A 55,942-nucleotide genomic window follows, 5' to 3' on the forward strand; every position below is an offset into this window, starting at 1 on the left:
CGCTCGCTAGTTTGACGAACCTGAAGCGACTCTATCTAGCGAACAACGCTATCGAAGAATTGGATACGCTTGCTTCTCTGGTAGAGCTAGAGGAAGTCGATCTTAGCCAAAATCAGATCGAGGATCTTTCTGTGCTGGTTGGGCTGACCGAACTGAAAGCGGTGACGCTCTACGATAATCCTGTCGATCTTACTGAAGGTGGTGAGCAGGCGACGATCCTGAACTCCGTTGTTGCCAATACCGGAGCGGACGTAGTTTTGGTGAATGATGCGGAGGGTACGCTTCTGCTGACGATACGCCACGTTGACGAAAGCGACTCCTACGAACTCTTGTGGGAAGACGAGGGTGTGTTGCAGAAGTCAGATTCTGTAGATGGACCTTGGCTCAGCTTCCCGAACGCGACCTCGCCGTATCCGATCGATACCAGTAACGACACGGCACGCTTCTGGCGTTTGATTCAGCCGTAGTTGGAGGGCGGTTACGTGGGGTTTCTGCTCGTTTTATTCGCAAGAATGTTTGAGTAATCAGGGTAGAGCTCGTTGTCCCCAACGGGCGCCGCTAGACATATGGCCGTTGGGACAACGGCCGCTACCTTTTAGATTCTAAAAATGGTCCATCGCTTCTAGCGGTGGACCTTTTTTTGGTTCATCAGCAAATGCAGTGGAAGAGAATTCAAGCGTTGGAGTGCCGTCTTTAGGCGGCAGCCCCAAGCAGCGGCAAACCGATAAGCCCGCTGAAGCGGGTACTCCAACAGTTTCGCCTAAAGCAGCAATCCACTGCTTTTGACTATGACTTTTTTGTATTCGGTTTTAAATCACTGATGGCGCTGGTTGTATGCTTTTTTTGCGGCTCGTCGCGAGCGACGGCCCTACGTTCTACTCTTTAGTACGCGCCTTGCGAGTAGGTGAGCTCGTAGCTGTGAGTGTAGATCTCGAAGACGACACCGAAGGGGTCTTCGACGTAGACCATCTTGAATGGTTTCTCGCCGGGGTAGTACTCGCGGATGGGCATGCGTTGCTTTCCTCCATGGGCGACGATCTTTTCGACGAGCGCTTCGATTTCGGGGTCTTGGATGCAGAAGTGGAAGGTGCCGGTTTTCCAGTAGGCAAAGGTTTCGGGCTTCTCGTTGTTGCGGAATTCGAAGAGTTCGATGCCGATTTTATCACCGGTCGACATGTGGGCGATACGGAAGTCTTTCCAGCCCGTGCCGAATACGTCGATGCACATTTTGCCGATAGCGGTTTCGGCTTCTTCGACCACGAGCGTCGGCTTCATGATCGTGTACCATCCCATCACGTTTTCGTAGAAGTTTACGGCGGCGTCTAGATCGGGAACGGATAGCCCGATGTGAGAAAAGGTTTTTGGATAGGTTTTCATAGTGATATCCCTTGTTTCGTTCCGATTGCTTACTTGTGAGCGATTGCGTATCCGGAATTTGATAACGCATCGCTGTCGGTTTAGCTGAAGACTAGCGCGAAAGCGGGGCTTTTCAACTGGGGTGGGTCAAGTGTTTCTCGTCTTCGGTTCTTTTGCGAGATCGACGCTTGAGCACGGTTGTCTTGAAACGATCCAGCTCTTGTTCACACGGTGAAATGAAGGGCTTTTCATCTTACTCTTCGGCACTTCGGTTGATGTCTACTGGATGCAGAATCTGTGGCGCGGGGTGTTTCCTCGCGAGGTTCAGCATGGCCTTGCCCATCTGGTGCGTGGAAGTGATTGAGTTTGGGAAGAGCTTTTTGAGGATAGGGTAGGTGAAGCCAACGATGTTGTAGATGATGCGGTAGAGGGGTGTCCGTGACTTGATGCCGTCCATGGGCTGGATATAGCCAGGCCGTAGAGCGTGGACGGAGCGAAAGCTCATTCCGAACAATTGGTTCTCGAGCTTGCCACGTACCCGTGCCCACATGACTCGGCCTTGTTCGGAAGAGTCGGCTCCTTGGGCGCTCACGTAGATGAAGCTCAGATTTGGGTTCTGGGACTGTAAGAGCTCAGCTACCTTCATAGTGAGCTCGTAAGTGATGCGATGGTATCGTTCTTCGCTTTTGCCGGCTGCGGTTGTCCCTAAGCAAAAGAAGCAGGCGTCTAGGTCTTTGAGTTGGCCAGTGATCGAGCTGTGATCGAAAAGGTCGGGCAAAACGAGGGACCTCACTTTAGGACTGTCGCTTTCGGTTGGTCGTCTGCCTACGCATAAGATTTCACCGACATCCGAAGCGTGAACCGCCTCCCTCAGCGCTGCTTGCCCAAGCATGCCTGTGGCTCCGTAAATTGCAATTCTTAGCATCGCCGTTGCATTCGCTTTATTGAATTGGAACGTAGTTGTATCGATATTTAAAGTACGGCGGATTTATTCGATTGTGTCTAGCATAGCGACTATGCCCAACCGAGTTGCTGCAGACTGATGGTGTCGTTCCAGATCTTTGTCATGTGCTTAATCTGTGTCCCGTCGAACTGCATATTGTAGACGTAGTCGGCTTCGACTGTTTTGCCTGTAGGCGCTATGGGGCCTCCTTCTCCTGTGTGAGTCCCGTAGAAAACCGCGTAGGCGGCGACGCAACTTCTCGCCTGATCTTCGGCGAAAAAGCGTAGTTCGTAGCGACCATCGGGGACAGGACCCAGTAGGCCTTTCATCCATTCCGTATACGCCTCGAGTGTTTTAACTTCTGCGAGAGCTCCGGCTTGGGCGGAGAACGAGGCGTCGGGGTGGCAGTACGTGCTGCAGCCCTCCCAGCCTTTTCCGGTTTCGCAGGCTTCGAAGAATTTTTTGGCTGTTTCAAAGTTCTCACTCATGTGTTTCTTGGTCGGAGGTTGCTGTGTTGAGTACGAGGTTTTGCCAGTTTCGGCCGACGCGAACTGTACGCTCAAATTGCCAAATCGTCGAGTCTGCTCGACGATCTTTACTAGGCACGGGAAATCGTTGCCGCTGACTACGGTACTCAACCCTGACTTGGTACTGGTTTGGCCTAGTGCTTCGCTAGTTCTTTGACGATTTCCCCAGTTGGTTGCACGGTGAGGTAGTCAATCATTGATAGCCGTCGGAGAAGCGTATCCAAATAAATTGTACTGACTGGGCCCCATCCTTCCTCGTCTAGACCATGTAGATTCAAAATGAGCCAACCGCCCTTGCTTGCTAGGAATTTGTTTATCTCCTGCTCAATATAGTCGTCGCAAAAGCCGGGACCATGTCCCCAACAGCCTAGGCGAAAGGGGAGCTCTTTGACGGGAAAACCGTTTACCATGGTATTGTTTAGCACGAGCCATCCTCCTGTGCGAACCGCGGAAACCTTTGAGAGGGCAAAGTCTTCCAGCTCTGTGATGGAGGCGTTGTAGGCAAAGTTGTAGACGGCGCCTTGCGAGTTGTATCCAGAGAGATTTTCTTCGAAGTAGCTTAAGCACTTCTCGATATTCTCTTTCGCTTTCTCGACTGGGATCTCCGTTAAATTGAGATGTTCCCAGGTGTGAGGCATGATTTCGTGTCCGCGCTCATTGAGTTTGTTCCAGTCATCGAAGTCGCCCAACAGCTCCTGCGGTATCCACTTGGGTTCTGCGTTAAAGCTCTTCAGGTGTCCGGTGGCGATAACGTTGAGGCATGCCTTTAGGCCATAGTTCTCGTGGATTTCTGCGATTCGATAGAAGGACTTCTTGAAGCCGTCGTCAAAACTCAGCGATAGAGCATGTGTTTTATGAGGCGCTGCGTTTAGACCTATGGAACCGAGGCTGAATGTTCCGGCTGCGGCGAAAGACGTTTTGATGAAGTTTCTACGATCCATTTTTCAATTACTCGAATTTCTGGTTGAGCCAACGGACCAGCTCTTCGTCGAAGCGTTGAGGTTCTTCCAGCTGCGGTGTGTGTCCGCTCTTCTCGAAGAGCACTAGCTTGAAGTCGGGAACGCTCTCATAGGATGACTCCCAAAGCGTGTAGGGAACCACATAGTCATACTTTCCTAACACGACGATCGTAGGAACTTCGATCCGTGTTGGAGTGGCGAACATGTTGTATTCAGAAAAAACTTTCGTGAATAGGTGCTGTGTCACCTCCGAGTGTACTGTCATGTCATCCCAAAGCCATCCTGCGTCATACTCAGGATTGAACCAGTACTGGGGAGACATGTTGTTGTATCGGGCGGAGGCTTCTTCTTTTCCGGTTAGGCGATCGATCTCTTTTAGTTTACCCCAATTCTCTTCTTGGAGCTTTTTTCGCTGGGGCGAGGCGGTGGCCCAAAGCTCGGCGGCCTTTTCCGTGTAGCTTGCGCTACCCCAGGCGGCGGGGGAACCGACCACTATGAGACCGGAAACTTGATCGCCGTATTTTTTGACATATTCGGTGGCGATCGTGCCGTGAATGCTATGGCCCATGATCAAGGGCTTTTCCAGGTCGAGGGCTTCCCGAATTTGTTCTACGTCATGAACGATGGACTCGATGTTTACCTGCTCTAGGTTTTCCGCTGCGTAGTCTTTCGCGAACCATTTCATATCTACGAAGTACATCTTCATGTGTTGTCGCAGGTTTTTGGAAAAGGTCCTAGGGTAATAGATGGACGAGCCAATGACCAAGCAGGCTGGCCCTTGGCCCTCAACCGTGTATCTGAGAACGCTACCGTCCACATCGATTGATCCTGAGCTCTGGGCTTTCGGATGTGCTAACACGCAAGCGCTTAGGAAAAGCGAAAGAATGAAAAGTGACTTACACTGAATTGTTCGCATGTGGCTGATTTGTTGCGGCAGGGCGGTATGGACCCGTTTCTCTGCTCTCGGTGCCATCATTTTGCGTGTGGTTTAAAAAGCAACAGATGAGCTTATGCGTTTTGGTCAAACGCTGTCAGCTTCTGCATTTGCTTTTTTGAAAGTCGATAGCTCAAGCGGTCCGCTACTCGCTCTGCTCCGAGTCTTTCGTAGAAAGCGATGCCTTTTGCGTTCGATTCTTTAACCGGCCAATCGATACGGCAGCACTTGTTGGCGAGGGCGAACTGGGCGATCCAGCTCATCAAAGCCTCGCCGATCCCTTGGTTCCGATTTGCTGTTCGGACGTAGAGTTCCTTCAAGGCGCATTGCCGGTTCTTGCTCTCCTCTGGCTCGACAAGGGAATAGACTAAGGAGACCGCGGCGAAGCCCAATACTCGATTGTCGGCGTCGCACGCGACGACGAGTTGAATCCCCGAGTTGGCTGCCAGCAAGTTGTTTGTTAGGTGGTCGAGCGTGTTCTCTCGAGTGACGGTAGACCCTTCGTTGTAGTACCGGTGCAACTCATAGAGTAGGCCCGCAAGTGAGTTGTATTGAGATTCTCTTACAAAATCGATCTGCATGGGTCGTTATTCGAGCTCGTGGGAAATAAAAAACCGGTATGCACCTGTGATGCAATACCGGTTCGTAGGTAAATTTATGCGACGAACGGTTCTGTAGAGGCGCTAGCCTTGCAAGCTAGCGATTGATGACTCCGTTCTTGGAGAGCTCTTCAAGGATCTCCATCGCTTTGAGCGAGCGATAGTTGATGCCGTCGGCGCTTAAGCTGGACCCGGGCTGGAACGGGTAGTCTGGTATCGTGGCAAGGAACTCTTGGACTTTCGCTTGGATCGGAACGAATAGCCACATCTGGTCAGCGTACCAACGAGTTGAAAACAAAGACTCTCGGAAGGTCATCTCTTCGTACGGATCTGCCTTGAGGTTAAAAATGACGGGCCAGCCGGGGGTTGTTCGAATGCCGGTAGCGATGTTTCCCTCTACTACCGCGAAGTGCACTTTCCAGTCGTTCCAGCGAACCGCGTTGAGTTCACCTCCTTGACTGAAGTAGAAGATTTGCTCACGCGGTCCCTTGTCTGTCTCGCCTTTGAGGTAAGACGTGAAGTCGTATCCATCCAAGTGAACCCTCCAATTCTTGCTATTTGCGGTGTATCCACTTTTTAGTTTTTCACCAATGTCTGGTACGCCTGCGGCGTTCATGAGGGTTGGGATCCAGTCTTCGTGAGACATGATTTCGGAGCTTCTGGACCCCGGTTCAACCGTGCCCGGCCAACGAACGAGGCAAGGAACGCGGAACCCGCCCTCCCAAGTGGTGCCTTTTTCGCCATGGAAGGGAGTTATGCCACCGTCAGGCCAGGTTACTTTCTCGGCGCCATTGTCCGTGCTGTAAATGACGATCGTATTTTTGTCTACGCCTAGTTCTTCGAGCTTGTTCAAGAGGAGCCCCACATGTCCGTCGTGCTCGACCATACCGTCGGGGTATATGCCGATACCTGTGGTGCCGAAAGATTCTTCCTTCAAGCGAGTGTGGACGTGCATGCGGGTTCCAGTGACCCAAGTGAAGAACGGCTTGTCGTTCTTTACGGCTCGTTCGATAAAATCTAGGGCTGAGTCGGTGAACTGGTCATCGGCGGTTTCCATGCGCTTACGCGTCAATGGTCCGGTGTCCTCTATCTTGCCGTCTGCTGTACTGCGAATGACGCCGCGCGGGCCGTATTTTTTGCGAAACTCTGGATCCTTTGGGTAGTAGTAGGTCTCGGGCTCTTCCTCCGCGTTCAGGTGGTAGAGGTTTCCGAAGAACTCATCAAATCCGTGGGCGGTTGGAAGGTGCTTGTCCTGGTCGCCCAGGTGGTTTTTCCCGAACTGGCCGCATGTGTAGCCTTCTTCCTTGAGAAGATCAGCCAGAGTGGGAGCCCAATCAGGGATCCCGTGATCGGAGCCCGGCATTCCGATTGTGAGCAGGCCTGTACGGAACGGGTGCTGTCCCAGGATAAAGGATGCCCGTCCGGCAGTGCAGCTCTGTTGGGCGTAGTAGTGAGTGAAGATTATGCCTTCATCTGCTAGTCGGTCGATATTGGGGGTCTCATACCCCATGATTCCATTGTTGTAGGCGCTGATGTTGTGAACGCCAATGTCGTCTCCCCAGATCACGAGGATGTTCGGTTTTTTCGCCGCGTAACTGCTGAAGCAGAATGCGACGGATAGAGCGAGGCTTAGGATTATTCGATTCATGGTTTTTCTGTCTAGGTCGCGTCAGGTTGGTTTTGTGGTTTTTTATCGAGCTAGCGGAAGAATCTGGGCAGATCCGTCGAACCTAGCAGGAATAGTTCAGTTGATGGTAAATTCGTATGGATGGGGTAATTACATCCGGTTGGGATTGAGTTGGGACAAGTCGTTCGAATGCGGAAGGCGTGAGGACGAACTCCGGTGGATAGCTTTAATGCTGTGTCGCGCTTTTTTCAATTCCTGGTGGAGCTTTTTAGAGGCGAGAAAGTGTGGCTGCTCCTTGCTGTAGGAAGCCCTTAGGAGATCGGTAGTGAGTGAATTCAGATGACTATTGCCGTGCGTATACGAGATGTCCCGTATTGTTCGCGTGCTTCGACTGGGCTGGATTGAAGTAGTCCAATCGTAAAGCGCGGGAACAATTTGGGCGGGGTCCTGCTTTTTCAGAGCGATGGTCAATTGCTTCCAGTAGTGCTTTTCGCTGTTGATCGGAACGCTCCTTGTAAGCGAATTTATGATACGGGTCGGTTTTTTTAGGAAACGCAGAAGGAGCAGAAGGATTCCCGTCGACAGTCCGATCGCTAGAGTGGTGAGCAAGAGTCGCTTGAGCGGTAGAGTCTTCGTTTCTGTTTCTGAAGGGAGTTGCTGAGGAAGGTCTGGATTTGGGCTTACTTCAAATGTGAGCTCGGGAAGCGAGGCTACTTCCCAAGTCTCTTTCTCTAGGTTCCACCAGTGTATTTGAATTTTGGGTAAGGTGTAGATGTTGGGGGTTTCAAAAAAATAGGAGGCGTTTTCAATGCGCGTGGCTCTTGCGGCTCCTCGGGATGTTTCGTCGTGGATTTTTCCTGGTTTTGGGTAGATGGAAAGACCGGCCGTTTGAGGGTGGGAAAGGCGAGGGAGCATCATGGCTGGTAGGCCATCTGCTTCGATCGTGATGGTGCGTTCGCGGGCTTCGCCGACCTTGAGTTCTTCCATTGAATCGCTCCACGTCTCTCTGAGTGTGAGTTCTTTTGAAGCAATCCAGGTAGAGTCTTCAGGGGCGCCTGGTGGGGAGGTTGCTACGAATGAAGCGGTATTGGTGATGAGACTACCGCGAATCGGTTTTCCATCGTCTCCACTTACGGTAAGGCCTACCTCTATTGATGGGATTTGGTAGAGTTCCTCTCTTTGAGGATATATTTCGATTTCCCACTGTTGTATGGCCCAGGTCTTGCCACCGGACCTGCGTGTAGAGTTTATGGCAAAGGTTTGTCGCTGCAAGACGACTGCATTTGGAACTTCCAAAGAGCCCACTTCTGTACCTCCTGCGAACCATTGGTCGGTCGCGATCTCAATGGTGAGAACGACTTTTTGCGTGGCGTAGATTTCATCGGAAGGAGTGAGGGAAGTCGTTAGCCGTAAGCGATCCGCTGCAACCAAGTCTTCCAAGGTCTGTTGGGCGCGTAGTATGACCGGAAAACAGAGTAAAAAGACGATGAGAGCGCGGAGGCAGTCAGTCGAACGCAGAGGAGTAGGGACACCGAATGGTACGGACTTTCTAGGCGTTTGATGTCTGCGGGTATTCATCCGTGTCTATTGATTGGTATTTTCCTTCGCTTGCATCTGGAACTTAGCGCTCAGGAATTCAGCTGGATCGCTTTGCACCTGTTTCATCCAGAGGTTCGCCATCTCTGGATCGCTTAGGAGCTGGTCGGCGGTCAGTTGCTCTGGTGGTTTGCGGGTGCCGAATTCTTGTTGCTCGGTGTTGAACTCCATATTCGGCGGCGCTTCCATTTTCTCTTCGCTCGTGCCAGATTCCTGTTGTTGGCTTTCTCCCATCGCCAGCATCTCGTCGACGATTCGTTTGACGAAGCGGTGGTTTTTGATGGCGGCTGCGTGGTTGGGATCCCGCTCAAGCAGCTTCTCGTAGGTGGCTTGCGAAAGTAGGTAGTTGGAGTCGTGGGCTAGGCTATTGGCTAGAGCGAACAGGGCTTCGTTGTCGTTGATCTCACGGAATCTATCGGCGGCGGACTTAAAGTCTTCGTTGTAGTAGTGAGCGAGACCTACTTGTTGGGGATCGGTGAAGAGTTCGGCTGCGAGGGCGTAGTCTTGCTTGTTTAGAGCAAGCTGTCCGCGTTGATCCTGTGTCAGGAAAAGCGATGGGATCGTTTCGCCTTTGGTATATTTCAGGCCGAGCCATGCGACAAACGCGATGAAGTAGATCCCGAGCAGCTGCCTGAATCGGGACTGCAGGAATTGGATCGGATGCTGTATTTTCGATATTCTCATTCCCAAGATAGCGTCCATCCTTTGCGGAACCAAACGGTGATGAGGAAGGCCATGGGGATGGCAAAGTAGTAGCCTTCGTCCACCCATGGGCTGAACTCGTCTTCAGCGGTGACGAGATAGCTTTTCGTTTTTCGCTGAACGTTGCGTGCGTCAGACGCATCGATGCTGAGTTGCTGGTAGTGTCCGCCGCATCTGTTAGCCAAGTCTTTCAGTTCTTCTTCCTGAAGTGGAAATTTGGGTACGGACTTTTCGTTTGGCCTCGTCGAGGTTCCGATTCCCCATACGATCAGCTGATGCTCTTGGCTGGAGAAATAGCTCGCGTACGACTGGATGCCGCTAGATTCGACTCCGTCTGTTATTAGCAAGAGTGTTCCGGGGGCGCTGGATCCGTTAAGGATGCGGTTGGCTAGAGGCAATACGTTCTTCGGTTCCTTGCCTCGTATGGGCATGATTTTAGGGGTGATCGCTGAAAGGAGGTTCACGACGATTTCTGGGTCGTCAGTAAGCGGAATGACGATGTGTGCGGAACCTGAATACGCGATTAGGCCTGTCGGGGCAGCTCCCCGCGACTTGAGTAGGTCCTGGATCTTTTGTTTTGCCCGTTCTAGCCGGGTGGGCTGTATGTCGTTTTGCTCCATGGAGAAGGAAACGTCGACGGCGATGACAAGCGGCGCTTCGTCTTGATAGAATGGGGATGGCGACCGTTTCCAGCTGGGGCCTGCGAGAGCGAGGATTGCGAGGATGCAGGCTATGAATGTTAGCCCGAGGGGGGTGAGCGACTTTTTCTGGCGACCTTTGACGATCAGGTGTTCGAGCAAATGAGGGGCGACGATGTTTTGCCATTGGGCACGAGCGTCTTGTTGTCGGCGTAGGGTGGCGAGGGCGATCAGCATCGGCAAGAAGGCTAGTAGCCACCAAGGTCGCAGGAAATGGAAGTTATCGATCACGCTCCAGTCAGGCATGGTCGTCCTTTCTGTCTTTGGTCCATGCACGAATCGTCATGGTCGAGAACAGGCCGAGATACAGAAATGCGAATACGCTGAGCGGATAGTGGTGAAGGCTGTGACGCGGCCTGTGGCTCAAGGTTTCGAACGCTTCTGGCTCCAAAGTGTCGATACGGGAATAGGCTGCTTCTAGCGTGGTTCGATCTTGGACATTGAAAGCGAGTCCTCTAGTGGTTTCGGCGACTCGCTCCAAGGTCTCCATGTCTAGGACGTCATCGCCCTCCGTTTCGGGATCCCCAATTGCGATGCCGTAGATTGTGATACCTTTTTGTCGGGCGACTTTGGCTGCTTCGATTGGAGGAACCCGGCTGCCGTTGTCGTTGCCGTCTGTTAGTACTATGAGCACTCGGCGTTCGACTGTACTGTTCTCAAAGAGCTTGATGGCCAATCCGATGGCATCGCCAAACATTGTGTTTTGCCCAGCCATTGCGACATCGGTTTCGTCGAGTAGTTGGAGCCATGTTTCGTGGTCTTCCGTAAACGGAACTTGCAAGTAGGGGGAGGCCCCGAAGACAACGAGCCCGAGCCGATCGTTCGCGCGTTGGGCGGCGAATACGGCGAGCACTTGCTTGACGGCATCGAGTCGCGAGATTTTGTCGCCCGACTTCGTTTCGAAGTCCTCTGTGCCCATCGAGCCGGATAGGTCGACGGCGATCATCAGATCTCGGGCCGACTTTGTTTGTTCGACGGGTTCTCCCACCCAGTTCGGTTTGGCAATCGTTGCTAGAATTAAGACCCATGCCAAGATCAGCCAGATCTTTTGGGAAAGCATCCGCTGAAGGATGACTGATCCGCTGCCGGCTTCTTGTTTTGTCAGGGAGGTGAGGCGCTTAAAAAAGGGAGCCCGAACGGCGTCCCGAGTGGTGCGATAGGGCGGAAGGAATCGGTGCGCTAAATAGGGCGCCGGCAAAAGCAGGAAAACCCAGAAGTGTGTCCATTCAATCATGGTGGCGTATCCAAATTTCTACTTTCTCCGTGAGATCACTCGAACCTGCGATGCTTGGCGAAGGACTGTAGGCCAGCGCTAGGAGCTCCTCTCCGGAGTGGGTATCGAATGGTTGTCTCGAGTGGGTTCTGTTGAGGAAGTCGATCCAGCTCGTCCCGCTGAGCGATGCGACTGATTCTCGCCCGTAGGCGCAGATCGCTGTTCGTTTCAATAAGGAGGGTAGCTGGTCCAGCGTTTTACTTCCCTTGATGTTTTCTAGCTCCTTAAGCGCGTCGCGGCGATACTTGTTTCGTTTCCAGTTCAAGTAGCTTCGAACCGCCAGATGTACGGCGACGATCGCGATGAAACCCAAGACCCAGTACCAAGCAGGCGTAGAGGGGAAGAGGGATATGGGCTCAGCCATCAGCACTTCGTCTAACTCTTTGAGGCTGTAGTTGCCCCAGGTGTCTGGAGGAGACCAGCGAGGCATTATCGAAAACTCTCCAATTTTCCAATCGCTTGACGGACTTGTGCTGCAGCGGATGTGACTGTATGTATCGGAATCACGGGTACGCCGTATCTGTTGAGTTTCGATTCGATCGCTTCGCTTCTTGTGCTGAAGGATTTTGAGAATCGGGCCGCTAGGTGTTCGAGGTTTGGAGCGACTTCAATTTGTTTGGAGCCGTCGCTTGCTACGAACTTTCGATTTGAGGGGAGGTCTTTTTCTAGCGGGTCGAAGACGAGTGATGCGATGACGTCGTTGTGACGGGCTAGTCGTCGTATCCGCTTAACGGATTCGCTGTTCCATCCAGAGAAATCGCTGAGTAGAATGATGAGGAAATCGTGAGAGCAGAGTCGTTCGGCTCTGGTAAGGGCAGCATTCAGTTGATTGTTTTCGGGGGAGTTGCTGCCTTGCCGTCCCAAGGCTTGATTCAAGCGAACGATCTCGCCAAAGAGGCGCATGAGGTTGCGTTGGCTGCGCTCCGGGCGGATGGTTTGTATTTCGTTGTCGTTAAAGATGATTCCTCCCACGCGGTCTGGCGCGTCTAGGACTCGCCAGGCAACGAGGGCCGCGAGCTCGGCGGCGACGACTGATTTCATCTTCACCTTGCTGCCGAAGAACATGGATATTCGTTGGTCTACTATCAATAGGACGGGCCGCTCCCGCTCTTCTGTGTAGACGCGAACCTGCGGCTTGCCGGTGCGGTTGGTCGCCTTCCAGTCGATGGTGCGAATGTCGTCGCCGATTCGATAGTGTCTGAGTTCCTCGAAATCGAGGCCTCGTCCTCGGATTTTGGATGCATGCTTTCCGGACAGGAGGCTGCGAACCGGTTGCTTGGGGAGAAAGGAAAATCCGCGTGCCTGGGCACGGAGGCGAACCAGGCTTTTCAAATCGGTGTAGACTGTATCTTGATTGGTAATGGCCTTGCTTCCTATGCTACGGCGACTTGTTTGAGGATCTCGTCTATGACCGACGTTGAGCTTACCCCATCGGCGGCTGCCTCGTAGCTTAGTACCAGACGATGGCTTAGGACGGAGTGGACGACGGAGCGTACGTCATCGGGCGTAGCGTAGTCGCGGTTCTCCAACCACGCTTGAGCTCGAGCGGCTTTATCTAAGGCGATGGTTGCTCTGGGGCTGGATCCGACTTCTATCCAGTTTTTGAGCGGACTATCGTAGGCATCCGGTTGGCGAGTCGCCATGATGATGTCGACGAGGTATTTCTTGAGATTGTCTGAAACGTGAACGGTATGAATTTCGTCGCGGGCCTTGAAGATCGCGTCTTGATCGATGGGAGCGGCTGGAGGCGGCTGAGATTGATTTTCTTCCCCTCGCACCAGATCGATGATTTTCGTTTCGGCTTCCGCATCTGGATACCCGACATCGATCTTCAAGAGAAACCGATCCATTTGCGCTTCAGGGAGTGGGTAGGTGCCCTCTTGCTCGATTGGGTTTTGGGTTGCGAGAACCATGAATAGACGAGGAAGGGGCCTTGTTTTTCCGGCTACTGTTACTTGGCGTTCTTCCATCGCCTCAAGGAGGGCGGACTGGACTTTCGCTGGAGCTCGATTGATTTCGTCAGCGAGTATCAGGTTATTGAATATCGGGCCCTCTTGGAAATCGAGCTGTTGCTTGCCGTTGACCTCTTGGTAGATCTCTGTGCCGGTAACGTCTGCGGGAAGCAGGTCGGGAGTGAACTGAATACGTCCCAGATCGGCGGCCAAGGATTTGGCCAGCGATCGGATGGAGCGCGTTTTAGCTGTACCGGGGAGTCCCTCCAAAAGAAGGTTTCCATTGCAGAGCAGACCGAGAAGCAGGCTGTCGACGACGTGCTGTTGACCGATGATCGATTGCGATACGCGGCTCTTGAGTTCCAGGATTGATTCGAGTGGTGTCATTGGCAGGATTAGGTGCGCGTGCTTAGAATTTTCGGATGATCCCTAGAAGTGGGCCGTGGCTAACTGTGTCGTACTCGTAGTAGCCGGGGCGTCCGATCTCGCCGGTTTCGTAGTCGACCCAAATGGCTATGTATTGAAAATCTAATGACCAGTGTTCCGAGAGTTTGTATTGGAATCCGGCCATTCCTTGGAAGGTGAAGTCTGATTCCAACCCCATCCCTCCGATGTCTCCGCGTAGTGCGAGGGTCCACTTGTCGTCTAGGTCGATGAAGGTGCGAACTCCGACTACGAGATCGATCCAATCTTCGTTCACTTTGGTAGTGAAATCGCTGTCTAGTAGGTTTGGGTCGATAGTAAGCTCGAGGTCGTTGTCCCACCACCGTAGTCCGAGAAGCAGGTCGGTTCGCGACTTCTTGCCATTTATGCGTTTGGTGAAGAAGCCCTCCAGGACGGCCTGGTCCACATCGATTTCTGTTACGCCGATAGCGCCGGGTCTGCCTTTGCCGAGATTCATGAAGGAGTAGTCGAAAAACACTCCCCAGTTTTCTTGGGTATTGAAGGATTCGAAGTGAATCATTCCGCCGAACTCGAGGTTGTCTCGAATCTTCTCGAAATCTACATCTAGATCATTGCCAACGGCACGCCCTACGGAAGTTGAACCGTCGATGTTTATGCCAAGCCCATACAGCTCTAGGGAGTGTTCCCAGACTTTGGATGCGATGGCTGTCGCAGATGTTGAGAGGGCTAAGAATACGACGGCAAGCGTACCAGCGGTTTGTTTCATAAGGGCTTTGCGGGTTGTTCTTGGATTGATTCAAGATACCCAATTGCATGGGCTGGGACCGGGCTCACAGGGACCGTCCACTATATGCAGGGGGGGCTTCTTTCGCAATAGGACTTTAGTCTTATTGACGAACTTTCTTAGCCCGTTCTCTCATCTACATCGTTCAGGCCTTGGCGGGCACTCTCTTTGTTATGAGGTGCTGCAGTGTTGGGATATTAACCCTGTCTCGCTGGGCTCTTCAATTGAGCTGGTGGTGCGATGGATTACTGAGAGTCTAAAACCACGGAGGACACAGAGTGCACTGAGACTTCATGATTCTGTATTTTCTTTTCCTCTCCATCTCTTGGAGTTCCCCCTTGTCAGGGAGTGGCGAAGTGGAGCGGTTGGTGAAATTCTGTTTTTAAGTTCTCAATCGAACTCGTAGGTGTAGGCGATGCCAATTTTTTCTTCGGTTCCAAAGTCGTCGTCGGCGTAGATGGCGAAGGCTTTGAAGGAATGTTGGTCGTTTACTTTGTATCCTGCACCCACTCCGACCCAGTAGCCGCTGTAGTCGTCGGAGCCAAGCGAACCGCCTCCGAATGCTGTGACGGAATAATTGTCTCCGAGGGGCTTCAATGCGGCTGCGCCGAGGTATCCGCCATGGGAGTCAGCGTTCATGAGGACAAATTCGTTTGGGTTGCCGACGGGGTCGCCGTAGTGGGGGAACTCTCCTTCGTTGTAGCTGTAGCCGAGCATGGGGAAGATTTGGACGCCGCCCGGTTCGTATCCAAAAACACTGAGAGGTACGAAGGTTCCGAGACTGTAGTTGTTTTTTGTGGCGCCTTCTTCTTCTAAGTCGGTTTGACTGAAGTTGAAGTTCACGATTCCGAAATCGAAGAGCCAGGATCCGCCGATTCTCCATTCGTCGAGGTCTTCTGAGACTCGGGCGTTGAGCATTTTCGTTTCGTCGAGTCCTAGCGATCCGTTGACCTGAAACCGGTCGGTGTAGCCGACACCGATCCGGGTGATGATTTTCGTTGGATCGTCGGGGTGCTTTTCGGCCTCCTCGTCAGAGGCGTGGATGCTTGTGAGGCCGAGTGTGAATACAGCTGCCATTGCGACTATGATTGGCGTTTTGGGTGCACGTGCAGATGTGTTTTTCATGTGGGGTGTGTGAAGCGAGGATTAGGTTCGAAAGTGCGATGCTTGCCAGTATACGCGTGAAAGTACACTCCTGCAATTATGGGGCAGTTTCTCTGTTTTCTCTCAATGATGTTTCGAGGTTTTCAACCAGCTGTTGAAAGCGTGAGAGGTCATCCAGGATGCCCTCAGCATCGAATAGGGTTGCATGAGTCGCTAGCGACTCGCCCCATTTGTTGAGAGGGGGGTAATTGAAGCTGTGCGCTTCTTCCTGCATGCGACTGGCGAAAAGCTCAGCGTCGTCGATTAAGAGGGTTTTGCTGATCTTCTCCGCTGTGGTTTGTTCAGACTTTAGCGTCTCGAGCAGGGGCGTGAGATTTTGTCTTTCTTGTTCGGAAAGTGTATCCTCAGAACGACTACTTTGTTGGGTTGCGTTGCTGGAACCGTCTGTTGTCTCTTGCTCTTCAAATGGCAGAATCTCCATGAGACTGCGGATGAGCTCTGTTTGGTTGAACGGCTTTTGAATGTATCCACCGAACTCCTTTCTCAACGCCTCTTGATCCTCCTTCATGGCGGAGGCGGTGAATACGATGATTGGAATCTGACTTAGGCGGGAGTCGTTTTTGAGCAGCTTGTTCAGTTGCTTGCCGTCCATCTCCGGCATCCGTAAGTCAGTGATGATGAGAGTGGGCGGATCGTGAAGGATAGCGTCGAAGGCATCTTTGCCATTTGCTGCCTCTGTGAAATCGATGGTTTGACCTTCGAGGTATGACTTTACGAGAAGCCTGTTTTGCTCGACGTCGTCTACCACGAGGATTTTGCAGGGTTTGAACTGCACATTGGGTACGTCCTCGGAGTGTTCGTCTGGAAGCAGCACTGTTTCGGGGGCGAGGGCGATTCCTTTTAGGATGATGGAGAAGGTACTGCCTTTATCGACTTCGCTTGCTACTTGGATGTCTCCCCCCATCATTTGGCAAAGCCGCTTGCTTATAGCGAGGCCGAGACCCGTTCCGCCAAATTTGGTAGCGCTTTGCCCGGAGACTTGCTCGAAGACTCCGAATATCTTGCTGATTTGATCCTTTGGTATGCCGATTCCTGTGTCGATGACTTCGAAGCGGAGCGTTGCGGCATCGTCACCCAGCTCCTCGGACTTCGCTACCAGCTTTACCGAGCCGCTTTCAGTGAACTTGATGGCGTTTCCGATCAGGTTCATGAGCGTTTGTCGTAAGCGTAGTTCATCGATCACTACTGCGGATGGGAATCCGTCGCTAAAGTCTACGGAAAGCTGGATACGCTTGCGCTCCGCCTTTTGGGAGAAGATCTGAACCATCTCTTTGCAGACGCCCGCGACATCGCAGGGGGCCCATTCCAGTTTCATCTTTCCTGCTTCGACCTTGGAGAGGTCGAGGATGTCGTTGATCAGGCTGAGCAGGGACTTGCCGCTGATGCGTATGACGTTGAGGTATTCTTTTTGCGGGTTGTCGGTGATGGTTTTGGAAAGCAGTTCGGAGAAGCCGAGTATGGCGTTCATCGGAGTACGTATCTCGTGGGACATGCTGGCGAGAAAGGCGCTCTTCGCTTTGTTTGCCGTTTCCGCTGCGTCTTTGGCTTCTTCTAGCTCGTCGAGTGCTGCCGATAGCTCTACGTTTTTCAGGCGATTGATTTCGGCTTCGCGGCGTTGGGTCTCCACGTCGAACTTCGCTTGCATGGTGGCGAACTGTTTCGCCAGTCCCTCGTTGTGAAGGCGTTCGTTTAGCTCGGAGTATTTTTTCAGGCTATCGAATGCTGCTTGGTAGTTGCCGACGCTCGCGTACGAGTCGGACATCAGTTGGTAGCAGGAAAGAACTGTAGGAGAGAAGTCTCCTTTGTTGGCGAGCTCGATTGAGTCGTTGAACAGCTTGGTGGCTTGGGCATTGTCTCCCATGGCGTTGTAGGTGATCCCGGCGTTCACGCTGGCGAGAGCCATGCCTTTGAAGTCTTTTAGTTCTTCTTCGAGGGTGATGCTGCGGAGCTGGTAATCGAGCGCGGTCTCGTAGTCTTGCCGTTCGAAGGCGCAGCGCCCGAGGCCCATGTAGTAGTTGGGAATATTGAGGTTGGAGCTGTTCTGCTCCTCGATTTCTAGGGCTTTGCTGTAGTACTTTTCGGCTTCGTCGAAACGGCTCAGTTCGATGAGCGTTTCGCCAATTAAGCCGTTGGCGTACCCGGCGCTGATGGTGAAGTCGTGCTCTTCGGCTAGCTTGAGGGACTGGTGGGCGTTTTCTAGGGCTTCGTCCAGTTGCTTCATGTCGATTTGGAGCAAGGCCAAGTTGTAGTAGGAGATGGTTACCGCCTGCTTGTCGTCTAGCTCTAGGCAGATCTTATGGTCTCGGAGGCGCAGCTCGTAGGCTTGTTCCAACTGGCCGGTGAGGGCGTAGACGTTGGCGTTTGCTCGTATGATGAGGGCTAAGGGTTCCGGGTCGCCAAGCTCTTCAGCTAGGGGGAGGGCCTTTTGTGCCTCTGCGAGCGCATCGTCAGGCTTGCCGAGCCCCAGCAGGGCGTAGGAGATCCAAGCTGTCGCGAAGATGATGCCTTTGTCGTAGTGAAGCGTAGTCGCCTTCTCGAGCGCGTCTTGGGCCAAGGACAGCGAGTCGGGCAACTTGCCTGCGTAATAGTTGAAGCGCGACTGCTCGACGAGCGTGTCAATTTCTTGATGAGTCGGATACTTGCTCTGTGCTTGTTCCATTACTTGCTAAGCTAGATGTAGTAGAGAAAAGCTGGGCATCTCGCAAGAGCGATGATCGCTGGTCGTGCGGTGTGAGACCAATTAGTCGGAGGCGTGATGCTGCGTGGGACCTTTTTTACCAACCGCTGGAGTCTAGCTTTTAGGCGGTAACCCTAGGCAACGAAAACCGATAAGCCCGCTGAAGCGGGAACTCCAACTGTTTCGCCTCGAACAGCAATCAAATCTCTTTGCGTTTGATATTGGTCAGGCTGTGATTGTAGAGATGGGTGGGAGGTGTCTGTAGTGATATTTCAGATACAGAATGTGATGGATTTTTTCTCTATCCACTCTCGCCCGGTTCTATGGGCTTCCATGAATGTAGCGTTTGCTTGTTCGTTGCGGAAAAGCAGAAGTAGTTGCCACCGCCGCCTCCTGGTTGGTCGTGCTTCCTGTCTATGGGGTAGCCCTTTATTTGGCATAGTAGCAGCGAGCCGACGCCTCCATGCGAGATGATCGCTATGTCTCCATCGCCGCTGTCTTGGCTGAGCACTCCATCTATGGCTTTTGATATTCTTTGTTGAGCGGCGTTTGCGGTTTCCCAACCTCTAACCGATTGATCTGGGTGGGCGAAGAACTGATCCGCTACAGTTTCGAACTCATCGGAGGGCAGGTATCCAGTCGATGATCTGTCGTTTTCTCCTAGCTCTTCTATCGTTTGGATTTCGAGGGAGAGGTGGTTGGCGATGACTTCAGCTCCGTCGATCGCCTTTTGCTCATTGCTGCAGTAGACTGAGGTGATGCCTTGGACGAAGGGCTGCTGCAGGAAGGCTCTCATTCGTTCGAATCCTCGCTCGGAAAGCGGCCACCTCGGAACTGGCACTTCCGGATCGATCGCCACGTTTGGATGGGTGATGAAGTAGACTTTTTTCACTTGGAGTTGGCCGAGGCGGAGACTCTGGATCGGTGCTTGAGCAGGAGTTGGTTTTAACATCGCTTCGCTAGATCCGAACTGCGTTCGGCGATGATCACGCTTCGCGTGGAAGGACTCGAGGCTTTGCTATTGGTGACTGTGGTTAAAGTTCAATTACGAGGTGAAAATGTCTTTCACGTGAAGGTCGTGTTTTGAGTTTAGTGCGGAGTATTGATCAGAGTAATTGGGATCGATAGACTCTGTATATCTTTCAGATTCCTAATGTGATGTGGATGGCCTGGTCACGTACTTCAAAATCCTTCAGAAGGAGTCTGGCTAGAGTCGTTTTCGCGTCTATTGCTTTGAGCTTATAAACTGGTTGCTTCTCGACTATTTCGATTGCTGTTTCATTGGCAAACGTAGTAACGCGTTCGCTCCATTCATCTGGTACTCCTTGAATGTCCAATCTCTCGATTGTTGCGTTATCCAAAAAGAACTCCTGCTTCTCAGGATGGTATCTTATTACTGAAGTGATAGTGACACCTCCTCCAAATTCGCGCTCTTGCTTTGGTAGCTTCAAGTCGAGTTTCGCATTCATGCCTATTCTCACTCGATTCTCGTTTTCCAGCAGCGAAACCTGTGGATCTGAGTAGTTGACACGAAGGATTACAAGATGGGTCTTGGTCGTTGGAAATCGTTGAGCGAGAGAAGAGTCAATCTGCTCCTGGGTGATCACTACCTCGTACCTTTTTCCTTTGAAATAGAAATATGCACTCGTTCCAGCAATTGAGATCAAGAGAGCTATTGTTATTAGGAGTTTCTTCACTTTATCAAACTTCTGGGACTATTTGTTCGTCACGGTTTCATTGGTTGAAGAATTGGGACACGGGTGAGAAGAAAACCAATACAACGAGTGCTCCATCGAGAAACAGTTCTATTTCATTTCTGATCACTTCAGTATGAGTTTTCATCGGTTGAATAGGCCACCTGACTTGACCGAAAACTGTCAGTATGACGGCGGAAAGAAAAAGCCATCTGGCAGGAGGCCAGAAGAAAAACATCCCAGCGATGCCAGTCGCGGCGAGGGCGTAGATCGTTAGGCTTAGGCTGATGCCGATGGTTCGTCGTGCAACCGATAATGAGCGGAACATACGGACAGCTTTTTCACTATGTTCCTTTCTGCTAAGCGACGGATCCTTAGACGGTAGGACCACTTGATAGATCACGTAAATTGTGTAGATCGACAAGAGTACTTTGAAGGTGGCTTGATCCATCTATTCTCTTGATTGTGAGTATTGGTTCCTAACTACGTTTAGGGCGAACAAGGTTGGTGGCTTTGGGGAGGGACGGTTCGGGTGCTTGAGAAGGATGCTCGAAGGCGTGTTTCGCACAAGGTTAATCTAGGTGTATGAACGCTGTGCTTATTCGCGTTGAGCGCTGGGCTTGAATCCTAGTGGAGCTGAGGGTCGGCTCAGCTGCAGTTAGGTTGGTTTAAGGTGTGGCTTGCAGAGCGCTGTTTTTAGGGGTAAAAGCGACTCGTATGAACTGAGATTCTGTTTCGGGACTGAGGAGCTCTAGGCTGATTGTTTGGGTGTCGTTGTTGTGGTTGGTGGTGGAGAGGGTATGGTAGTCTGTTTCTGGATTGAGCTGTATCCAGTTTTTGAGGTCGGTGGAGCTTTCGTAATGAAAGCTTTCCCCTTGCTGGGGCTTGTAGCGGGTGTAGCTGAAGATTAGTTTTTCGGAGTCGAGTTTGACTAGGGGAGGCGGGGCGGCGAAGGGGTTGTTCTGATTGCTGACGTTTATGGTGATGACGTTTGAGGATATACGTTCTCCGTAGATGTTGTTTCCTGAGGCGAGGGCGTGGGCGACTCCGTCAGCGAGAGCGGTGACGAGGCCGTCGCTGGAGATGCTGACGAGTTCGGGTTTGTCGATGAGCCAATCTAGAGTGGGGATGGGGGCGTCGCTGGGGATGGGGTTCGGGGTGAGGTTGATGGTGCCATCTCGGGTGCTGATGGAGTAGGTACTGGGTTCGAAGCTGAGGCCTGTGAGGGTGAGCGGTCCGTTTGCTTGGTTGGTGACAGTAAGTGGGAAGAATCTGGATACGCTGTCTGCGGATCGGGCGATGATGAAGGTTTTGCCGTTGCCGGTGGCGGTGATGAGTCCGTTTTGATCGATGGTGGCTACGGCCGTGTTTGCGCTTTCCCAAGTTAGCGTTTTGTTGGTGGCGTCTTCTGGGGCGATAGTAGGGGTGAGTTGGAGCGTACCGAGATCGGTGTTGATGGAACCGCTGGCGGGGGAGAGCGTAACGCTGGTGACGTCGGTGTATTGGTCTTGCTTGCTTAGGACAACCATATGGGTGTCGGTGATGCTGGAGCCGTCGGTTGATTTTGCGGTGATGGTGACGAGTCCGTTTTGCTTGGCTTTGAAGACTCCGTCGGAATCGATGGTGGCGCCGTTGTAGGTATTGACTGACCACTCTACGGTTTTGTTGGTGGCGTTTTCGGGTTGGACGACGACATCGAAATCGATGGTGCCTCTCGGCGTATCGATGACGGCGGTATCGGGTGTTATGGTGATGGAGGTGACGTAGTTGGATACGGCGATGGTCTTGCTGGCGATGGCTTCTGATCCGTCGGTTGCGGTGGCGGCGATTGTGACGGTGCCGTTGCTGATGGGAGTGAGTAGTCCGTCTGTGGATACGGTGGCGATAGATTCGTCTGAGCTTGTCCAGCTTAGGTTTGGGTTGGTCGCGTTTGATGGCGTGACTTCCGCTGCGAGTTGGAGTGTTTGTTCGAAGGATGTGATTGCGTTGGCGGGAGAGGATAGCGTGATGGCCGCGACTGGGATGTTGGGGGGTGTGTCGTCTTGGTTGCTGATGGAGATGGCGGTAGATTGGGAGACGCCCAGCCCGAAGTTTGCGGTGGCAGTGACGGTGACGTTTCCGTTGGCGAGGGCGGTGATGAGTCCGTTTTGGGAGATGCTGGCGATTTGGGGATTGTCCACGGTCCAAACGACGGGCTGGTGGTTGGCTTCGACGGGGAGGAGGCTGGCGGTGAGTTGCAGATTGCCGTTGTCGGTCGCTATGACTTGGGAGGGCGCGTCTAGGCTGAGGGAGGTGACGGCGCGTTCTCCGACTTCGAGGAGGACGGTGTCGGTTGGGAATCCGTCGTCCATATTTTGGCGGATGGTGGAGGTTTCGCTTTCGAGGTCGTATTCGTAGACGGTTCCGAGGCCTTCGCCGGTGCCGCCGTAGCGGGTGATGCCGAGGAGCTTGCCTGAGTAGGCGGGGTGGAGAGCTCCGGTGGGTAGGTGGGGATTTCCCATGTCGACGAACTCGTGCGTGAAGCTGAGGGTCTTGGTCGAGAGGTCGAAGCGGTAGATGGCTCCGCCGCCTTCGGAACCGCCGATGGAGACGTTTCCGTAGAGGTTTCCGTCTTGTCCTAGGCGAAGGCTTTCGGGGTGGGTGTGGAGTGAGGAGAGGGATTCGTGCGGGGTGTAGGTGTCGGTGCCCAGATCGTACTCGTAGATGAGGCCGCGGCCGTGGTTTCCTCCGGAGGTGGCGACGCCGTAGAGTTTGTTTTGGTGTAGAACGGTGTAGGGATCGGGCTTTGCTCCGGTGGAGAGGCTGAAGTAGTGTTTTACGGTGAAGGTGTTGGTGGAGAGGTTGTACTCCCAGAGGGTGCCTTGGTTGTTGTTGCCGCCGACGGGGGAAGTGCCGTAGAGCAGGTGTTCGTCGACGAGGGTGAGTTGGCCGTCGGCCAGGCCGTGCTTTCCTTGGGAAAGGGGGAAGTCGTGCAGGAGGCTGAGGGTGCGGGAGCGGGGCTCGTATTCGTAGAGGGAACCGAGGTAGGCGTTGGAGGTGGTGTAGAATTTTCCGTTGGGGGCGAGGACGAGGGTGTGCCCGATTCGCTCGGTCAGGTGGTATTCGACGTTGAAGGTTTCATAGGCGCGATCGTAGGAGAAGATGATGCCTTTTTGGTGAAGCCCTCCTTGTACGGTGACGCCGTAAATACGGCCGTCGGGGCCTTCGGAGAGCGTTCCAATGGGGTGCTTGCCGCCGTCGAGGCCGTCGAAGTGGTGCTTGATCTCAAGCGTGCTGGCGGCGGCGTCCATCTTGAAGAGGTAGCCTGCGTCCTGCTCTCCGCCGGTGAAGGTGACGCCCCAGATCTCGGAGTACTGGGCGCGGGTAAGCTGGCCAGCGAGAGACAGGAAAACAGTCAGGAGAGGAATCAGAAACCTGGTGGATGGAGAGAGCATACGTATGCGCGTATGGCTCCAATCGGCAGATGGGTGTGTCGGCTAAGCGAATGAAGGTAGATTAATGATCTGTTAAGGTGGGGGGATGGTGGAGGGGGGGCATTTTGTCGCCTCGGCGCGGTGACCTACAGTAATGGGGCTGTTGGGGAGGTCCTTTGCGTGACGCTTCTGCGGGGTATAGTAACGGCGGCTACCGTTTAGGGGATTGGGGGTTGGTGTGGATGCCTAGGATGAGACCGGTGGCGAAGATGAATTTGGGGAGGATGCCTTCGGTGATGGGGGAAGCTCCGGTGGCGGCGCTGACGAGGTAGAGGGCGAGGAGGAAGATCAGGCCGCCTCGGAAGGCGGCACGTGGCTTCTCGAAGGAGAGGGCGGTGAAGGCGAGAAATCCGAAGCCGAAGAGAATGCTGGCGATCTTGATGTGCAGCTCGGGGTGATGGTTGGCCGGGGTGAAGGGCAGTATCAGGTGGATGAACACGAGCACGACAAGGACGCCTCGCGCGATATGGGTCGCGGAATCTCTCTGTATCACAGCAACGGCTACACGAGGGAGGGGGAGCGGTTGCGTGTTATTTGGATGTTGGGAAGCGGGGGCTGGGCTAGGCTTGCGAGAGGAGTGGGGTCAGTGCTTCGGGGGAGAGTTTGCTGGCGATGGTCATGAGCATGTCGCCTTCGGACCAGGCGAAGAGGTTCCAGTCGCCTTGGCGTTCCCAGCTTTGCTCTTGGATGGGCATGCCTTGCAGGTCGGATTTGCGGACGGTGAAGACGTGCACGAAATCGCTGCCTTCGGCGAAGCAGACGAGGGAGGCTTTTTTGCCGTTGGGCAGGTCGAAAATGCGGCAGCCGGCGAGCTGGGTCTCGTGAGTGAGGGAGCCGGGCAGGCTGGTGGCGTGTGGGGCGCCTCGTTGGTCGAGCCATTGGTGGATGGCGGGAATCTGGTTGCCACGTTTGTCGAGCGGCAGGGCGGAGTCGGCGAGAATGCTGACGGAGTGGAGCCAGGAGGCGTGGGAGAGTTCTCCGAGTTCGGGGTCGGGTCTGTCGTATAGGAAAACGGAATACAGGGCCGCGAATGCGACCACGGCTGCGGCTGCCGCTTGGCGCCACCAGTTTACGAATACGATTTTCTTTTTGGCCGGTTGCTCGATTGGCTCGGCTTCGTCCTGGAAAAGGGCGGTGGCGAGGATGGCTTTTTTGCCGGCTTCGGGGCCCTTGATGGAGGCGAGGGCGCCGGCCTGTCGTTTGTCGAAGTCGATCTGGGACTCGAACCATTTGTTTAGTTCGGGATCGCGGCGAGCTTGCTCGAGAGCGGCTTGGAGATTGTCGTCCAGGGCGTCGGTGCCGTTGGGCCGGTAGGCGCTGAGGATTTCTTTGGCGGTTTCTCTATCCATTTTCTTGGGCCTTTCTGGGGAATGGGACGGGGGCGGAGGAGGTGTTTTTCTTAGGAGACTCGAGGATTTGGCGGAGTTGGTCTTTGGCGCGTCTGAGGCGCGACATCACGGTGCCGATGGGGAGCTCGAGGGTCTCGGAAATTTCTTTGTAGGAGAAGTCTTGCAGATAGAAAAGGGTGATGGGGGCGCGGAAGCGTTCGTCGAGCTGGGCGAGGGCTTCGAGGGCGAGGGAGGCGTCGATCTGTCGCTCGGCGGTTTGCTTGGATTGCTCGTCGGGCGGCAGGGGGGCGGTGTCGAATTGGGTTTTGGGAAATCGTTTGGCGTGCCGGTAGTTGTCGATGAACTCTCGGTGGAGGACGCTGAAGAGCCAGGATTTCGATTTGGAGAGGTCTCTTATCTTCTCCTGGTTGCGGGCTAATTTTTGGAAGGCGTTCTGGGTGAGGTCGAGGGCGTCTTCGGAGTTCGAGCAAAGAGAGAGGGCGAAGCGGTAGAGGGGATCGTACCAGCGATCGACTACGGCTGTGAATTCTTCTTTGGTCATCAAAGGGAAGACGAGCGAGCTGGGGGCTTATTCCCAGTAATGTTACTTTTTTGGATTATCTCTATTTCGTTGGGGAGCGGCGTGCCCGCTGGGGACAGCGGGCGCTACCTTGGGGGCCTACTTTTTGGTGAAACTATCAGTTTTTGAGATAGGTTTCATTAGAAGGGTATCTTATGTTGGCATATACTGACATAAGGGTAATGATTTACTTGTTTGGTCCGGTTGAGTCCTTAGCGTGCTCCGCCAATCTGTTCGAGGGTTTGTAATATGGACGAAATTGGTTGGTCGAAGAAACTGGTGCTGGGGGTACAGCACGTGTTTGCGATGTTTGGGGCGACGGTGTTGATGCCGACGCTCACGGGTATGGATCCGAGTGTGGCGTTGTTGGCGGCGGGGCTTGGGACCTTTATTTTCCATGGGGTGACGGGTGGCATGGTCCCTGTCTTCCTGGGATCGAGTTTCGCGTTTATCGGAGCGATCAAGACGGTGGCTGGCGAGGATGGCAGCGGGATGTCTCAGGCGCTTGGCGGGGTGGTCTGCGCGGGGCTGGTCTACGTGCTTTTGTCGCTTCTGGTGAAGAGTGGCGGCGCGTCGCTGATGAAGCGTTTGTTTCCTGCGGTGGTGACGGGGCCGGTGATCATGGTAATCGGTTTGTCGCTGGCGCCGATCGGGGTGAGCATGGCGTCGTCGGATTGGCTGCTGGCCTTGGTGGCGATCGGAACGATCGTGGCGGTTTCCTGTTTTCTGAAGGGGTTTTTTCGGCTGGTGCCGATCCTGATCGGGATCTTCGCTGGCTATGCGGTTGCGGCTGCCTTGGGGCGTGTGGATTACACTGCTTTGAAGGCGTCGGGGGACTTGTTGATCGGGGCGGACAACTTCATGTTTCCGACTTTCGAGTGGGGGGCGATTTTGGCGATCGTGCCGCTGGCGATCGTGACGGCGATGGAGCATATCGGGGACATCACGACCAATGGGGCGGTTGTCGGTAAGGACTTCTTTAAGAAGCCGGGGCTGCATCGGACCTTGTTGGGTGATGGTCTGGCGACCTTGTTCTCTGGTCTGATCGGGGGACCGCCGAATACGACTTATTCTGAAAACACCGGCGTGTTGGCGGTAACCAAGAACTACAACCCGGCGGTGATCCGGATCGCGGCGATTATCGCGATCGTGCTGGGTCTGTTCAGTCCGGTGGGGGCGTTTTTGCGGACCATCCCGGTGGCGGTGATGGGAGGGGTGAGCTTCATCCTTTTTGGCATGATCGCGTCGGTGGGGATCCGCACGATCGCGAATGCCCAGCTGAATTTTAACCGTAGTCGAAACCTCATCATCGTGGCCTTGATCCTGGTTTGCGGCCTGGGCGGCGTGGAGGTGCCGATCGGGAACGTGAAGATTGAGGGGATCGGGCTGGCCGCGTTGGTGGGTATGTTCGCGAACCTATTGCTGCACATCATTTTGCCGGACGATCCGGACAACGACTAATCGATAGGAGCTTAAGGATGAAGAAATTCCCGACTTTGACTATTTCGAATCACCCGCTGATCCAGCACAAGCTGAGCTACATCCGCGACAAGACGACTTCGAAGAAGGTGTTCAAGGAGTTGGTGGACGAAGTGGGCACCTTGCTCGCCTACGAGATCACCAAGAGTCTGCCGGTGAGAGCGGTGCAGGTCGACACGCCTTTGGCCACGACGACTTGCCATGTGGTCGATGCGGAGAGGGTGGTGCTGGTGCCCTTGCTCCGCGCCGGGTTGGGGATGGTAGATGGCGTGCTGAACCTGATCCCTAATTGCGCGATCTGTCACCTGGGACTGTATCGAGATCATGATACGCACGAGCCGGTGACCTACTACTTCAAGCCGATGCCGGAGCCTGAGGAGCGGATGTTTATGATGGTGGATCCGATGTTGGCCACGGGGGGCTCGGCGATCGCTTCGGCGGATTTGCTGAAGAAGAACGGAGCGAAGAATATCAAGTTCATGTGTCTGGTTGCGGCGCCGGAGGGGGTGGAGGCTTTCCAGCATGCCCATCCGGATATCGAGATTTACGCGGCGGCGCTTGATGAGCGCTTGAACGACGACGCGTACATTCTGCCGGGGTTGGGGGATGCGGGCGATCGTCTGTTTGGTACCAAATAGGAAATGAGTCCAGGGGGATCGACCCCAGAATTATTGTTAAGTTAAAAATGTTTCACGTGTACGTAGAATTAAAGTTGCTAATGACTTGGCGATGTGATTTCTACTTCGCGTTTCCACGTAGCCGAGCTGTGCTGGGCGGATAAATTCAGAGCTACTGCTTCCCCATGAGAGATCTATTTAAGCTAAAAGAAAACAACACGAGCGTGCGTACGGAGGTGATCGGCGGATTTACTACCTTCCTGACCATGGCCTATATCATCATCGTGAACCCGATGATATTGAGCGAAGCGGGAATGGACAAGCCGGCCTTGATCACGGCGACCTGTCTTGCTGCGTGTTTGGGAACGTTGTTGGCGGGCTTGTGGGCGCGAGTGCCATTCGCGATGGCGCCGGGTATGGGCTTGAACGCCTTTTTCACCTACACTCTAGTCATGGGGCAGGGGCTGAATTGGCAGACCGCTCTGGGCGTGGTCTTCATCTCGGGTATCGCCTTCCTGATTCTTACCCTTGCTGGGATTCGTGAGAAAGTGGTGACCGCTATTCCCTTGTCGCTACGGATCGCTACGGCTGCGGGTATTGGTTTATTCATTACGTTTATCGGTCTCAAGAATTTGGGACTGGTGGTGGACAATCCGGCTACCTTGGTATCGATCGGCGCTTTGACGCGGCCGGTCCTGATTGGCTTGGCAGCTCTATTTCTGATTACGATCTTGGAGATCCTGAAGGTTAAGGGTTCGATCCTGATCGGTATTTTTTCAGCTACGGCGGCGGGAATCGTGTTTGGCGATGTTACCTTGGATGCGGTTTGGTCTGCGCCGCCGAGCCTCGCTCCGCTCGCGTTCGAGCTCGATATCCTTGGCGCTCTGCAGTGGGGATTGGCTGGGGCGATCTTCTCCTTCATGTTTGTCGATCTCTTTGATTCCATTGGAACGATCGTGGCCTGTTCCTACGAAGCAGGGCATGTGGAGAAGGATGGTAGGATCAAGCGCATCGACAAGGTGCTTGAAGCGGACGCTGTGGCGACAATCGCTGGTTCGCTGATTGGTACTAGCACCACCACGACTTACATCGAGTCCGCTTCCGGTATCGCGGATGGCGCTCGTACAGGACTGGCATCAGTCGTAACGGGAATGCTCTTCTTGGTTGGACTTTTCTTCGCTCCTTTAATTGGCGCTGTCCCAGCTTTCGCGACCGCTCCTGCATTGATCATTGTGGGTGTATTCATGTTTCGGAACATCAAGGAGATCGACTTCTCGGAACTGAAGACGGCGGTGCCTGCGTTTTTGACGATGATCCTGATGCCGTTGACCTTTAGCATCGCGACTGGGCTGACCGTGGGCTTCCTTTCGTATATCGTAATCGCGATTTTCAGCGGCGACTTGAAAAAGGTATCACCTGTAATGTGGGGCGTCGGCCTGTTGTCAGGAGTGAATTTGGTTATTACAGTCGCTCACTAGGTTAGAGTTTTAGGAGGAATAGAGGATGTCTGAACAAGGACTTGAAAAAACGCTCCTTTCCAAGGAGGAAATTGCCGCGATCGTAAAGCAGCTCGGTCGCGAGATCACGGACTGCTACAAGAAATCCGACAAGGAGCTGATCGTTATCGGCTTGTTGAGAGGGTCTTTCATCTTCATGGCCGATCTGGTGCGCGAGATCAAATGTCCGATGGTGACTGACTTTTTGACGATCTCGAGCTATGGCGATAACACCGTTAGTTCCGGGGACGTAAAGGTCGTGATGGACCTTGATGAATCGATCACTGGTCGGGACGTATTGCTGGTCGAAGACATTATCGATACGGGCAATACCTTCAGCAAGGTGGTACGGATGCTTGAGGGGCGTGATCCGGCGTCGCTTCGGATCTGCACGCTGCTCAACAAGCCTTCCCGTCGAAAGGTGGAGGTGAATATCGATTTCTGCGGCATCAACATTCCTGACGAATTCGTCTGCGGCTATGGTTTAGACTTTGCTCAGAAGTATCGAAATGTTCCTTACATCGGTATCTACGAAGGACCGGTAGAGTAGTTTTTCCCAAACATAAAGAAATGAAACGAACACTGATTACCGCTACTACCACTCTAATCGCCTCTGCCGCTTTTGCCGGGGATGCTCTGTTGTGGCAGGATAACAGCCTCAGCCTTTTGGTTGGAGGCGGATACGAACTTGATCCAAGTACGCAACAAACTGTGACCTTCGAACATGCCAGTGGATGGTCGAAGGGGGATTTGTTTATCTTCGTCGATGGCATCAACTTCGATGGCGATCGCGATATCGCTGGTAGCGAGACTGCGTATTATGGCGAGTTCTCTCCGCGCTTTAGCTTGGGCAAGCTGATGAACTCGGATTTGTCGACTGGCATCATTCAGGACTTCAACATCGCGACCTGTGTGGAGTTCGGCGACAACAACGATACGAATACCTTGGTCGGTATTGGAATGGATCTCGCGGTCCCTGGCTTCGATTTTCTGCAGCTGAACACCTACCGTCGTTTCGACGGAGGGTCGAGTTCGGTTGATTCCTATCAAATCACGCCTGTTTGGAAAATGTCGTTCCCGGTTGGAGAGACTGAGGTCGTATTCGATGGTTTCATTGACTGGGTATTTGGTGAAGGTACCGATCACTTGCATATCTGCCCGCAGCTAAAGGTCGACGTCGGCCGGATGATGGGGATGGAGAATAATAAGTTGTATGCGGGAATCGAATACGACTACTGGAAGAACAAGTACGGTGTACGAGACGGTATGTTCGATCTGGATTCAGATCAGAATACGTTCAGTGGCTTGATTAAGTTCCACTTCTAGGAGAGCCCTAGCAATTAATTTTAATTGCGGCCGTCCGTTGTGGCGGCCGTTTTTTCTGGGGGGAGGGTAAGACTCAGCTATTGTCTTTCGAAGCTGGATGTTGAGGCAATGACGGAGCATTGCCCTCCTGTTTTCCCTAGTAGTGGAAGACAGAGTGGATGGGGAGGTCGGGGAGTTTTTCGCGGCCGCTTAGATCGTCTAGCTCAATAAGGAAGAGTAGCTCTTCAATGGATACGGAGAAGTTTTGCTGGATGAGCTTGAGTGTTGCTCCGATCGTTCCGCCGGTTGCGAGCACGTCATCGACCACGAGGATGCGTTGTCCTTCTGTGAAGGCGTCCTTGCTGATCTCGAGCACGCTTGATCCATATTCCAGCTCGTATTCTTGGGCGTGTGTTTCGTGAGGGAGCTTTCCTTCTTTACGAACGAGAACGGTTCCGGCTCCCAAGGCGTAAGCGAGGGCGGAGGCCAGTACGAATCCGCGAGCTTCGACCCCGACGACGACATCGATCGAGTTTTCGGCGTATCGTGCTTTGAGTTGATCAATCAAGGCTCCAAAGGCTGGTCCGTTCGCTAGAAGAGGCGTGAAATCTCGGAAAATGATCCCTGGTTTGGGGAAGTCTGGCGTAACTCGGATGTATGATTCGATATTCATGATTAATCTCCTCTGCTAAGCCTGATTCTCTATAGGGTGTGAACGGGGCGTTAAAGAACGAATTGCAGTAAAACGAAAAAACGCTCCCTGTTTTGGGAGTGTCTTGTGAAAACGGATACGAGGTTGTAAAAAACTGCTTTAAAGTGATCGTTAACTGTAGGATGCCGCGATGAGGGGACAAGGCGAGGCGGGTCAACGCCCCGCCCTACAGTTATTTTACTCGAACCTTCACGGTTGCTGTCGTGAGACCGTCTGACTTTGCGGTCAGCGTCACGTTCCCTTTTTTGCCTTTGATGGAGCGGATGACTACGAGGGCTTTGCCGTTGAAGACTTTGCGCTCCTTGGATTGGAAGGAGGTGTGGTTGGTAGGGGCACCGTTGCCGGTGGCTATGATTTCGGCGGGGCCGCTGATGCTGAACTGGACGTTGTTGTGGGAGCGAGGGACGAGTTGCTCTTTGGCGTCCAGCACTTCTACGGTGATGAAGGAGAGGTCTTGGCCGTCGGCGGCGATGAGGTTGCGGTCGGCGGTGAGTTTTAGTTGGGTCGCCTCGCCAGTGGTTTGTACGGAATTCTTGGCCCAGACTTGGCCGTTTTTGTAGGAAACAGCCAGGAGTTCGCCGGGTTCGTAAATGACGTCATCCCAGCGTAGTCGGTATTCGAATACTCCCTTTTGCTTGCGGCCGAGGGACTTGCCGTTGAGGAACAGCTCAACCTCGTCTCCCGAGGTGTAGATGTGCACGGGCGTGACTTCGCCGATGCGTTCTGGCCAGTTCCAATGCGGGAGGATGTGCACGAGCGGGAGCTCGGGAACCCAGCGAGCTTGGTACATGTAATAGCGGTCCTTGGGGAATCCGCAGAGGTCGACGATGCCGAAATAGGAGCTGCGAGGTGGGATGTCGCCGCCGAGTTTGGCGAGCTCCTTTGTCATGCGTTCGCGTTCGGCGGGATCGGTGAAGTTGAGCAGATTGGTCTTGTCCTTGTTGTAAGGGGTGGGTTCGCCGAGATAGTCGAAACCTGTCCAGACGAATTCGCCGAATACCCATGGGTACTTGTCCTGAGCTTCAAACTCTATGTCTGGGCGGTAGGCCCAGTTGGGGGCGGTGAGGTCGTAAGAGCTGACTTGGAAGTAGCCGCCTTGGCCGATGAACTTGTCGTCGGAAACGGGGAAGAAGTACTCGCCGCGTGAGCTGACGGTGGAGGCGCTTTCCGAGCTGTAGACTGGGATGTCTGGGTTCTTTTCGCGGAACTCCGCGTAGAGGTGCGGCTTGTAGTTGAATCCGTATACATCGATGGTGTTTTGGAATCCGTTGAAGGCTGCGTCTGGCTTGCTGCCGCCAAAGGAGACCGGGCGAGTTGGGTCTTCCTTCTTGATGAGGTCGGTCTGCATTTGGGAGATCCAGGCCTCTTCAGGGTGGCTCATTTCGAGGATCTCGTTGCCCGTGCTCCACATGACGATGGATGGGTGGTTACGATCGCGGCGAACCATGTTGATCGTGTCGCGTTCCCACCATTCCCAGAAATGGCGAGCATAGTCGTTGTCCGCTTTTTTTCGATACCAGCAGTCGAAGGATTCGACTTGCACGAGGATGCCCATACGATCGCAGAGATCGAGGAACTCGGGTGCGGGTGGGTTGTGGGCGGTGCGGATGGCGTTAACGCCGAAGCTCTGCAGGATCTCGATCTGGCGCTCGATGGCTCGCACGTTGACGGCAGCGCCGAGCGGGCCGAGATCGTGGTGTTGGCAGACACCGTTCATGCGGACGAGTTTGCCGTTTAGGTAGAAGCCTTCGTTGGCGGTGTATTTGATGGTGCGGATACCGAAGATGCTGGTGTAGGTGTCGACTGTTTTGCCGTCGACGAGGACCTTGGTGTGAAGCTGGTAGAGGCTTGGAGAGTCGAGATCCCAGAGCTTGGGCGAGGCGACTTTAATGAAGGAGAGTTTGCCTTGGCCGGTTGCGATTACCTTGTCGGAGCCATCCTCTGTTATCTCGTGCTGGATCTCTGCTTTAGAGGATTGGCCGGCGAGGGAGGTTTCGATCTTAACGGTGGCTTCGTCGGCGTTGACGATGGGAGTTGTGACGTAGACGCCCCAGTGGTCGATGTGAGTGGGGGCGACTTTGACGAGGCGAACGTTACGGTAGATACCTCCGCCAGGGTACCAGCGGGAGGATTCGGGTTTGTTGTCGAGACGGACCGCGATGGTGTTTTTCTTGCCGACTTTCAATTTGTCGGTGAGGTCGAGGCGGAAGGAGGAGTAACCGTAGGGCCACTCGCCGACATATTCGCCATTGAGCCAGACTTCGGTGCCGGACATGGAGCCGTCGAAGTCGATGAAGATTCGTTTGCCGGCGTCGGATTTGGGTGAGTCGAAGCTTTTGCGGTACCAGCCGATGCCTGCCCAAGGGAGCTTGCCAGTGCGGTTAGGAAGGTCGGATCGAAAGGGGCCTTCGATGCCCCAGTCGTGAGGCAGGTCGAGGTCACGCCATTCCGAGTCGTCGTAGGCGGTTTTTTCCATTCCCTTGGGTTCAGCTAGTTCGGAGCCGTCAGGCATTGGGCCGAAGCGGGCGAACTTCCAGTCGCTGTTGAAGGATTCGATCTCGCGGGTCCAAGCTGATGTGAGCGAGAGGCAAAGCAGTGCGAAGACGAGGCGTCGTAAAGTGTTCATTGATTGTCTGTTTGTAGCGAAGGGGTGAACCGCTGAGTTTAGCAGACGCTTAGTAGTAGGTATTACCGGATTGCGTAAAAGGTATGTGGGATTTCGCCAAGGGGGGATTGGAAAGGGGGTTGCAGTCTGGGGAATTTCTGACCGTATTCGCTGCATGTCTGAAAGTTCCGCGAATCTCCTGATCAAGCCCCTTAATGATGCCGCTCGTGAGCGCTACCAAGACCACGGTCATTTCCATGATGGTGATGCAGGGCTAGACCTCTACACGCTGGAAGAGCTTCGCATAGAGCCAGGTGAAACGAAGTTCATCGAGTTCGGCATTTCTTGCCAGCCGGCCAATGGCAAAGCGTACTTTTTGATCCCGCGTTCTTCGATATCCAAAACGCCACTACGCATGGCGAACTCGATCGGCCTCATCGACGGTGGTTACCGCGGCCAGATCATGGCGGCTGTAGACAACATCAAAAGCGAGCCGTATGTGGTGGAAGCGGGAACGCGTTTGTTTCAGCTGATATTCCCTGATTGTTCCCCGATTTCTTACGAGCTGGTAAAGGAGCTGAGTGAGACGACTCGTGGTTCGGGTGGTTTTGGGAGTACTGGGAAGTAGAAAGGCAATGACGGAGTATTGCCCTCCGGTTGGTTGATGCGCTAGCTCTTTGGCAGCGTTATTCTAAACAGGGCTCCGCCTTGGCTTCGGTTGGACGCTTGGATGGTGCCGCCGTGTGCGAGGATGATCGACTTTGTAATGGCGAGGCCGAGGCCGGTGTGCTCGTTCTCGTCGCCGGTCGTTCTCTTGCCTCTGAAGAAGCGGTCGAAAAGGAAGGGGAGGTCCTTCTCCGCGATGCCGACTCCTCTGTCGGCTACAACAAGAAGGCAGTCTTCTTCCTCTTCTCGGACGGTAATAGAAACCTCTGTTCCAAAAGTTGAATACTTGATGGCGTTCGAGAGAAGGTTGATGCAGACCTGCAGCATTCGATGCGGATCGATCTTTGTGAAAGTCGGCTCGAACGAAGTCGTAATGGTGATTCGCTTACGTTTCGCGAGGGCTTGCAGAAGTTCGATCGATTCGTTTGCGACTTTAGCGAGGTCGTGCTCTTGGAGATTGAGGGCGGTCTCTCCTGAATCGTAGCGAGCGATCTCGAGTAGGGACTCGATGACCTTTTTCATGTGCATAGCTGAGTCTACGCAGGTGGAAATCGCCTTTTTGTATTCGCTGATGTTTCGATCCTTTGAGAGCGCGAATTGTCCTGTGGTGAGTACTACTGAAACGGGAGTACGCAGTTCGTGCGATGCGTCAGCGGTGAAGCGTACTTGTTGCTGAAATGAACCTTCGAGTTTGGAGAATGAATCGTTGAGGACCTCCGCGAGGGCACCTACTTCGCTGCTAGGGAAGTCGAGGTCAATGCGCTCGGAGAGGTCGCCGTGCGCGATGCGTTCGGAACTGAGGGCGATTTGCTTGAGTTCACGGGTGGCGCGTCCAGTCATCCACCAGCCGATGCCGAGTCCGAGTCCGATAATGCCAGCGGAGATGGAGAACAGTTTTAGAGCGAATTGGGTGAGCCCGGCTTGGACGGCCTTGACTGGGATTCCCGTGACGATGGTGCCCATGCGGGGGGCGAAGTTGATTGCTTCGATATAGCCGGGGCGAGTGCGAACCCATGTTTCTCCGGGTTGGTCGTATGACTCCTGGATGTAGGGAATGTCCTCCGGAGCGTTGTCGGATCGAGCGTGAACCTCTGCTTCACTGTTCCAAACGAGGAAGTACTTGGCGGGGTGATCGAGGATCTCGCTGACTCGCCGCGGCCGTTTTATCGGCTCACCGGTGATTTCCGAGATTATCATCGGAGGAGCTGGGGGAGGGAGTCTTGTGTCGCGAAAATCGGACTCGCGCGGTGGCCGGTCGTTGTGGCTCGAGCGTTCTGGGCGGGGAGGTCCTGGTTCGCCGTCGCTGTTTCTTCGTGGTGGGGGAGGTCGGCGATCATTTTCGCCATCGGCAGGAGCGGGACGGTCGCGGCGGTGTAGTGGGCGGTAGGGACGCTCTTCTCCTTCGAGGGGAGGTCTGTGGGGGTTGGGATTGTAGTACCGCGGAATGAGTGCCGCTGTGGCTTGAATTAGCTCCCCTTTGACTCGTTCTGTGCGCAAGTTGCGCTCGTGAAGGAAGAAAAGTATCGAGATGGAGAATACGGATACTGCCAGCAGGGCGCCGTGCCAGAGTTGGATGCGAAGTCGGATCGACCGTCCCTTCATACACTAACCTCCTGATGGTCTACTATGTAGCCGTACCCGCGTTGGGTTTTGATGAAGTCTTTGCCGAATTTCGAGCGTAGTCGGCAGATGTAGACATCGAGCACGTTCGAAAGGGTAGAATCGTCCTCTGAGTAAAGGTGTTCATAGAGGTAGTTTCTGGATACGGACTGACCGCGCATCTGGATGAGAGTCTCTATGATAGCGTACTCGCGGGAAGTGAGGTCGATCGGACTGCCTGCACGAGAGGCTTGGCGTTTTGCTGTGTCGAGCTCCACGTCGCTGATTCGAATGACGGTTGTGCGTTCGCCTCTACCACGGCGACAGATCGCCCTCACTCGAGCCAGGAGTTCCTGGAGGTCGAAAGGCTTTGTCACGTAGTCGTCGGCGCCTAGATCGAGACCGGCGATCCGGTCAGTAACGCTATCTCGGGCAGTGAGCAGGAGAATTGGAGTTTGGTCTTTGCCGCTTCTCGCTTTGCGCAAGATGTCGAGGCCGCTTTGGCCAGGGAGCATGATGTCGAGGATCACTCCATCGTAATTGTGTTCTTGGATGAGGTAGAGGCCTTCGTCTCCGTTGGCGGCGGAATCGACGATGTAACCTTCTTCGCGGAGAGCGCTGCAGAGGGTTTCGAGGAGTGGGATGGTATCTTCGACGACAAGGAGTTTCATTGGGTCAGGCGAGTTCGGAGAGGGAGGGAGTGGAGAGGCGGGGATCTGTGACATCTCCCCAAGGTGTCCGAACTATAAGGCAGCAAACCTTAAAGGATCATTAAAACTCCTACCAAGCTGATTTTCCGAGGGGATTGAAAGCTGAATTTAAGGTTAATTAACAGCTGGTTCAGCTTCTATTCAGGGGAATCATTTCGAATTCAGGGTGCTGCAACGGTGTACTTCTATCAGAAATACGGGGGAGAAGGGGCGATGGGACTAGGCCGAATACGAGGAGTATTCGGTTCGATCAAGCGCTTGTAGGTTTGCTTATTCCTTGTCGGTGGCGGCTCCGATGATGGCGCCGATCGCGGCGCATCCGAGCACTATTCCCCAGCCGACGGGCCCCGAGACAGCTACGCCGAAGGCGACTGCGGTTCCGACACCGGCTCCACCTACGACAGCTCCAATTCCAGCTCCTTTAACTCCTCCGCTTTTCATAAGTATCCTCCTTGAATCCAGTTGGTTCTTAATCGGATTAACAATTACTGATAAAACGCAGGTTTAACATAGCTAGCTTCGTTCGATCCTCAAACGAAGCCGAAGAATGTCCTTAAGGGGATACGAAAAGACGCTCCCATTTCTGGAAGCGTCTTTAGCGGTTCAACCGTTCTTAGCAGTGGTGGCGGGACCCGGTACCGAGGAGCTTTAGCGACGACACTCGACGAGCAGGGTGAGGAGACATCGAAGATGACGGGGCCTGAAAACGAAAAGACGCTCCCATTTCTGGAAGCGTCTTTAGCGGTTCAACCGTTCTTAGCAGTGGTGGCGGGACCCGGAATCGAACCGGGGACACAAGGATTTTCAGTCCTCTGCTCTACCAACTGAGCTATCCCGCCGCTGCTAGAAAGATCACGGACAATAGAAGCGACCTTTCGTCCGTCAATGGGAATTTTCAACAAATCGCATGTTTATGCTTAAGTCGCTTCCTTTGAAAGAGTTAGACTCTGATTTTGAACATGAGACGGCTGTTTTGGCTCCGGATGACGTTTGGCTACTGGGATTGCTTCGATTTTTCATTAAGGTGCGAAGTAGTGCAATTATTGGGCTTGAGTTTAGAGGGTCCCTAGTGTTGGTTTGAGGGATGAGCCGAATTGGGAGGTTGTTGGTGGCTGTATTGGCGTTGGCGGCGTTTTCGCTGGGCTCGCCAAGCGTGGAGGCGAAGTCTAAGAAGGAGCAGGGGATCACGGTGCGTCGCCAGATCGAGCCGATGTATCCGGCTTGGGCTTACAATCATGGAGTGAGCAAGGGGTATGCGAAGATCGCCTTCTATGTGGATGAGCACGGGGAGATTTCGGAGCTATTACCGATCGAGTACAGTCATTTGGCGTTTGCGGAAGAGCTCATGACGACGGTGCAGAAATGGGAGTTCAGGCCTGCTCGCAAGCAGGGTAAGGCGATTCGGAGCGTGTGCCACGCGTATTGGGAGTTTTTGCCGGATCGGCCGATCGAGACGAACGCGTTGTTCGATACATCGAAGCGGATGGACGGGGAGTCGGGGGGGGAGCCTCGCGAACTCAAGTATTGTGAGGATTCGGAGTTGGACGCTCGAATCGGGATGCTTTCGTTTCCGGGCTTGGTTTTGCAGAAAGGCACGGTCCAAACGGAGGAAGGCCTGGATCGGGTGAGAGCTCGAGTGAGTCTTTTCGTGAACCAGAGAGGGGAAGTGGCGTTGCCGCATGTGGTCGACTCGACTCACCCGGAGCTAAACGCGAAACTGGAAGCTGCGTTAAAGCGAGCTGGGTTTGCGATCCCGACTTGCGAGGGCGAGGCGGTGCTAGCCTTGTTGGAACGAACCTATGACTTTCCGGTTGTTTGGACTGAGGAGCCTGTGCCTGAAGCCTTGTAACTGAGGTTTAGTTCAGCGTTTTCGGGCGGTTTTGCACGTCCCAAACGCGACCGTTGGATACGGTGAAGAGGGATTGCCCGCGTAGGCCGGATTCGCCTTTCATCGCGCTGTGGTAGTTTGGATCTTCCAGCCAGGTCGCCAGATTCTTCTCGTCGACGGTGTAGGGAGCGTCGGGTACGAAAATCGCGAGATTTGCCATCGCTCCATCTGCCATGGTTCCGACTTCGTAAGGGAAATCGAAGAACTTGGCCATGTGCTTCGCGGGATTGATGGAGGCGAGGCGGTCGATGTCGTGATGAGTGAAACCGTAGTTGCTCATCAACTCTCCATAAAATTGGAGGCTGTGCTCGATGTTGCGGGTGCCGGGAGCTCCTGGAAATCCGTCTTTGAATTTCTTGGACGCGGGTGCGTGTGGGGCGTGGTCGGTTCCGAAGAAGATGGTGTCGTCGCCTGAGCGAACGGTGTCGCGTGTCAGCTCGATGAGGGCGAGTTGATCTTCGCGACTTGGATGGGCTGGGCGGCGATAGTTAATCATCGCCACGCCATGTTCCTGAGTGAGGAGACGCTCACGGTTCCAATACATGTAGTCGAGGCCGATTTCAGCGGGCAGGGCGTAAGGCATCTCCGAGCGAGCATCGAGGATCTGCTGTAGGGCAGGGCCGGTCGGAATGTGTCTGGCCAGCAGGCTGCTTAGGCCGGCTTCTTTGGCGATCTGCATGGTTTCGGCTTGGCACGCGAGAACCGTGTCGCCGTTGAAATATTCGTGGTGAAGCAGAACTTCGTTGGGCTGTATCCGGTCCTTGAATTCAGCGATGGTTTCATCACCGCGAGCTTGGTCGTTGTGGTAGGACACTGCTTGACCGCGCCAGAGTTCGAACATGTCGCGGCGCGCTTGTCCCGTTAGGCCGGAACCTCCGAAGGTCGAGCCGAAGTCCTTGCCTTCATGGCCTGGGATAGCTGCTGCTCCTGGCTCCATGCGTGGCCACATGATGATCGGGAAAAGGGCTTTCTCGGTATAGTGCTTCTGGATACGCTCGTGGCGGTAGGGGCCGACGGGACCCCAGGGAGTGTTGCCCATGGCTCCTACGGAGCAGACGCCGCCTTTTAGGGCGGAGAGACAACCGGAGCGGATGGAGTAGAGTTTATTGGCTGCATCGATATTTGCTACGAGGGTTTCGTAGTCCGTGTCAGCTGGACCGTGTTCCTCGACTTCCTCGCGGGTAGGCGTCGCTGTTTCGCGAAAGTGTACGTGCGGATCGAATCGGCCAAGGGCGATGTGGGCTGAATCGGGGAGCTTGATGTCGGAAGGGGCATCGGCATCTAGGTCGAGCTTGAGGGGCTCGCCGGGAACGCAAATCACTGCGCCGGTGGCGAGGGAGCCATCGTCGAGGTGGATGTTCTTTGAGAAGATTCGGAGGGCAGCTTTTGTTTCTGACACGAGGAACAAGCAATGCACCCTGAGGATTTGGGCAAGATTTCAGTGGTGCTTTTCGTGCAAAAGCAGAGCTGTTGTATTTTGAAGCCTTGGGAAGTCGTAGGAATCGATGATGAGTCGAGTTGTGGCTTGATCGATCCGCTCCATCGAGCGATAGTTCTGGTATGGACGCCGCTCTAGCTCAGTTGGTAGAGCAACTCATTCGTAATGAGTAGGTCGTCGGTTCGACTCCGATGAGCGGCTCCACTTCGTTTCTCCGCTCACCTCCGTCGCCCCTGCGGGTCGATGTCTCCTCGCGCTGCTCGTCGAGTGTCGTCACTGCGTTCCTCGGTACCGATGAGCGGCTCCACTTCGTTTCTCCGCGAGCCGATTTGTGATGCTTGTTGGAGATTACGTTTCTCGCCTTGCTGTTTTAGTTGGTGGTTGAGGGGGCTTCGCTTGATTGATGACTTGGAGAGGGGGGCAGTTATTGAGGTAAATGTAGTGGGTTGCGGCAATGACGGAGCATTGCCCTCCGGTGGGGTTAGAAGGTAGTGCGGTTGTTTCGCGGGTGCTTGGTTCGTTGGTGTTTGGATTAGCTGATGGTCTTCCTCAGACCTTAATCCGATGTGCTGGTCCCCTTGGCGGATGAGGGGCTCTTGCTGCCCTATTGGAATAGTAATTTACAGGTACTTGCGGGCCATGCTTTTTAGGCAGGCGCGTAGGTCTTTGTCCAGGAGTTGCTCGGCTTCTTCGATCGTTACGATCGCTCGTTTGCGATCCTCTTTTTCGGGCCAGTTTTTGAGTTCCTTCTCCACCTTCATGCAGAAGAGCTTGAGGCTTTTGGTTTCGCCGTGGCTGACTTCGAAGTCTTTCGGGTTCGATTTGAGGATGCCTTCGAGGCCGGCTTCTTCGTACGCTTCCTCAAGGGCGATTTTTTCGTCGGAACGACCTTTTTCAGGATGCCCTTTGGGGAATATCCAACGTTGACCCGTCTTGGAAGTGACGAGGGCGATTTTTCGTTTGGCTTTGTTTGTGATGGCGAAAACGCCTATTTGATAGTCTGGCATTTGGGAATGGAAAGCTGGATGCGTGCCTAGCTGGTGGGGGGCAATCCTTTGGTGGCTAGGCTTTGGTTTTTGTAGCGAAAGTCGTTGGTGACTTCTGGTCCGAAATAGTCTGGCGGTGCGAAGGCTTGGCTTTGCGGTTCGTCTTCGAACTCAACCTCTGCGACGAGCAATGGCTCATGGACCCCGTGGTAAACGTCTAGTTCGATGGTGAGATCTTGAAAGGGGATGTTGTAACGGGTTTTCTCGATCCGACTTTTTTCGGTGAGCGGCCACAGGGATTCGAATTGTTCGTCGGTGATTTTGATCTCTTGTTCCTGGCGCTTGAGTCCGTTTCCTTTTTTGCAGGTCAGAGTGGCTTGAGCTCCATTGTGACGAAGGCGTACCTCGGTTTCGCCGGTTGTTATGTAACCTTGGCGGAGGTGCTTGGAGCTCGTTGCACCAAGTTCTTCGGGAAGTTTGGTCACCAGGAATTTGCGTTCTATCTCGTAGGTAGTGCTCATTCGGATACGACCTCCTCCCAGAGGGTTTCGAATGCGATACTGCTTGGGTGGCGCGGGGCGAAGTGAAGCACGGGTTCGCGATGTGTACCCATGGCTTCAACTTCAGCGCTGTAGGGTATGCTTGTTTGCAGGAGTCGCTTTTCGGTGTGACGGAGCTGACTAACCACGTGTTGATGAAGTCGCTTCCGTTTATCGACCATTGAGAAAAATGGCCGGAGTCTTTTGCGTTTGTATCCGGAATCTTCGAAGAACTCTTTGAGTTGTTCGTAGGTTCTTAGAGAGAGGGTCGTAGGAACGAGGGGAACGAGTAGCGTATCAGCTGCTTGGAAGATGTTTTCTGCCACGAGGCTGAGTGATGGAGGGCAGTCCAGAATGACCTGATCGTATTCTTCGGAGAGCTCGTCGATCAGTGCTTTCAGTCGGGTGTGCGACTTTTTCATTCCATCAAGGAGAGCATCGAAATTTCGATATGATTGGTGGGCGGGAAGGAGGTGAAGGGCTTCGAAGTCGGTTTCCCGGATAGAGTCGTAAGCGGTGTTGTTTTTTCCGATGAGTCGTTTCGCCCGGAGTTTCTTGGGTGGTCGTATCCGGAAATAGAAACTGGCGGCCCCTTGTTGGTCGAGGTCGATCAGCAGCGTGCTGTTTCCCGCTGCCGTAGACGCATAGGCTAAGTTCACAGCAGCGGCAGTCTTTCCGACTCCTCCCTTACTGCTATAGCAAGCGATGATGCTCATATACGCTCCTTTCGGCTCTTTTTGAAGGTGCGTTTGAAACGAGTCTTCATCTTTGAGTCGTTGAACTGTATGAAGCGTTCCGATACATGGGAACGGGCCTCGACCTGTTTTCTGTGGAGGTGAGAAATCAAACCTCCGAGAGCGGCGGCGGTGTTTCGACCTAGGCGAGGAGTTTTCTCGAGGTAGTCGGAAAGGGCGACTTGTTGAACGCAGTAATCATTGAAGTCGCCAAGAGTATTCTGGAGCCCTTTCAGCTGCTTGATGATGGTTTTGATCTCTTTGGGTGGAAAGAGGGAAGAGAAGAGTTCGAGTAAGTAGCGGAGCTTTTTGCATTCGATACGAAGTTCATGGACTTCGTCGTCCGGGGTCTGATCGTTAATGGCGGAACCAAGAGTGGAGACGCGTTGGTAGTGGGCTAATATCTCCGCAGCTGCAACTTGACCTATTGGAAGGTGGCTTCGCTTACCCTCTGGCTGGTCACCGGTTTCGAACTGGCTAGCGAGCTCCTCCACAGTGGCTGCGTATTTTTTGGAACGGAGATGACGTCGGATGCGTTGTAGCTCTTGAACTCTCTCCGCACGGAAGTCGGTGAACATTCGTTCGAGTCCGGGCTGCAGGTAATCTGGGAGGGATAAGGTAATTGCGGTCTCTTCTAGTAAGTAGACATCGAGATCACGCAGTCGATTGGTCGCCCTGGCAAGTTCCGCGAACTGAGCTTTGAGATGTCTTGTCTCCTCCTTGGAGTACGCGCCTTTGATAAGACTGAGTACCGATCGTAACTTGCGAATGGATACGCGATAGTCGTGCAGGTATTCGGTGTCGATATCCGCCTTTATTCCGTCTTCCGAACGGCGGGCCGTTTGAATCATGAACGAAGCGATTTCCGTGACAGCAGTTTGCACACTTTGCTCGGGAGAAAGTTGTATGGCCTGACTTGGCGATGGGGGAGGCGTGTTCTGTCCGGATTCTGCAAGTACCCAATCGAGAGTGGAAGGTACATCGCGATCAAGTTCAGATGCGGCATCTAGAAAGAGGGCGATGAGGTTGCTTTCTTCCTCGTATCCACGAAGTGGACTAAGAATGAGGACGGAAAGTGTACTCTCTCGTCCCGGGCAGGTAATGGTCTCTATTTGGATACGACTAATGATCTTGTCGTCCCCATTGCGAAGCTCGAAGGCTTTGGTTTCGGACTTCGCATTCGCGATCCGCGTGACTGCTCGAAGCTTGAGGTGTTTCTTGAGTATTGCTTGGGCGACAGGGCTTTCGAAGTCCTGCCAGAAATAGCCGTTCCCCTGTTTGCGGGCCTTGGATGCGAGCTCCGGAGGAGTTTCTCCATCAGGAAAGCTGAAGTAGAAGAGGCCTCTTTGTCTTAGCAAGAACAAGTCGGCTTGTCGGAGGCATTGGTCGAAACTGTCGAAGATTTCGATGGATGAAGAGCTGTCCTTGCCTGGGTGTATGCTTCCGGTTGCGGAAAGGGCTTCGAGTATGGATTCGAGGTCGCTCGGGTTGAAGCGCCAACGTAGTTGTGGTCTGGATTCTAGCATGGTGCCTACTTTTTCGAGAGGTAGTTCTGCACCAGCTTCTCGATGATTTTCTGGACGCTGCTGTCTTCTTTGATGGCTCTGATTTTGAGCTCTTTCAGAGTTTCCGGTTCGAGACGCAGAGAGGTGTTTTTCTTCTTGTCCTTTTTTTTGCTCAGTTTGCTAGCCATATCGGGATGAAGAGGGGAATAAAGACGTAATGACGTCATTACGTCTTTATGTCAAGTTGTAGTGGTCTGCTAGGGGTAGGGCGTGACGGCCCGGCACGCCGCTGGGGCTTGATCTTGCAAATCGGTCTGCCCGGCGGTCAGACCCTACCTTATCGAAAGAATGGAGACGCTTTCAATGACTCCTTGTATTGGGGGCTTGGAGTATTCTTTTGCTGACTCTCCCCTTGGGGGAGGTAGTATTCTCGGACCCCATGACAAAAGTAGATTTTAAGAGAGAACGTAAGGAGCTTTATCGTCCCTCGACGAAGGAAGTTTCGCTAGTGGAGGTCCCAGCCATGAATTTCCTAATGATCGATGGGGAAGGGGATCCAGGTAAGGGAGGGGAGTTCGAATTGGCGATCGAGGCTCTCTATCCCTTGGCGTATAGTTTGAAGTTTATGAGTAAGCAGAGCGAGTCGGGGCAGGACTATGTGGTTCCTCCGATGGAAGGGCTTTGGTGGGCGGATGATATGTCTGCCTTCTTGGAGCAAAGACGCGACGAGTGGAAGTGGACTCTAATGATCATGCAGCCGGACTTTATCAGAGATGAGATGGTTGAGTCGGCATTTGAAACGGTGCGGAAAAAGAAGCGTCCGGAGTTTCTGGATCGAGTGAGGTTCGAATCGTTTGATGAGGGGACTTCCGTACAGATCATGCACATCGGTCCTTACAGTGAAGAGGGGCCGAACATCCAACGCTTGCATGCCAAAATCGATGAGCTAGGGAAAACGCATAATCACAAGCACCACGAAATCTACTTGAGCGATCCTCGTCGGGCCGCTCCTGAGAAGTTGAAGACGGTCCTACGCCAGTCCTATTGCTAATTGGATAATGAAATATTCGATCGGTGAATTCTCTCAAATGACGCGTGCTTCAGTTAAGGCCTTGCGTCTGTACCATGAAAAAGGGCTGTTGGTTCCAGAGTATATCGATCCGGAATCTGGATACCGCTACTACGGGGATGAGCAGTTGGCAGAGGCTCGGGTGATTGCGAGTTTGAAGGACTTGGGCTTTTCTTTGGCTGAGATTAAGGATGTCTTGGAGAGTTGTGATGAGGATGGGGATCTTGTCGATAGGCTGCAGTCTAAACGACGGGAGCTAGAACGACGGGTGGCCCGTTTTCAGGATTCTATTTCAGACATCGAGCTAGTCTTGGAGGGAAAGCTCGATTTCGCCAATGAAGGGAATTCGGCTGATCTGGTTGAGGAAAAGGATTTGCCAGATGTTCTTCTGGTAGGGAAGCGTATGTGTGGTCGCTACTCGGATGCAGGGCAGGGATTCAAGTTTTTGGCCCGAAAGGTAGGTCGGTACATTACCGGCAAAGCGATGTGCTTGTACTACGATGGCGAATACCGTGAAGACGATGCTAATTTCGAGCCCTGTTTTGCGGTCAAGAAGGTTGTGGAGTTCGATGACTTGAGCTGCCGTGAGCTAAGGGGAGGTCGAGCTCTGACGATCATGCATAAGGGACCTTATGAGCGCTTACATGAGAGTTACGCGAAGTTGCACTCGGAGATGAAGAAAAGGGGCTTCAAGCCGCAATGCCCGTCGAGAGAGGTGTTTCATAAAGGCCCCGGTATGATCTTGCGGGGTAATCCCAATAAGTACCTTACGGAGATTCAATTTCTGGTAGCTTAGCTCAAGGGTTGCCTATTCGGAGTGGGTTGTGATGATATCGCGTTATGCCCCGTTGTATCCCCTTTGTATCCGCATTTTGTCTTTTTGTTTCGCTTGGGTATTCGTCTGCTTCGAAGGATTGGAAAGCGTACCTGGGAGACCGCTCCTCGAGTCAGTTTTCCGAGTTGAGTCAGATTCGTCCTGAAAACGTGAATGAGCTTAAGCTGGCGTGGCGTTGGGATGGTGAGTTGCCAGAGGGTACGAAGCGATCGCAGATTCAGTGCAACCCGTTGGTCATCGATGGTGTGCTGTATGGTACGGACGCCAATATCGACCTTGTCGCACTCGATGCTGCGACTGGGCGCTTGTTGTGGAGGTTAGACCCTTACGAAGGGTTGCAGGTAAAAGAAGGGCGAGGAGTTAATCGTGGTCTCGCGTATTGGGAAAGTGATGACGAGCAACGGATCTTGTTTGGCGTTAGTCGATTCCTGATCGCTGTTGATCCTGCTTCGGGGAAACGAATCGCTAGTTTTGGCAAGGACGGGCGTGTCGACTTGAAGGCGGATCTCGGCGTGAATGCGGAGGGACTTCAAGTGCAGGCGAATACGCCGGGAGTCGTTTTTGAGAATCTCATCGTGATGGGGATGCGAGTGGGAGAAGGGCCTGCTCCTGCCGCCCCGGGGCCGATACGGGCGTACGATGTGCGAACGGGGGAGCTCGTCTGGAAGTTTAACACGATTCCACAGCCGGGCGAAGTCGGGTACGAAACCTGGCCAAAGGAAGCCTATAAATCAGTTGGAGGCGCGAATGTCTGGTCTGGGATGACAGTAGATGTTGAACGAGGGATCGTCTTTTGCCCGACTGGGTCGGCTGCGTTCGATTTTTGGGGTGGTGACCGGCTGGGTGATAACCTGTTTGCGAATTGTTTGCTAGCCCTTGATGCCCGAACTGGAGAGAGGCTTTGGCATTATCAATTTGTGCGTCACGATTTGTGGGACCGAGACCTGCCCGCGGCTCCGAATTTGCTGACGATACAGCGTGACGGAATTGCCGTGCCAGCAGTCGCGCAGATTACCAAGTCCGGTCATGTGTTTGTGTTTCATCGTGAGACAGGGGAGCCTCTATTCCCGATCGAGGAGGTCGCGGTGCCGAGGTCGGACTTGTCCGGCGAAATGGCAGCGCCGACTCAGCCGCTTCCAACGAAGCCCGCTCCCTTTGCCCGACAGGTCTTTTCTGCGGATCAAATTACTGATGTATCGGAAGAGTCGCGACGGGAGATTTTGGAACGATTTGTGACTTTGCGACCACATGTTCCCTTCATGCCTCCGAGCAAGGAAGGGACTATCATTTTCCCTGGCTTTGATGGCGGTGGGGAGTGGGGCGGCGCTGCGGTCGATCCGAATGGTGTTCTTTATGTAAATGGAAACGAAATGCCTTGGGTGTTGACCATGCTCGATGCGACCGGCGGCGAAAGTGCAGGAGAGCGAGTTTATATGCAGAACTGTGTCGGGTGCCACGGAGTAGGTATGGTTGGAAACACCGCTCATGGTATCCCTACATTGAAAGGTATCCAAAATCGAATGACTCGAATCGAGATTGGAGAGCGGATTAAGCTTGGGAAGGGAGTTATGCCTGCGTTTGGATTTTTCAGCGAGAAAGACATGGACGCGCTCCTAGACTATCTTGTGAATCAAGCAGCGGGTGACCGGCATGATGACGGGCCAGCGGAGAGTTCAGCGCCGAAGGTTAAACGGCCATGGGCTCATACAGGCTACAATCGTTGGTTTGATTCGAATGGCTATCCAGCTGTGAAGCCACCGTGGGGAACGCTCAATGCGATCGATATGAACACGGGCGAGTATCTGTGGCGAACTACCTTGGGAGAGTTTCCTGAGTTGATCGAAAAGGGCCTCCCTCCAACCGGAACGGAAAACTATGGCGGGCCTGCTGTGACCGCAGGTGGCTTGCTCTTTATTGGGGCGAGCCAGGACGAGTGGTTCCGGGCTTTTGATGTTCGGACAGGCGAAGAGCTATGGCGTTTCAAGTTGCCAGCAGGCGGATATGCGACGCCTTCCGTGTACGAAGTGGATGGGAAGCAATATGTAGTGATCGCTTGCGGTGGCGGCAAAATGGGAACGAAGAGCGGCAACAGTTACTTGGCGTTCGCTTTGGAGTAGATGTCGTATATAGGATGATGATCGCTTCGCGAACATGATGCTTTGTTCGCCCGCGGAGCGGCCGACCCACCTGTCATCTGACAGCCTTCTACTGCTCCAAGCAGTCGCAGGCGCTCTCGCAAAGACCGATGAGTGTCTCTTCCATCAAGGAGAGTCGGCGGCCTTTGAGGTAGCAAACGCCCCAGGTTCGCTTCAATGCCTTACGGCTAGGAGCTAGGAGGTGGATGCTGCCTTCGGCGATTTCCTTCTGAGCTACCCAAGGTGCGATAATGCCAACGCCGATGCCGATCTTCACGAGCTCTTTGATGGCTTCCATCGATCCGAGCTCGATTACCTTTGAGAAGGAGTGGCCTTCCGAGCGGAAGTGTCGTCGGATTGATTCGAAGGTGAGACTGCCTTTGCTGTAGGTGACGAAAGTCTGTTCGTCTACGTCGGCTGAAGGTGCGACTTTGCGGTTGGCCCAAGGGTGGGATGGGGCGACCGCGAATTGAAGGCTGTCTTCGAAAACAGGTTGATGGTCGATATCATCGCTGGTTTGCGGTGCGAGAGTGAGGGCGAGGTCGATTTCGTTTCCTCGGAGTTCATCCATCAGCTCTTTCGCGTCATTCGGGGAGATAGAGAGTTGGCAATCCGGGAAGGTCTGACGGAATTCTCTAATGACGGTTGGCAGAATATATTGGCAGGCGGTGGTGCCGGCTCCGATGCGAAGACGGCCGGCTCCCCAGCGATTGAGGGCTTCTAGCTCGCCACGCACGCGTTGCATCCGTTGGTGGATGCGATCGGCGGCTGCCAAAAAGATGTCTCCAGCTTCTGTCAGGTGGATTTTTCGGCCAAGGCGGTTGATCAGTGGGCAGCCGAGATCATCTTCAAGCGCCTTGATGGAGTGACTGACCGCGGATTGCGTAAGATTGAGCTGCTTCGCTGCTAAAGTGAAGCTGCCAGTCTCGGCGAGAGTCTTGAATGCTAGGAGTTGTCGGCTGTCGATTATGTCGTCGCGCATGAAAAAAATTATTGGATGAGCTTTTTGCATAAAAATAATTTGGATTTCAAGCTCGAAGAGCACTTTGGCGCGAAGGTGGCTGTAAATCGCCCGAATGGACTTAGTTCAAGATAAGGATTTTCAGGCTGTTGGGGCACCGAGGCCGGTTTCGAAGCGTCGAACGGCGACGCGGATCGGCTACATAGGCCTCGTCGACGCGGCACCGCTTTTGGTGGCTGATCAGTTCGGCCTGTTTGAAAGCAAGGGGCTCAACGTGACTCTCAGTCGCGAGGTGGGTTGGGCGACAATTCGCGAAAAGGTACTTTTTGGTGAACTGGAGGCAGCTCATGCCCTCTGCACGCTTCCTTATGTGGCGACTCTTGGGATCGGTTCAACGGCGATGCCTTGTGTGTCCGGTATGATTTTGAGCCGCGGCGGGAATGCTGTGGTGCTTTCTGAAGAGCTTCGCCATCGTGGCGTGAAGAGTAAGGAGACGCTCAAGCTCGATGTCGAAAACCGTAAGGCGTTTCGCAAGTATAAGATAGCGACTGTATATGACTGCTCTCCGCACAACTTTCATTTGAGGGAGTGGCTTAGCTCCGCTGGAATCGATCCTAACTCCGATGTTGAGTTGGTGACTTTGCCTCCGGCCCAGATGTGTCGTAATCTCGCAGCCGGTACGATTGACGGCTTTTGCGCGGGCGAACCCTGGGCGAGCCTCGCAATCCGCGATAAGATCGGTTGGTCGCCGGTTAACTCCGAAGACTTGACGCCGAGTCACCCGGAAAAGGTTTTGATGATGAAGCAGTCCTTTGCGGAGGAACAGCGAGAAGAGAGTGCGGCTATGATCGCTGCTCTCATCGAAGCGTGCGCGATCTGTGAGGATCCGTCGCAGCGTACTCGCATTGCTGAGCTGCTGAGTGATCGAAAGCGGGTTAACTGCCCAGTCGATCTATTAGAGGAGTGTTTGTCGCCAACTTTTAACTACGGATTGGGTCGTGTCGAAAACCGTCCAGGTTTCCTTCAGTTTCACAATGGAGACTCGACCCGGCCGACTGCAGCTGATGGAGACTGGGTGTTGAGTCGCCTCGCGAAGAATTGCCTTTGCAAGTCCGATACGACCCAGCTGGAGCGATTGAAGCGCGTGCTGCGGCCGGACTTATACGAAGAAGCCTTGAAGCTAGTGGAGAAGGCTCCGATTTCCCGATAACGATTTTTGGTAGTAAATGTGATTACGAGAAGGCCAACCGCTTGCGGTTGGCCTTTCTTGTTTTTGGGGAATGGGGGAGTTGACGACTACTGTGCAAAATCGGTCAGCTCATTTCGAAGGGGCTCGCTCAAATCTGCTGTCTGCTTATGGAAAGCAGTAATTTGAAGTATGAGGGAAATTCATCGAAGGTCTTTTAGTCTAAAAATGTTAATACTTCTTTTCGGCTACGGGGCATTCTGTAAGTTTATGATTTGTAGGGGGTAATGTTGGTTTTGTCTGTTTTGTTGCAGGCGAAGGGCGGGAAAATGTCACCATGGATTCTGATAGTTGGCACGCGTGAGGCTAATACTTGGGCAACTGGCAAGTTGTGCTGACTTCCTGCTCTTCGGTCAAAAAGAAGCGTAAGGAGAATCCAACTACAGGACCTGCCTTGATTAGCCTAAAACGAAAATTACCGGAATAGAAACCAGATGATGACACTTAAGAAATGGGTAACCACCGCGGGCGCTGCTCTAGCGCTCTCCTCGCTGCACGGCGAGATGCTTGACCTTGAGAAGGACGAACTGAAGTTCGGCTTTATCAAGCTAACCGATTGCGCTCCAATCGTAATCGCCAAGGAAAAGGGATTCTTTGAAGAGGAAGGCCTTCAGGTTGAAGTGATTGCTCAACCGAACTGGAAGCAGCTCCTCGACAACGTGATCAACGGCGAGCTCGATGGAGCTCACATGCTCTCTGGTCAGCCAATCGCGGCGACCATCGGTTTCGGTACCGAAGCTCACATCATCACTGCCTACACCCTTGATTTGAATGGTAACGGTATCACTGTTTCCAATGCGATCTGGGAGCAGATGCAGGAGAATGATCCAGCTCTCGACACTGACACGCCGGCTCACCCGATCAGTGCTGAAGGTCTCAAGCCAATCGTAGAAGAGAAGCTTGAAGAGGGTGAGAAGCTACAGATGGGAATGGTTTTCCCTGTATCCACTCACAACTACGAAATCCGCTACTGGCTCGCTGCTTCCGGCATCCATCCAGGTTTTTACACTTCTGAAGACAAGAAGGGTTTCACAAACGCTCAGGTTGAGCTTTCTGTTACTCCTCCGCCACAAATGCCAGCGACTCTCGAGAGCGGCAACATCAGCGGTTACTGCGTAGGTGAGCCTTGGAATCAGCAAGCGGTTGCAAAGGGTATCGGTGTTCCAGTTACTACCAACTACGACATTTGGAAGAACAACCCAGAGAAGGTTTTCGGAGTTAACGCGAAGTGGGCGGAAGAGAATCCAAATACGCACATCGCGGTTGTTAAGGCTCTGATCCGTGCAGGTAAGTGGCTCGACGAAACGGACGACAGCGGAACGCTCGTAAATCGCGAGGAAGCGGTTCGTATTCTCTCTCAGCCAAACTACGTGGGTGCTGACTTCGACGTAATCAAGAACTCCATGACTGGTTACTTCTACTTCCAGAAGACAGACAAGCGCGAGATGCCTGACTTCAACGTCTTCTTCAAGTACCACAGCACGTATCCATGGTACAGCGACGGTATCTGGTTCCTCACTCAAATGCGCCGTTGGGGTCAGATCACTGAGCCAAAGCCAGCTGATTGGTACCACGAAGTTGCGAAGAAGGTTTACCGTCCAGACGTCTACCTCGAAGCTGCGAAGCACCTCCTCGAGGAAGGCCACATCGAGGAGTCCGATATTCCTTGGGAAACCGATGGCTACAAGCCAGCTACCGACGAGTTTATCGATGGTGTCCTCTATGATCCTAAGGACCCAATCGGTTACCTGAATTCCCACGAGATCGGAAACAAGGACTCATAAATTTATAGCCCATAGCTATTGCAAACCAGATGAGGCGTCCCTGGCCGAGAACTCCAGGGGCGCTTTTCCTAAACCTAAAGTAGAACACACTCTCTCAACCCCCTTTCTACCATGGCTGAATCCGCAAAGGACAAAGTTAAGTACAAAATCCTTAAGGCCCTCGATGTGAGCGGCTTTACCGCATTTGACCCGGTTATCCGGCTGATCTTCGGCGAGGAGCCGCAGAAGCAACTTCAGGCGATCGTGAAGTATCTCGTGATCCCGTTCTTCTTCGTGTTGGCGTGTTTGTGGATATGGACTTGGATGGGGCCACGACACAAGACCAAGTCCGGCGAAGTTCCTACTCCTGATATCGTATGGGAGTCAGCTGTGATCAACGATACGATCGCTGACCGCGAGGAGATCAAGGAACAAGACTTTTTGTTAGAAGGGGTGGAGCGTGAAGCTGCTCTCGCCGAGGTGACCAAGGAGTACGCTGTACTTTCCGAAGAGGTGAAGCGACTCAAGGAGCTCGTAGCTACAGCCGAGGCGGAGAAGGCTGAGCTCGAAGCGAAGGCGATTGGTCCTATCCAGGAGAAGCACGATGCCTTGAAAGCTGAATACAAGCTGGCCGAGAAGGAGCGTGACGAAGGTATCGCAGCCATTTCCGAAGAGGTTGCCGCTGGCAAGGCAGACACCGCATCTTTGATTGCTGCGATTCGCGATGACGGCGTCGCGACGGATGCCGAGCGTGCTGAGCTCAGTGCTCTTAAGTCGCAGATCGACGAAATCCGCTCTCAAAAATACAAGCCTCTCGAGGAAGCTCGTAAGTCTTACGACAAGGTGGCTGATGCACAATTTTTCATGAAGACTCGCCTCGAGTTCCTCGATAAGCGAAACCTTACCGTTAAGCTCGATGAAGCTCAATCTAAGCTTGATGGATACATGACTGATCTCGCTTCCGCGGGAAGTGCGAAGGACGCGCTCAAGATCGCCAAGCGTGCAGTAAAGGCAGAGGAGAGTGTTGATCGCCTGGAAGGGCAGGAGTACGCGTCAGCGGTAACAATCTACCACCAGACGAAGCGTTCGATCTTCACCGTGTTTGTCGGTTTCTTCATGGCGGCTTTTGTAGCGATCCCAGTAGGGATCATGTGTGGCCTGAACAAGATCTTCATGGCCTGTCTCACGCCAATCATCTCGGTCTTTAAACCTGTAAGCCCAGTTGTGTGGCTGCTCATCTTCCAGATTGTAGTTGGAGCGTTCTTCCCGGATCCAGAGAACCACGCTTTGCTCAACTTCCTGAACGAGCTCCCACTCATCAGTTCGCTTGAAATCAACCCAGCCCTGATTTTCTCCGCTTGTACAGTTGCGATGTGTGCGGTTTGGCCAGCTCTCGTGAATACAGCTCTCGGTGTGTCCTCGATCGATCAGGACCACATCAATGTGGCCCGCGTTCTTCGCCTCGGTTTCTGGAATCGCCTCTTCAAGATCGTAATCCCATCGGCTCTACCGCTCGTGTTTGCTGGTCTACGTATCTCTCTCGGTGTCGGGTGGATGGTACTGATCGCTGCGGAAGCGCTCTCCTCGTCCGATGGTCTGGGCAAGTTCGTCTGGGACGAATACCAGAACGGTTCTTCTCTCACGTTCGCGAACATCATCATGGTCTGTTTCGTAGTGGGTATCATTGGATTCCTGCTCGACCGGATGATGATCGTCCTGCAGCGCTTCGTTTCCTTCGATGGCGGCGGAACATCCGTATAAGTAAATCAATTACGTCAGAATCCTAATAGAAAGGTCTACACGATGGCTTACTTAGAAATGGATAACGTCTCGATCGGATTCGGTCCTCCATCCAATCGCACAGAGGTGTTGACGGATGTGAACCTGTCGGTCGAAGAGAACGAGTTCGTAGCGGTAATCGGATTTTCCGGAAGCGGTAAGAGTACTCTCATGTCTTTGCTCGCTGGTCTGCAACGGCCAGACAAGGGTGAAGTTCGTCTTCACGGAAGTGTGATTGAGGAGCCAGGGCCTCGCCTTGGGATCATGTTCCAGAACTACTCCTTGCTGCCATGGCTCTCCGTTTTTGGAAATATCGAACTCGCGGTGAAGCAGGTCTTCCCGAAGTTCACTGCCTCCGAACTGAAGAAACACGTTGAGCACTATGTTGAGATGGTGAGCTTGACTCCGGCGCTCGAAAAGAAGCCGCACGAACTTTCCGGCGGTATGCGTCAACGTGTATCTCTAGCTCGTACGCTGGCGATGAAGCCTGAGGTGCTCTTGCTCGATGAGCCTTTGAGTGCGCTTGACGCTTTGACTCGTGCCGTACTTCAGGACGAGATCATCAGAATTTGGGAAGAGGATAAGCGGACCGTGGTAATGATCACCAATGATGTTGATGAGGCGACGCTGATGGCGGACCGCATCGTACCGCTTACGATCGGGCCAAGCGCTACCTTGGCGCAGGAGTTTCCAGTGACCATGGAGCGTCCTCGCGACCGTGCGAATTTGAACAAGAATCCAGAGTTCATGAAGCTGAAGAATTCCGTCACTCGCTTCATGGTTGGTATGAACAAGGAGTCAAAGGAGCTGCGTGTGGACAACACGATCCAGATGCCGGACATCAAACCTTACGATTTCATGCCGCCAACACGCACCTCTGTTGTAGTTAAATAAGGAGTACAGCTAAAATGATTGAAGATAGATACGTAGAACTTTTTGACGTTGTTAAGGCTTACCCGAATCCATTTGGCGAAGCGATCAAGGTCGTTGACGGATTTAACCTGCTTGTGAAGCAGGGAGAGCTCGTAAGCGTTATCGGGCACTCAGGTTGCGGTAAGTCTACCGTGCTGAATATGATTGCTGGACTGATTCCCATCTCTTCAGGAGGTGTGATTGTTGCGGGCCGAGAGGTGACCGGCCCGGGTCCTGACCGTGCAGTGGTTTTCCAAGCTCCTTGTTTGCTGCCATGGCTCTCCTGTTACGGCAACGTGATGCTAGGCGTGAAGCAGGTTTTCCCAGACGCGACCAAAGCTGAGCGCAACCAGATGGTTGAGTACGCTCTCTGCGCGGTAGGTTTGCGCGATTCCATGCACAAGTACCCGAAGGAAATGTCGGGTGGCATGCAGCAACGGGTGGGAATCGCTCGTGCGATCGCTTTGCGGCCAAAGATGCTCTTGCTCGACGAACCGTTTGGCCGCCTCGACTCGCTTACGCGTATGGAGCTGCAGGATGTCATTCTGAACATTCTCAATTTCGAGAAGATCACTACTATGATGATCACTCACGACCCGGATGAGGCCGTATACATGTCAGACCGCATTTGCATGATGACAAACGGTCCACATGCGAAGGTGGGCGAGGTGATGGATATTCATTTTGAGCGCCCTCGTGATCGTGAAGAGATCATGGAGACAGCAGATTTCTACGAGTACCGTCGCCGTCTGCTTCAATTCCTCGACGACTGCGAAAAGGAAAAAGAAGCACGCAAGAAAGTGAAGGCAGGTTGATCTTTTTTGAACCACTGGTGGATGCTGAAATGAGCTGATGGTCCTGCTAATGGGGTTGTTTCTGAGTTTTAAATTTCGGTGAGTTTTAGCGTCCTCAGTGGTTTTAAGAAGTTGATGTCAGACAGTGGTTTATGAACAGATTGCAAATTTGAGCAGCGTAACTTGAGAAGTATTCAAATTCATGCAAGAAAGCTTGTATGAATAAAATTACAGTTTGAATTTAGAAAATCGAACCGGATTAATTTGAGCATCCGGACCTGTTGGCATGGGCGTAGCTAAAGGCTGGGCCATCGAGTCGCTCCAATGAGGGAGGCCGATGAAAACCTTTAGCGTCATGTCCCAGACAAAACTCAATCTATTCAAGTTCTCAGATCCGAAGATCTTCACGCTTCACATCACTTGGTTCGCGTTTTTCCTTACCTTTGTGATGTGGTTTAGCCACGCACCGATGCGTGACGCCATCATGTCCACGTTCGACATGACTAAGGCGCAGTGGAAGGCGCTTCTGATCCTCAACGTGGCCTTGACCATTCCTTCACGTATCGTGATCGGGATGTTGGTCGACAAGTTTGGTCCACGTTATGTGTACAGTGGATTGCTCGTTGCGGCGGGTGGCCTCTGTTTGTTCTTCTCGATGGCGAACAGCTACGAGATGCTCGCCTTCGCTCGTTTGCTGATGGGCTTCATCGGTGCTGGCTTCGTGATCGGTATCCGCATGATCGGTGAGTGGTTCCCCGCTAAGTCGGTTGGTCTCGCTGAAGGCATCTATGGTGGATGGGGTAACTTCGGTTCTGCGGCTGCAGCTTGGACACTCCCATCCCTCATGCTCTTTTACGGAGGTGAAGACGGTTGGCGCTACTCGGTTCTCACCACTGGT

At 53.4% G+C, this 55,942-nt stretch carries 55 protein-coding genes and 2 tRNA genes (1 of these 57 cut by a window edge); 19 read left to right on the forward strand and 38 right to left on the reverse strand.

The genetic code is table 11. The features are described 5' to 3' along the window. Window positions 1-467 (forward strand): leucine-rich repeat domain-containing protein (locus tag JIN87_RS10480; RefSeq protein WP_234033347.1); only part of this gene is annotated, 467 nt, incomplete at its 5' end. A 415-nt stretch (window positions 468-882) separates the two neighbouring features. On the opposite strand, the gene JIN87_RS10485 is transcribed toward JIN87_RS10480, so the two are convergent. From JIN87_RS10485 to JIN87_RS10600, 24 genes are all read right to left on the reverse strand, one after another. After that, on the reverse strand, window positions 883-1,377 hold the full coding sequence (locus JIN87_RS10485) for a lactoylglutathione lyase family protein (RefSeq protein ID WP_200355513.1): 495 nt from the start codon (window positions 1,375-1,377) through the stop codon (window positions 883-885). Window positions 1,378-1,609: 232 nt separating this feature from the next. Then, complete coding sequence (locus tag JIN87_RS10490; protein WP_200355514.1) at window positions 1,610-2,281, reverse strand: NAD(P)H-binding protein; 672 nt, start codon at window positions 2,279-2,281, stop codon at window positions 1,610-1,612. A gap of 89 nt (window positions 2,282-2,370) precedes the next feature. Continuing rightward, window positions 2,371-2,787 (reverse strand): ester cyclase, encoded by a 417-nt coding sequence (locus JIN87_RS10495; RefSeq protein ID WP_200355515.1) that lies wholly within the window; start codon window positions 2,785-2,787, stop codon window positions 2,371-2,373. Between the two features lie 173 nt (window positions 2,788-2,960). Further along, complete coding sequence (locus JIN87_RS10500; RefSeq protein WP_200355516.1) at window positions 2,961-3,767, reverse strand: polysaccharide deacetylase family protein; 807 nt, start codon at window positions 3,765-3,767, stop codon at window positions 2,961-2,963. 7 nt (window positions 3,768-3,774) lie between these two features. Continuing rightward, complete coding sequence (locus JIN87_RS10505; RefSeq protein WP_325176376.1) at window positions 3,775-4,761, reverse strand: alpha/beta fold hydrolase; 987 nt, start codon at window positions 4,759-4,761, stop codon at window positions 3,775-3,777. Window positions 4,762-4,793: 32 nt separating this feature from the next. After that, window positions 4,794-5,300, reverse strand: a complete 507-nt coding sequence (locus JIN87_RS10510) for a GNAT family N-acetyltransferase (protein WP_200355518.1) — start codon at window positions 5,298-5,300, stop codon at window positions 4,794-4,796. 115 nt (window positions 5,301-5,415) lie between these two features. Further along, window positions 5,416-6,966, reverse strand: a complete 1,551-nt coding sequence (locus JIN87_RS10515; RefSeq protein WP_200355519.1) for an arylsulfatase — start codon at window positions 6,964-6,966, stop codon at window positions 5,416-5,418. A gap of 129 nt (window positions 6,967-7,095) precedes the next feature. Continuing rightward, entirely contained in the window at window positions 7,096-8,523 is a 1,428-nt protein-coding gene (locus tag JIN87_RS10520) for a BatD family protein (RefSeq protein ID WP_200355520.1), read from the reverse strand. A 6-nt stretch (window positions 8,524-8,529) separates the two neighbouring features. Further along, complete coding sequence (locus JIN87_RS10525; protein WP_200355521.1) at window positions 8,530-9,225, reverse strand: tetratricopeptide repeat protein; 696 nt, start codon at window positions 9,223-9,225, stop codon at window positions 8,530-8,532. Further along, window positions 9,222-10,187 carry a vWA domain-containing protein gene (locus JIN87_RS10530; RefSeq protein WP_200355522.1) on the reverse strand — a complete coding sequence of 322 codons (966 nt, stop codon included), beginning with the start codon at window positions 10,185-10,187 and terminating at the stop codon, window positions 9,222-9,224. The genes JIN87_RS10525 and JIN87_RS10530 overlap by 4 nt, the downstream gene beginning before the upstream one ends. After that, window positions 10,180-11,175, reverse strand: a complete 996-nt coding sequence (locus JIN87_RS10535) for a vWA domain-containing protein (protein ID WP_200355523.1) — start codon at window positions 11,173-11,175, stop codon at window positions 10,180-10,182. The genes JIN87_RS10530 and JIN87_RS10535 overlap by 8 nt, the downstream gene beginning before the upstream one ends. Next, window positions 11,168-11,644, reverse strand: coding sequence for a DUF4381 domain-containing protein (locus JIN87_RS10540; RefSeq protein WP_200355524.1), 477 nt, complete (start codon window positions 11,642-11,644; stop codon window positions 11,168-11,170). Before JIN87_RS10540 ends, JIN87_RS10535 begins: the two co-directional genes overlap by 8 nt. Next, complete coding sequence (locus tag JIN87_RS10545) at window positions 11,644-12,546, reverse strand: DUF58 domain-containing protein (RefSeq protein ID WP_200355525.1); 903 nt, start codon at window positions 12,544-12,546, stop codon at window positions 11,644-11,646. The genes JIN87_RS10540 and JIN87_RS10545 overlap by 1 nt, the downstream gene beginning before the upstream one ends. A 41-nt stretch (window positions 12,547-12,587) precedes the next feature. Next, a complete protein-coding gene (locus JIN87_RS10550) occupies window positions 12,588-13,553 on the reverse strand; it encodes an AAA family ATPase (protein WP_200355526.1) in 966 nt (321 codons plus the stop codon). A 22-nt stretch (window positions 13,554-13,575) separates the two neighbouring features. Further along, window positions 13,576-14,337, reverse strand: coding sequence for an outer membrane protein (locus JIN87_RS10555; RefSeq protein WP_200355527.1), 762 nt, complete (start codon window positions 14,335-14,337; stop codon window positions 13,576-13,578). A 408-nt stretch (window positions 14,338-14,745) separates the two neighbouring features. Then, window positions 14,746-15,480 carry a hypothetical protein gene (locus JIN87_RS10560; RefSeq protein ID WP_200355528.1) on the reverse strand — a complete coding sequence of 245 codons (735 nt, stop codon included), beginning with the start codon at window positions 15,478-15,480 and terminating at the stop codon, window positions 14,746-14,748. A 76-nt stretch (window positions 15,481-15,556) separates the two neighbouring features. Beyond that, the gene (locus JIN87_RS10565; protein WP_200355529.1) at window positions 15,557-18,178 is read right to left on the reverse strand and encodes a tetratricopeptide repeat-containing hybrid sensor histidine kinase/response regulator; all 2,622 of its coding nucleotides are present in this window, start codon (window positions 18,176-18,178) and stop codon (window positions 15,557-15,559) included. Window positions 18,179-18,497: 319 nt separating this feature from the next. Further along, window positions 18,498-19,148, reverse strand: a complete 651-nt coding sequence (locus tag JIN87_RS10570; RefSeq protein ID WP_200355530.1) for a histidine phosphatase family protein — start codon at window positions 19,146-19,148, stop codon at window positions 18,498-18,500. A 190-nt stretch (window positions 19,149-19,338) separates the two neighbouring features. Then, window positions 19,339-19,893: a DUF1439 domain-containing protein gene (locus JIN87_RS10575; RefSeq protein WP_200355531.1), complete on the reverse strand. Its 555-nt coding sequence runs from the start codon at window positions 19,891-19,893 to the stop codon at window positions 19,339-19,341. A 37-nt stretch (window positions 19,894-19,930) separates the two neighbouring features. Further along, entirely contained in the window at window positions 19,931-20,341 is a 411-nt protein-coding gene (locus JIN87_RS10580) for a hypothetical protein (RefSeq protein ID WP_200355532.1), read from the reverse strand. Between the two features lie 217 nt (window positions 20,342-20,558). Next, a complete protein-coding gene (locus JIN87_RS10585) occupies window positions 20,559-23,324 on the reverse strand; it encodes an Ig-like domain-containing protein (RefSeq protein ID WP_200355533.1) in 2,766 nt (921 codons plus the stop codon). A 190-nt stretch (window positions 23,325-23,514) separates the two neighbouring features. Beyond that, window positions 23,515-23,856 (reverse strand): hypothetical protein, encoded by a 342-nt coding sequence (locus JIN87_RS10590; RefSeq protein ID WP_200355534.1) that lies wholly within the window; start codon window positions 23,854-23,856, stop codon window positions 23,515-23,517. A 67-nt stretch (window positions 23,857-23,923) separates the two neighbouring features. Then, a complete protein-coding gene (locus JIN87_RS10595) occupies window positions 23,924-24,712 on the reverse strand; it encodes a hypothetical protein (RefSeq protein ID WP_200355535.1) in 789 nt (262 codons plus the stop codon). Next, complete coding sequence (locus tag JIN87_RS10600) at window positions 24,705-25,253, reverse strand: RNA polymerase sigma factor (RefSeq protein ID WP_200355536.1); 549 nt, start codon at window positions 25,251-25,253, stop codon at window positions 24,705-24,707. The genes JIN87_RS10595 and JIN87_RS10600 overlap by 8 nt, the downstream gene beginning before the upstream one ends. 267 nt (window positions 25,254-25,520) lie before the next feature. On the opposite strand from JIN87_RS10600, the gene JIN87_RS10605 reads away from it, so the two are divergent. The 5 genes from JIN87_RS10605 (at window position 25,521) to JIN87_RS10625 (ending at window position 30,189) form a co-directional block, all read left to right on the forward strand. After that, window positions 25,521-26,732 carry a uracil-xanthine permease family protein gene (locus JIN87_RS10605; protein WP_200355537.1) on the forward strand — a complete coding sequence of 404 codons (1,212 nt, stop codon included), beginning with the start codon at window positions 25,521-25,523 and terminating at the stop codon, window positions 26,730-26,732. Between the two features lie 17 nt (window positions 26,733-26,749). Continuing rightward, a complete protein-coding gene (gene upp, locus JIN87_RS10610) occupies window positions 26,750-27,388 on the forward strand; it encodes a uracil phosphoribosyltransferase (RefSeq protein WP_200355538.1) in 639 nt (212 codons plus the stop codon). A gap of 164 nt (window positions 27,389-27,552) precedes the next feature. Then, entirely contained in the window at window positions 27,553-28,845 is a 1,293-nt protein-coding gene (locus JIN87_RS10615) for an NCS2 family permease (protein WP_200355539.1), read from the forward strand. Window positions 28,846-28,870: 25 nt separating this feature from the next. After that, window positions 28,871-29,413: a hypoxanthine phosphoribosyltransferase gene (gene hpt, locus JIN87_RS10620; protein ID WP_200355540.1), complete on the forward strand. Its 543-nt coding sequence runs from the start codon at window positions 28,871-28,873 to the stop codon at window positions 29,411-29,413. Between the two features lie 20 nt (window positions 29,414-29,433). Beyond that, complete coding sequence (locus tag JIN87_RS10625) at window positions 29,434-30,189, forward strand: outer membrane protein OmpK (protein ID WP_200355541.1); 756 nt, start codon at window positions 29,434-29,436, stop codon at window positions 30,187-30,189. 136 nt (window positions 30,190-30,325) lie between these two features. Here JIN87_RS10625 and JIN87_RS10630 read toward each other — a convergent pair whose 3' ends face one another. Continuing rightward, on the reverse strand, window positions 30,326-30,841 hold the full coding sequence (locus JIN87_RS10630) for an adenine phosphoribosyltransferase (RefSeq protein ID WP_200355542.1): 516 nt from the start codon (window positions 30,839-30,841) through the stop codon (window positions 30,326-30,328). A gap of 211 nt (window positions 30,842-31,052) precedes the next feature. Continuing rightward, entirely contained in the window at window positions 31,053-33,506 is a 2,454-nt protein-coding gene (gene galB, locus JIN87_RS10635; RefSeq protein ID WP_200355543.1) for a beta-galactosidase GalB, read from the reverse strand. Between the two features lie 154 nt (window positions 33,507-33,660). On the opposite strand from galB, the gene JIN87_RS10640 reads away from it, so the two are divergent. Continuing rightward, a complete protein-coding gene (locus tag JIN87_RS10640) occupies window positions 33,661-34,113 on the forward strand; it encodes a dCTP deaminase domain-containing protein (RefSeq protein ID WP_200355544.1) in 453 nt (150 codons plus the stop codon). 41 nt (window positions 34,114-34,154) lie between these two features. Here JIN87_RS10640 and JIN87_RS10645 read toward each other — a convergent pair whose 3' ends face one another. The 5 genes from JIN87_RS10645 to JIN87_RS10665 form a co-directional block, all read right to left on the reverse strand. Further along, window positions 34,155-35,348 (reverse strand): HAMP domain-containing sensor histidine kinase, encoded by a 1,194-nt coding sequence (locus JIN87_RS10645; RefSeq protein WP_200355545.1) that lies wholly within the window; start codon window positions 35,346-35,348, stop codon window positions 34,155-34,157. Next, window positions 35,345-35,497: a hypothetical protein gene (locus tag JIN87_RS10650; protein ID WP_200355546.1), complete on the reverse strand. Its 153-nt coding sequence runs from the start codon at window positions 35,495-35,497 to the stop codon at window positions 35,345-35,347. Before JIN87_RS10650 ends, JIN87_RS10645 begins: the two co-directional genes overlap by 4 nt. A 252-nt stretch (window positions 35,498-35,749) precedes the next feature. Beyond that, window positions 35,750-36,421, reverse strand: a complete 672-nt coding sequence (locus JIN87_RS10655) for a response regulator transcription factor (RefSeq protein ID WP_200355547.1) — start codon at window positions 36,419-36,421, stop codon at window positions 35,750-35,752. A 309-nt stretch (window positions 36,422-36,730) separates the two neighbouring features. Next, a complete protein-coding gene (locus JIN87_RS10660) occupies window positions 36,731-36,901 on the reverse strand; it encodes a hypothetical protein (RefSeq protein ID WP_200355548.1) in 171 nt (56 codons plus the stop codon). Between the two features lie 322 nt (window positions 36,902-37,223). Beyond that, window positions 37,224-37,299: transfer RNA gene (locus JIN87_RS10665), tRNA-Phe, on the reverse strand. Between the two features lie 245 nt (window positions 37,300-37,544). On the opposite strand from JIN87_RS10665, the gene JIN87_RS10670 reads away from it, so the two are divergent. Further along, a complete protein-coding gene (locus tag JIN87_RS10670; protein ID WP_200355549.1) occupies window positions 37,545-38,309 on the forward strand; it encodes an energy transducer TonB in 765 nt (254 codons plus the stop codon). Between the two features lie 7 nt (window positions 38,310-38,316). Here the strand turns inward: JIN87_RS10670 and JIN87_RS10675 are convergent, their stop codons facing one another. Further along, entirely contained in the window at window positions 38,317-39,747 is a 1,431-nt protein-coding gene (locus JIN87_RS10675; RefSeq protein ID WP_200355550.1) for an amidohydrolase family protein, read from the reverse strand. Window positions 39,748-39,759: 12 nt separating this feature from the next. Here JIN87_RS10675 and JIN87_RS10680 point away from each other — a divergent pair, with 12 nt between their 5' ends. Continuing rightward, window positions 39,760-39,924 (forward strand): hypothetical protein, encoded by a 165-nt coding sequence (locus JIN87_RS10680; protein ID WP_200355551.1) that lies wholly within the window; start codon window positions 39,760-39,762, stop codon window positions 39,922-39,924. Continuing rightward, window positions 39,915-39,990, forward strand: a tRNA-Thr gene (locus JIN87_RS10685). The genes JIN87_RS10680 and JIN87_RS10685 overlap by 10 nt, the downstream gene beginning before the upstream one ends. A gap of 416 nt (window positions 39,991-40,406) precedes the next feature. On the opposite strand, the gene JIN87_RS10690 is transcribed toward JIN87_RS10685, so the two are convergent. The 5 genes from JIN87_RS10690 to JIN87_RS10710 are packed head-to-tail and all read right to left on the reverse strand — an operon-like array spanning window position 40,407 to window position 43,738. Beyond that, on the reverse strand, window positions 40,407-40,793 hold the full coding sequence (locus JIN87_RS10690) for an NUDIX hydrolase (protein ID WP_200355552.1): 387 nt from the start codon (window positions 40,791-40,793) through the stop codon (window positions 40,407-40,409). Window positions 40,794-40,819: 26 nt separating this feature from the next. Continuing rightward, window positions 40,820-41,293 carry a CYTH domain-containing protein gene (locus JIN87_RS10695; protein ID WP_200355553.1) on the reverse strand — a complete coding sequence of 158 codons (474 nt, stop codon included), beginning with the start codon at window positions 41,291-41,293 and terminating at the stop codon, window positions 40,820-40,822. Further along, window positions 41,290-42,027 carry a ParA family protein gene (locus JIN87_RS10700; RefSeq protein WP_200355554.1) on the reverse strand — a complete coding sequence of 246 codons (738 nt, stop codon included), beginning with the start codon at window positions 42,025-42,027 and terminating at the stop codon, window positions 41,290-41,292. Before JIN87_RS10700 ends, JIN87_RS10695 begins: the two co-directional genes overlap by 4 nt. Beyond that, window positions 42,024-43,571, reverse strand: coding sequence for a CHAD domain-containing protein (locus tag JIN87_RS10705; RefSeq protein ID WP_200355555.1), 1,548 nt, complete (start codon window positions 43,569-43,571; stop codon window positions 42,024-42,026). Before JIN87_RS10705 ends, JIN87_RS10700 begins: the two co-directional genes overlap by 4 nt. A 5-nt stretch (window positions 43,572-43,576) precedes the next feature. After that, a complete protein-coding gene (locus tag JIN87_RS10710; RefSeq protein WP_200355556.1) occupies window positions 43,577-43,738 on the reverse strand; it encodes a ribbon-helix-helix protein, CopG family in 162 nt (53 codons plus the stop codon). 251 nt (window positions 43,739-43,989) lie between these two features. Between JIN87_RS10710 and JIN87_RS10715 the strand changes: the two genes are divergently transcribed. Genes JIN87_RS10715 through JIN87_RS10725 form a run of 3 tightly spaced genes read left to right on the forward strand, consistent with a single transcriptional unit; the run spans window position 43,990 to window position 47,571 of the window. After that, window positions 43,990-44,601: a GyrI-like domain-containing protein gene (locus JIN87_RS10715; RefSeq protein ID WP_200355557.1), complete on the forward strand. Its 612-nt coding sequence runs from the start codon at window positions 43,990-43,992 to the stop codon at window positions 44,599-44,601. 7 nt (window positions 44,602-44,608) lie between these two features. After that, the gene (locus tag JIN87_RS10720; RefSeq protein WP_200355558.1) at window positions 44,609-45,415 is read left to right on the forward strand and encodes a MerR family transcriptional regulator; all 807 of its coding nucleotides are present in this window, start codon (window positions 44,609-44,611) and stop codon (window positions 45,413-45,415) included. 44 nt (window positions 45,416-45,459) lie between these two features. After that, window positions 45,460-47,571, forward strand: a complete 2,112-nt coding sequence (locus JIN87_RS10725; protein WP_200355559.1) for an outer membrane protein assembly factor BamB family protein — start codon at window positions 45,460-45,462, stop codon at window positions 47,569-47,571. A gap of 88 nt (window positions 47,572-47,659) precedes the next feature. Here the strand turns inward: JIN87_RS10725 and JIN87_RS10730 are convergent, their stop codons facing one another. Next, the gene (locus JIN87_RS10730) at window positions 47,660-48,571 is read right to left on the reverse strand and encodes a LysR family transcriptional regulator (RefSeq protein WP_200355560.1); all 912 of its coding nucleotides are present in this window, start codon (window positions 48,569-48,571) and stop codon (window positions 47,660-47,662) included. Between the two features lie 94 nt (window positions 48,572-48,665). Here JIN87_RS10730 and JIN87_RS10735 point away from each other — a divergent pair, with 94 nt between their 5' ends. The 6 genes from JIN87_RS10735 to JIN87_RS10760 all read left to right on the forward strand — a co-directional run. After that, on the forward strand, window positions 48,666-49,760 hold the full coding sequence (locus tag JIN87_RS10735; RefSeq protein ID WP_200355561.1) for an ABC transporter substrate-binding protein: 1,095 nt from the start codon (window positions 48,666-48,668) through the stop codon (window positions 49,758-49,760). A 470-nt stretch (window positions 49,761-50,230) separates the two neighbouring features. After that, on the forward strand, window positions 50,231-51,580 hold the full coding sequence (locus JIN87_RS10740) for a CmpA/NrtA family ABC transporter substrate-binding protein (protein WP_200355562.1): 1,350 nt from the start codon (window positions 50,231-50,233) through the stop codon (window positions 51,578-51,580). A 111-nt stretch (window positions 51,581-51,691) separates the two neighbouring features. Further along, the gene (locus JIN87_RS10745; RefSeq protein ID WP_200355563.1) at window positions 51,692-53,320 is read left to right on the forward strand and encodes an ABC transporter permease; all 1,629 of its coding nucleotides are present in this window, start codon (window positions 51,692-51,694) and stop codon (window positions 53,318-53,320) included. A gap of 42 nt (window positions 53,321-53,362) precedes the next feature. Further along, on the forward strand, window positions 53,363-54,232 hold the full coding sequence (locus JIN87_RS10750) for an ABC transporter ATP-binding protein (protein WP_200355564.1): 870 nt from the start codon (window positions 53,363-53,365) through the stop codon (window positions 54,230-54,232). Between the two features lie 14 nt (window positions 54,233-54,246). After that, window positions 54,247-55,065: an ABC transporter ATP-binding protein gene (locus JIN87_RS10755; protein ID WP_200355565.1), complete on the forward strand. Its 819-nt coding sequence runs from the start codon at window positions 54,247-54,249 to the stop codon at window positions 55,063-55,065. A gap of 334 nt (window positions 55,066-55,399) precedes the next feature. Beyond that, window positions 55,400-55,942: the 5' end (the start) of an MFS transporter gene (locus tag JIN87_RS10760; RefSeq protein WP_200355566.1), read on the forward strand. Its footprint extends 927 nt past the window's final position; the window shows 543 of its 1,470 coding nt (coding positions 1-543); it begins with the start codon at window positions 55,400-55,402; its stop codon lies beyond the right edge, outside the window.

Source organism: Pelagicoccus mobilis (genome assembly GCF_016595505.1).
Taxonomy (GTDB): Bacteria; Verrucomicrobiota; Verrucomicrobiia; order Opitutales; family Opitutaceae; genus Pelagicoccus; species Pelagicoccus mobilis.

Excerpts from the sequence above, each read along its gene's own strand:
- JIN87_RS10485 (WP_200355513.1), bottom strand. The coding sequence starts at position 1,377 with ATGAAAACCTATCCAAAAACCTTTTCTCACATCGGGCTATCCGTTCCC.
- JIN87_RS10490 (WP_200355514.1), bottom strand. The coding sequence starts at position 2,281 with ATGCTAAGAATTGCAATTTACGGAGCCACAGGCATGCTTGGGCAAGCA.
- JIN87_RS10495 (WP_200355515.1), bottom strand. The coding sequence starts at position 2,787 with ATGAGTGAGAACTTTGAAACAGCCAAAAAATTCTTCGAAGCCTGCGAA.
- JIN87_RS10500 (WP_200355516.1), bottom strand. The coding sequence starts at position 3,767 with ATGGATCGTAGAAACTTCATCAAAACGTCTTTCGCCGCAGCCGGAACA.
- JIN87_RS10505 (WP_325176376.1), bottom strand. The coding sequence starts at position 4,761 with ATGATGGCACCGAGAGCAGAGAAACGGGTCCATACCGCCCTGCCGCAA.
- JIN87_RS10510 (WP_200355518.1), bottom strand. The coding sequence starts at position 5,300 with ATGCAGATCGATTTTGTAAGAGAATCTCAATACAACTCACTTGCGGGC.
- JIN87_RS10515 (WP_200355519.1), bottom strand. The coding sequence starts at position 6,966 with ATGAATCGAATAATCCTAAGCCTCGCTCTATCCGTCGCATTCTGCTTC.
- JIN87_RS10520 (WP_200355520.1), bottom strand. The coding sequence starts at position 8,523 with ATGAATACCCGCAGACATCAAACGCCTAGAAAGTCCGTACCATTCGGT.
- JIN87_RS10525 (WP_200355521.1), bottom strand. The coding sequence starts at position 9,225 with ATGAGAATATCGAAAATACAGCATCCGATCCAATTCCTGCAGTCCCGA.
- JIN87_RS10530 (WP_200355522.1), bottom strand. The coding sequence starts at position 10,187 with ATGCCTGACTGGAGCGTGATCGATAACTTCCATTTCCTGCGACCTTGG.
- JIN87_RS10535 (WP_200355523.1), bottom strand. The coding sequence starts at position 11,175 with ATGATTGAATGGACACACTTCTGGGTTTTCCTGCTTTTGCCGGCGCCC.
- JIN87_RS10540 (WP_200355524.1), bottom strand. The coding sequence starts at position 11,644 with ATGCCTCGCTGGTCTCCTCCAGACACCTGGGGCAACTACAGCCTCAAA.
- JIN87_RS10550 (WP_200355526.1), bottom strand. The coding sequence starts at position 13,553 with ATGACACCACTCGAATCAATCCTGGAACTCAAGAGCCGCGTATCGCAA.
- JIN87_RS10555 (WP_200355527.1), bottom strand. The coding sequence starts at position 14,337 with ATGAAACAAACCGCTGGTACGCTTGCCGTCGTATTCTTAGCCCTCTCA.
- JIN87_RS10560 (WP_200355528.1), bottom strand. The coding sequence starts at position 15,480 with ATGAAAAACACATCTGCACGTGCACCCAAAACGCCAATCATAGTCGCA.
- JIN87_RS10565 (WP_200355529.1), bottom strand. The coding sequence starts at position 18,178 with ATGGAACAAGCACAGAGCAAGTATCCGACTCATCAAGAAATTGACACG.
- JIN87_RS10570 (WP_200355530.1), bottom strand. The coding sequence starts at position 19,148 with ATGTTAAAACCAACTCCTGCTCAAGCACCGATCCAGAGTCTCCGCCTC.
- JIN87_RS10580 (WP_200355532.1), bottom strand. The coding sequence starts at position 20,341 with ATGGATCAAGCCACCTTCAAAGTACTCTTGTCGATCTACACAATTTAC.
- JIN87_RS10585 (WP_200355533.1), bottom strand. The coding sequence starts at position 23,324 with ATGCTCTCTCCATCCACCAGGTTTCTGATTCCTCTCCTGACTGTTTTC.
- JIN87_RS10595 (WP_200355535.1), bottom strand. The coding sequence starts at position 24,712 with ATGGATAGAGAAACCGCCAAAGAAATCCTCAGCGCCTACCGGCCCAAC.
- JIN87_RS10600 (WP_200355536.1), bottom strand. The coding sequence starts at position 25,253 with ATGACCAAAGAAGAATTCACAGCCGTAGTCGATCGCTGGTACGATCCC.
- JIN87_RS10605 (WP_200355537.1), top strand. The coding sequence starts at position 25,521 with ATGGACGAAATTGGTTGGTCGAAGAAACTGGTGCTGGGGGTACAGCAC.
- upp (WP_200355538.1), top strand. The coding sequence starts at position 26,750 with ATGAAGAAATTCCCGACTTTGACTATTTCGAATCACCCGCTGATCCAG.
- JIN87_RS10615 (WP_200355539.1), top strand. The coding sequence starts at position 27,553 with ATGAGAGATCTATTTAAGCTAAAAGAAAACAACACGAGCGTGCGTACG.
- hpt (WP_200355540.1), top strand. The coding sequence starts at position 28,871 with ATGTCTGAACAAGGACTTGAAAAAACGCTCCTTTCCAAGGAGGAAATT.
- JIN87_RS10625 (WP_200355541.1), top strand. The coding sequence starts at position 29,434 with ATGAAACGAACACTGATTACCGCTACTACCACTCTAATCGCCTCTGCC.
- JIN87_RS10630 (WP_200355542.1), bottom strand. The coding sequence starts at position 30,841 with ATGAATATCGAATCATACATCCGAGTTACGCCAGACTTCCCCAAACCA.
- galB (WP_200355543.1), bottom strand. The coding sequence starts at position 33,506 with ATGAACACTTTACGACGCCTCGTCTTCGCACTGCTTTGCCTCTCGCTC.
- JIN87_RS10640 (WP_200355544.1), top strand. The coding sequence starts at position 33,661 with ATGTCTGAAAGTTCCGCGAATCTCCTGATCAAGCCCCTTAATGATGCC.
- JIN87_RS10645 (WP_200355545.1), bottom strand. The coding sequence starts at position 35,348 with ATGATAATCTCGGAAATCACCGGTGAGCCGATAAAACGGCCGCGGCGA.
- JIN87_RS10650 (WP_200355546.1), bottom strand. The coding sequence starts at position 35,497 with ATGGCGAAAATGATCGCCGACCTCCCCCACCACGAAGAAACAGCGACG.
- JIN87_RS10655 (WP_200355547.1), bottom strand. The coding sequence starts at position 36,421 with ATGAAACTCCTTGTCGTCGAAGATACCATCCCACTCCTCGAAACCCTC.
- JIN87_RS10660 (WP_200355548.1), bottom strand. The coding sequence starts at position 36,901 with ATGAAAAGCGGAGGAGTTAAAGGAGCTGGAATTGGAGCTGTCGTAGGT.
- JIN87_RS10670 (WP_200355549.1), top strand. The coding sequence starts at position 37,545 with ATGAGCCGAATTGGGAGGTTGTTGGTGGCTGTATTGGCGTTGGCGGCG.
- JIN87_RS10680 (WP_200355551.1), top strand. The coding sequence starts at position 39,760 with ATGCACCCTGAGGATTTGGGCAAGATTTCAGTGGTGCTTTTCGTGCAA.
- JIN87_RS10690 (WP_200355552.1), bottom strand. The coding sequence starts at position 40,793 with ATGCCAGACTATCAAATAGGCGTTTTCGCCATCACAAACAAAGCCAAA.
- JIN87_RS10695 (WP_200355553.1), bottom strand. The coding sequence starts at position 41,293 with ATGAGCACTACCTACGAGATAGAACGCAAATTCCTGGTGACCAAACTT.
- JIN87_RS10700 (WP_200355554.1), bottom strand. The coding sequence starts at position 42,027 with ATGAGCATCATCGCTTGCTATAGCAGTAAGGGAGGAGTCGGAAAGACT.
- JIN87_RS10705 (WP_200355555.1), bottom strand. The coding sequence starts at position 43,571 with ATGCTAGAATCCAGACCACAACTACGTTGGCGCTTCAACCCGAGCGAC.
- JIN87_RS10710 (WP_200355556.1), bottom strand. The coding sequence starts at position 43,738 with ATGGCTAGCAAACTGAGCAAAAAAAAGGACAAGAAGAAAAACACCTCT.
- JIN87_RS10715 (WP_200355557.1), top strand. The coding sequence starts at position 43,990 with ATGACAAAAGTAGATTTTAAGAGAGAACGTAAGGAGCTTTATCGTCCC.
- JIN87_RS10720 (WP_200355558.1), top strand. The coding sequence starts at position 44,609 with ATGAAATATTCGATCGGTGAATTCTCTCAAATGACGCGTGCTTCAGTT.
- JIN87_RS10725 (WP_200355559.1), top strand. The coding sequence starts at position 45,460 with ATGCCCCGTTGTATCCCCTTTGTATCCGCATTTTGTCTTTTTGTTTCG.
- JIN87_RS10730 (WP_200355560.1), bottom strand. The coding sequence starts at position 48,571 with ATGCGCGACGACATAATCGACAGCCGACAACTCCTAGCATTCAAGACT.
- JIN87_RS10735 (WP_200355561.1), top strand. The coding sequence starts at position 48,666 with ATGGACTTAGTTCAAGATAAGGATTTTCAGGCTGTTGGGGCACCGAGG.
- JIN87_RS10740 (WP_200355562.1), top strand. The coding sequence starts at position 50,231 with ATGATGACACTTAAGAAATGGGTAACCACCGCGGGCGCTGCTCTAGCG.
- JIN87_RS10745 (WP_200355563.1), top strand. The coding sequence starts at position 51,692 with ATGGCTGAATCCGCAAAGGACAAAGTTAAGTACAAAATCCTTAAGGCC.
- JIN87_RS10750 (WP_200355564.1), top strand. The coding sequence starts at position 53,363 with ATGGCTTACTTAGAAATGGATAACGTCTCGATCGGATTCGGTCCTCCA.
- JIN87_RS10755 (WP_200355565.1), top strand. The coding sequence starts at position 54,247 with ATGATTGAAGATAGATACGTAGAACTTTTTGACGTTGTTAAGGCTTAC.